This window comes from Enterococcus quebecensis (assembly GCF_001730365.1).
GTDB classification, from domain to species: domain Bacteria; phylum Bacillota; class Bacilli; order Lactobacillales; family Enterococcaceae; genus Enterococcus_L; species Enterococcus_L quebecensis.
Window position 1 is genome coordinate 1 of the sequence record NZ_MIKB01000016.1, and the last position, 57671, is coordinate 57671.

The 57671-nt window shown below is 36.2% G+C and carries 54 protein-coding genes, 8 tRNA genes and 1 rRNA gene (1 of these 63 running past the window's edge); 51 read left to right on the forward strand and 12 right to left on the reverse strand.

Going from position 1 to position 57671, the window contains the following annotated elements; genetic code table 11:
• The 14 genes from rrf to gor all read left to right on the forward strand — a co-directional run.
• Positions 1-95, forward strand: a 5S ribosomal RNA gene (rrf, locus tag BCR23_RS11200); the annotation flags it as partial.
• Between the two features lie 14 nt (positions 96-109).
• A tRNA-Val gene (locus tag BCR23_RS11205) sits at positions 110-182 on the forward strand.
• A 6-nt stretch (positions 183-188) separates the two neighbouring features.
• A tRNA-Lys gene (locus BCR23_RS11210) sits at positions 189-261 on the forward strand.
• 12 nt (positions 262-273) lie between these two features.
• Positions 274-355: transfer RNA gene (locus BCR23_RS11215), tRNA-Leu, on the forward strand.
• 33 nt (positions 356-388) lie between these two features.
• Positions 389-461 (forward strand) — tRNA-Thr (locus BCR23_RS11220).
• 8 nt (positions 462-469) lie between these two features.
• Positions 470-541: transfer RNA gene (locus BCR23_RS11225), tRNA-Gly, on the forward strand.
• 15 nt (positions 542-556) lie between these two features.
• Positions 557-642, forward strand: a tRNA-Leu gene (locus BCR23_RS11230).
• 11 nt (positions 643-653) lie between these two features.
• Positions 654-727: transfer RNA gene (locus BCR23_RS11235), tRNA-Arg, on the forward strand.
• Between the two features lie 84 nt (positions 728-811).
• A tRNA-Pro gene (locus BCR23_RS11240) sits at positions 812-885 on the forward strand.
• Positions 886-1056: 171 nt separating this feature from the next.
• A complete protein-coding gene (locus BCR23_RS11245; RefSeq protein WP_069635584.1) occupies positions 1057-1524 on the forward strand; it encodes a CtsR family transcriptional regulator in 468 nt (155 codons plus the stop codon).
• Positions 1525-1528: 4 nt separating this feature from the next.
• Entirely contained in the window at positions 1529-4018 is a 2490-nt protein-coding gene (locus tag BCR23_RS11250) for an ATP-dependent Clp protease ATP-binding subunit (RefSeq protein WP_069635585.1), read from the forward strand.
• A 349-nt stretch (positions 4019-4367) separates the two neighbouring features.
• The gene (locus BCR23_RS11255) at positions 4368-5288 is read left to right on the forward strand and encodes a peptidase U32 family protein (protein ID WP_069635586.1); all 921 of its coding nucleotides are present in this window, start codon (positions 4368-4370) and stop codon (positions 5286-5288) included.
• Between the two features lie 12 nt (positions 5289-5300).
• Positions 5301-6542 (forward strand): peptidase U32 family protein, encoded by a 1242-nt coding sequence (locus tag BCR23_RS11260; RefSeq protein ID WP_069635587.1) that lies wholly within the window; start codon positions 5301-5303, stop codon positions 6540-6542.
• Between the two features lie 66 nt (positions 6543-6608).
• Entirely contained in the window at positions 6609-7961 is a 1353-nt protein-coding gene (gene gor / locus BCR23_RS11265; protein WP_069635837.1) for a glutathione-disulfide reductase, read from the forward strand.
• A 41-nt stretch (positions 7962-8002) separates the two neighbouring features.
• On the opposite strand, the gene BCR23_RS11270 is transcribed toward gor, so the two are convergent.
• The 4 genes from BCR23_RS11270 to BCR23_RS11285 form a co-directional block, all read right to left on the reverse strand.
• Positions 8003-8989 carry a polyprenyl synthetase family protein gene (locus BCR23_RS11270; protein WP_069635588.1) on the reverse strand — a complete coding sequence of 329 codons (987 nt, stop codon included), beginning with the start codon at positions 8987-8989 and terminating at the stop codon, positions 8003-8005.
• 39 nt (positions 8990-9028) lie between these two features.
• Entirely contained in the window at positions 9029-9589 is a 561-nt protein-coding gene (locus tag BCR23_RS11275; RefSeq protein ID WP_069635589.1) for a Gx transporter family protein, read from the reverse strand.
• Between the two features lie 16 nt (positions 9590-9605).
• The gene (locus BCR23_RS11280; RefSeq protein ID WP_069635590.1) at positions 9606-10028 is read right to left on the reverse strand and encodes a NusG domain II-containing protein; all 423 of its coding nucleotides are present in this window, start codon (positions 10026-10028) and stop codon (positions 9606-9608) included.
• 96 nt (positions 10029-10124) lie between these two features.
• A complete protein-coding gene (locus tag BCR23_RS11285) occupies positions 10125-12032 on the reverse strand; it encodes an NAD(P)/FAD-dependent oxidoreductase (RefSeq protein ID WP_069635591.1) in 1908 nt (635 codons plus the stop codon).
• Between the two features lie 264 nt (positions 12033-12296).
• Here BCR23_RS11285 and pplA point away from each other — a divergent pair, with 264 nt between their 5' ends.
• From pplA to menA, 4 genes are all read left to right on the forward strand, one after another.
• On the forward strand, positions 12297-13226 hold the full coding sequence (pplA, locus tag BCR23_RS11290) for an extracellular electron transfer flavoprotein PplA (RefSeq protein ID WP_069635592.1): 930 nt from the start codon (positions 12297-12299) through the stop codon (positions 13224-13226).
• A gap of 116 nt (positions 13227-13342) precedes the next feature.
• Positions 13343-13582 (forward strand): hypothetical protein, encoded by a 240-nt coding sequence (locus tag BCR23_RS11295; protein WP_069635593.1) that lies wholly within the window; start codon positions 13343-13345, stop codon positions 13580-13582.
• A 201-nt stretch (positions 13583-13783) separates the two neighbouring features.
• On the forward strand, positions 13784-14857 hold the full coding sequence (locus tag BCR23_RS11300; protein WP_069635594.1) for an FAD:protein FMN transferase: 1074 nt from the start codon (positions 13784-13786) through the stop codon (positions 14855-14857).
• Between the two features lie 11 nt (positions 14858-14868).
• Positions 14869-15822, forward strand: coding sequence for a 1,4-dihydroxy-2-naphthoate polyprenyltransferase (menA, locus tag BCR23_RS11305; RefSeq protein WP_069635595.1), 954 nt, complete (start codon positions 14869-14871; stop codon positions 15820-15822).
• Positions 15823-15872: 50 nt separating this feature from the next.
• Here the strand turns inward: menA and BCR23_RS11310 are convergent, their stop codons facing one another.
• On the reverse strand, positions 15873-16202 hold the full coding sequence (locus BCR23_RS11310) for an LPXTG cell wall anchor domain-containing protein (protein WP_069635596.1): 330 nt from the start codon (positions 16200-16202) through the stop codon (positions 15873-15875).
• A gap of 132 nt (positions 16203-16334) precedes the next feature.
• Entirely contained in the window at positions 16335-17321 is a 987-nt protein-coding gene (locus tag BCR23_RS11315; protein WP_069635597.1) for a biotin--[acetyl-CoA-carboxylase] ligase, read from the reverse strand.
• Between the two features lie 196 nt (positions 17322-17517).
• Here BCR23_RS11315 and BCR23_RS11320 point away from each other — a divergent pair, with 196 nt between their 5' ends.
• The 4 genes from BCR23_RS11320 (at position 17518) to rpoC (ending at position 26319) form a co-directional block, all read left to right on the forward strand.
• On the forward strand, positions 17518-17730 hold the full coding sequence (locus BCR23_RS11320) for a zinc ribbon domain-containing protein (RefSeq protein ID WP_069635598.1): 213 nt from the start codon (positions 17518-17520) through the stop codon (positions 17728-17730).
• 264 nt (positions 17731-17994) lie between these two features.
• Entirely contained in the window at positions 17995-18567 is a 573-nt protein-coding gene (locus BCR23_RS11325) for a hypothetical protein (protein ID WP_069635599.1), read from the forward strand.
• A 343-nt stretch (positions 18568-18910) separates the two neighbouring features.
• Positions 18911-22528, forward strand: a complete 3618-nt coding sequence (gene rpoB, locus BCR23_RS11330; RefSeq protein ID WP_069635600.1) for a DNA-directed RNA polymerase subunit beta — start codon at positions 18911-18913, stop codon at positions 22526-22528.
• A 137-nt stretch (positions 22529-22665) separates the two neighbouring features.
• Entirely contained in the window at positions 22666-26319 is a 3654-nt protein-coding gene (rpoC, locus tag BCR23_RS11335; RefSeq protein ID WP_069635601.1) for a DNA-directed RNA polymerase subunit beta', read from the forward strand.
• Between the two features lie 44 nt (positions 26320-26363).
• Here rpoC and BCR23_RS11340 read toward each other — a convergent pair whose 3' ends face one another.
• On the reverse strand, positions 26364-27083 hold the full coding sequence (locus BCR23_RS11340) for a glucosamine-6-phosphate deaminase (protein ID WP_069635602.1): 720 nt from the start codon (positions 27081-27083) through the stop codon (positions 26364-26366).
• 137 nt (positions 27084-27220) lie between these two features.
• Here BCR23_RS11340 and msrA point away from each other — a divergent pair, with 137 nt between their 5' ends.
• The 15 genes from msrA (at position 27221) to BCR23_RS14780 (ending at position 36405) form a co-directional block, all read left to right on the forward strand.
• Complete coding sequence (gene msrA, locus BCR23_RS11345) at positions 27221-27757, forward strand: peptide-methionine (S)-S-oxide reductase MsrA (protein WP_069635603.1); 537 nt, start codon at positions 27221-27223, stop codon at positions 27755-27757.
• 106 nt (positions 27758-27863) lie between these two features.
• The gene (locus tag BCR23_RS11350) at positions 27864-28760 is read left to right on the forward strand and encodes a helix-turn-helix domain-containing protein (protein WP_083241956.1); all 897 of its coding nucleotides are present in this window, start codon (positions 27864-27866) and stop codon (positions 28758-28760) included.
• Between the two features lie 585 nt (positions 28761-29345).
• Positions 29346-29552 carry a hypothetical protein gene (locus BCR23_RS11355; RefSeq protein WP_069635604.1) on the forward strand — a complete coding sequence of 69 codons (207 nt, stop codon included), beginning with the start codon at positions 29346-29348 and terminating at the stop codon, positions 29550-29552.
• Positions 29553-29804: 252 nt separating this feature from the next.
• Positions 29805-30701, forward strand: a complete 897-nt coding sequence (locus BCR23_RS11360; RefSeq protein WP_069635605.1) for an ATP-binding cassette domain-containing protein — start codon at positions 29805-29807, stop codon at positions 30699-30701.
• Between the two features lies 1 nt (position 30702).
• Positions 30703-31431: an ABC transporter permease gene (locus BCR23_RS11365; RefSeq protein ID WP_069635606.1), complete on the forward strand. Its 729-nt coding sequence runs from the start codon at positions 30703-30705 to the stop codon at positions 31429-31431.
• Positions 31432-31445: 14 nt separating this feature from the next.
• Positions 31446-32006 (forward strand): hypothetical protein, encoded by a 561-nt coding sequence (locus BCR23_RS11370; RefSeq protein ID WP_069635607.1) that lies wholly within the window; start codon positions 31446-31448, stop codon positions 32004-32006.
• A gap of 14 nt (positions 32007-32020) precedes the next feature.
• Positions 32021-34123 (forward strand): ATP-binding cassette domain-containing protein, encoded by a 2103-nt coding sequence (locus tag BCR23_RS11375; protein WP_069635608.1) that lies wholly within the window; start codon positions 32021-32023, stop codon positions 34121-34123.
• A 4-nt stretch (positions 34124-34127) separates the two neighbouring features.
• The gene (locus BCR23_RS11380) at positions 34128-34529 is read left to right on the forward strand and encodes a thioredoxin family protein (RefSeq protein ID WP_069635609.1); all 402 of its coding nucleotides are present in this window, start codon (positions 34128-34130) and stop codon (positions 34527-34529) included.
• Complete coding sequence (locus tag BCR23_RS11385) at positions 34530-35048, forward strand: thioredoxin family protein (RefSeq protein ID WP_069635610.1); 519 nt, start codon at positions 34530-34532, stop codon at positions 35046-35048.
• 198 nt (positions 35049-35246) lie between these two features.
• Positions 35247-35423 (forward strand): hypothetical protein, encoded by a 177-nt coding sequence (locus BCR23_RS14755; RefSeq protein WP_167352170.1) that lies wholly within the window; start codon positions 35247-35249, stop codon positions 35421-35423.
• Positions 35424-35441: 18 nt separating this feature from the next.
• On the forward strand, positions 35442-35612 hold the full coding sequence (locus BCR23_RS14760) for a hypothetical protein (RefSeq protein ID WP_167352171.1): 171 nt from the start codon (positions 35442-35444) through the stop codon (positions 35610-35612).
• A 32-nt stretch (positions 35613-35644) separates the two neighbouring features.
• A complete protein-coding gene (locus BCR23_RS14765; protein WP_167352172.1) occupies positions 35645-35821 on the forward strand; it encodes a hypothetical protein in 177 nt (58 codons plus the stop codon).
• A gap of 18 nt (positions 35822-35839) precedes the next feature.
• The gene (locus BCR23_RS14770; protein WP_167352171.1) at positions 35840-36010 is read left to right on the forward strand and encodes a hypothetical protein; all 171 of its coding nucleotides are present in this window, start codon (positions 35840-35842) and stop codon (positions 36008-36010) included.
• A gap of 29 nt (positions 36011-36039) precedes the next feature.
• A complete protein-coding gene (locus tag BCR23_RS14775) occupies positions 36040-36216 on the forward strand; it encodes a hypothetical protein (protein WP_167352173.1) in 177 nt (58 codons plus the stop codon).
• 18 nt (positions 36217-36234) lie between these two features.
• Complete coding sequence (locus BCR23_RS14780; protein ID WP_167352171.1) at positions 36235-36405, forward strand: hypothetical protein; 171 nt, start codon at positions 36235-36237, stop codon at positions 36403-36405.
• A 109-nt stretch (positions 36406-36514) separates the two neighbouring features.
• On the opposite strand, the gene BCR23_RS11390 is transcribed toward BCR23_RS14780, so the two are convergent.
• Together BCR23_RS11390 and BCR23_RS11395 are read right to left on the reverse strand one after the other, a co-directional pair.
• The gene (locus BCR23_RS11390) at positions 36515-37201 is read right to left on the reverse strand and encodes a prepilin peptidase (protein ID WP_083241957.1); all 687 of its coding nucleotides are present in this window, start codon (positions 37199-37201) and stop codon (positions 36515-36517) included.
• A gap of 357 nt (positions 37202-37558) precedes the next feature.
• Positions 37559-39118, reverse strand: coding sequence for an Ig-like domain-containing protein (locus BCR23_RS11395; RefSeq protein WP_069635611.1), 1560 nt, complete (start codon positions 39116-39118; stop codon positions 37559-37561).
• A gap of 404 nt (positions 39119-39522) precedes the next feature.
• Here BCR23_RS11395 and BCR23_RS11400 point away from each other — a divergent pair, with 404 nt between their 5' ends.
• Both BCR23_RS11400 and BCR23_RS11405 read left to right on the forward strand, forming a co-directional pair.
• Positions 39523-40260: a DUF5105 domain-containing protein gene (locus BCR23_RS11400; protein WP_069635612.1), complete on the forward strand. Its 738-nt coding sequence runs from the start codon at positions 39523-39525 to the stop codon at positions 40258-40260.
• Positions 40261-40383: 123 nt separating this feature from the next.
• Positions 40384-40872: a Dps family protein gene (locus BCR23_RS11405; RefSeq protein ID WP_069635613.1), complete on the forward strand. Its 489-nt coding sequence runs from the start codon at positions 40384-40386 to the stop codon at positions 40870-40872.
• A 35-nt stretch (positions 40873-40907) separates the two neighbouring features.
• Here BCR23_RS11405 and argH read toward each other — a convergent pair whose 3' ends face one another.
• Together argH and BCR23_RS11415 are read right to left on the reverse strand one after the other, a co-directional pair.
• On the reverse strand, positions 40908-42311 hold the full coding sequence (argH, locus tag BCR23_RS11410) for an argininosuccinate lyase (RefSeq protein ID WP_069635614.1): 1404 nt from the start codon (positions 42309-42311) through the stop codon (positions 40908-40910).
• 185 nt (positions 42312-42496) lie between these two features.
• Complete coding sequence (locus tag BCR23_RS11415) at positions 42497-43702, reverse strand: argininosuccinate synthase (RefSeq protein ID WP_069635615.1); 1206 nt, start codon at positions 43700-43702, stop codon at positions 42497-42499.
• A 364-nt stretch (positions 43703-44066) separates the two neighbouring features.
• Between BCR23_RS11415 and rplM the strand changes: the two genes are divergently transcribed.
• Both rplM and rpsI read left to right on the forward strand, forming a co-directional pair.
• Positions 44067-44513, forward strand: coding sequence for a 50S ribosomal protein L13 (gene rplM / locus BCR23_RS11420; RefSeq protein WP_303393681.1), 447 nt, complete (start codon positions 44067-44069; stop codon positions 44511-44513).
• Between the two features lie 13 nt (positions 44514-44526).
• Positions 44527-44919: a 30S ribosomal protein S9 gene (rpsI, locus tag BCR23_RS11425; RefSeq protein WP_010762225.1), complete on the forward strand. Its 393-nt coding sequence runs from the start codon at positions 44527-44529 to the stop codon at positions 44917-44919.
• A 148-nt stretch (positions 44920-45067) separates the two neighbouring features.
• Here rpsI and BCR23_RS14980 read toward each other — a convergent pair whose 3' ends face one another.
• Positions 45068-45316, reverse strand: a complete 249-nt coding sequence (locus tag BCR23_RS14980) for a tyrosine-type recombinase/integrase (RefSeq protein ID WP_276205078.1) — start codon at positions 45314-45316, stop codon at positions 45068-45070.
• A 359-nt stretch (positions 45317-45675) separates the two neighbouring features.
• Between BCR23_RS14980 and BCR23_RS14925 the strand changes: the two genes are divergently transcribed.
• The 10 genes from BCR23_RS14925 to BCR23_RS11470 form a co-directional block, all read left to right on the forward strand.
• Entirely contained in the window at positions 45676-45948 is a 273-nt protein-coding gene (locus BCR23_RS14925; protein WP_338030595.1) for a DUF6075 family protein, read from the forward strand.
• A 293-nt stretch (positions 45949-46241) separates the two neighbouring features.
• On the forward strand, positions 46242-46538 hold the full coding sequence (locus BCR23_RS11430) for a WXG100 family type VII secretion target (protein WP_010761887.1): 297 nt from the start codon (positions 46242-46244) through the stop codon (positions 46536-46538).
• A 73-nt stretch (positions 46539-46611) separates the two neighbouring features.
• Positions 46612-49992, forward strand: coding sequence for a type VII secretion protein EsaA (gene esaA / locus BCR23_RS11435; protein ID WP_083241959.1), 3381 nt, complete (start codon positions 46612-46614; stop codon positions 49990-49992).
• Between the two features lie 31 nt (positions 49993-50023).
• Positions 50024-50518 carry a hypothetical protein gene (locus BCR23_RS11440; protein WP_069635618.1) on the forward strand — a complete coding sequence of 165 codons (495 nt, stop codon included), beginning with the start codon at positions 50024-50026 and terminating at the stop codon, positions 50516-50518.
• A 14-nt stretch (positions 50519-50532) separates the two neighbouring features.
• Positions 50533-50793, forward strand: a complete 261-nt coding sequence (locus BCR23_RS11445; RefSeq protein ID WP_010771984.1) for a hypothetical protein — start codon at positions 50533-50535, stop codon at positions 50791-50793.
• A gap of 13 nt (positions 50794-50806) precedes the next feature.
• Entirely contained in the window at positions 50807-51979 is a 1173-nt protein-coding gene (gene essB, locus BCR23_RS11450; protein WP_069635619.1) for a type VII secretion protein EssB, read from the forward strand.
• The gene (gene essC, locus BCR23_RS11455; protein ID WP_069635620.1) at positions 51960-56423 is read left to right on the forward strand and encodes a type VII secretion protein EssC; all 4464 of its coding nucleotides are present in this window, start codon (positions 51960-51962) and stop codon (positions 56421-56423) included. The genes essB and essC overlap by 20 nt, the downstream gene beginning before the upstream one ends.
• A 38-nt stretch (positions 56424-56461) precedes the next feature.
• On the forward strand, positions 56462-56899 hold the full coding sequence (locus tag BCR23_RS11460) for a hypothetical protein (protein WP_069635621.1): 438 nt from the start codon (positions 56462-56464) through the stop codon (positions 56897-56899).
• Positions 56900-56922: 23 nt separating this feature from the next.
• On the forward strand, positions 56923-57216 hold the full coding sequence (locus tag BCR23_RS11465) for a TIGR04197 family type VII secretion effector (protein ID WP_069635622.1): 294 nt from the start codon (positions 56923-56925) through the stop codon (positions 57214-57216).
• Positions 57216-57671, forward strand: the 5' portion of a protein-coding gene (locus BCR23_RS11470) for a DUF4176 domain-containing protein (RefSeq protein WP_069635623.1). It continues 255 nt past the right edge of the window; the window shows 456 of its 711 coding nt (coding positions 1-456); its start codon is at positions 57216-57218; its stop codon lies beyond the right edge, outside the window. Before BCR23_RS11465 ends, BCR23_RS11470 begins: the two co-directional genes overlap by 1 nt.

Sequence of the window (57671 nt, forward strand, 5' to 3'; positions counted from 1 at the left end):
GATACACCTGTTCCCATGCCGAACACAGAAGTTAAGCTTCTTAGCGCCGATTGTAGTGAAGGGTTTCCCTTTGTGAGAGTAGGACGTCGCCACGCTAAAGTGTTGTCTTGGAGGTTTAGCTCAGCTGGGAGAGCACCTGCCTTACAAGCAGGGGGTCGGCGGTTCGATCCCGTCAACCTCCATTTTTTGAGCCGTTAGCTCAGTTGGTAGAGCATCTGACTTTTAATCAGAGGGTCGCAGGTTCGAGCCCTGCACGGCTCATAGAAATATTTTGCGGGTGTGGCGGAATTGGCAGACGCACTAGATTTAGGATCTAGCGCCTTACGGCGTGGGGGTTCAAGTCCCTTCACCCGCATTTTTAGTCTCGTTACATAACTAGGCGAATTACGCCGGCTTAGCTCAGTTGGTAGAGCATCTGATTTGTAATCAGAGGGTCGAGGGTTCAAATCCTTTAGCCGGCATCCAAATTGCGGAAATAGCTCAGTGGTAGAGCACCACCTTGCCAAGGTGGGGGTCGCGGGTTCGAACCCCGTTTTCCGCTTAGCTTGTTCTTTTCGCCGGGGTGGCGGAACTGGCAGACGCACAGGACTTAAAATCCTGCGGTGAGTGATCACCGTACCGGTTCGATTCCGGTCCTCGGCATTAGTAATGTAGCACCCATAGCTCAACTGGATAGAGTGTTTGACTACGAATCAAAAGGTTAGGGGTTCGACTCCCTTTGGGTGCATAGTTGAAATGTTGACTGCGAATTAGAAGGTTCAAAGAACTTGATTCCTTTTAAGCGTTTAGTCTTTTTTTATTATTATAGCTACGGGAAGTAGCTCAGCTTGGTAGAGCACTTGGTTTGGGACCAAGGGGTCGCAGGTTCGAATCCTGTCTTCCCGATTTGTAGAACAGAGTGATTACTCTGTTCTTTTTTGTTCAATCATCAATGATGAACACTACATATTGGAGCACATTTATCTTTTCTCATCAAATCGGGCATTCTTCTTTATTAAACACTTAAAATTATGTATAATTAAGGTCAGTATTAGTCAAGGGAAAAGGATGAGTGTGATGAGTAATCAAAATACTTCAGATTTAATAGAAGCATATTTAAAGAAGATTCTTGAAGACAGCAGTAAAATTGAAATTCGCAGAGCAGAAATGGCTCACTTGTTCAATTGTGTTCCTTCCCAGATTAATTATGTAATCAACACACGTTTTACGATTCAACGTGGGTACTCTGTGGAAAGTAAACGTGGTGGTGGCGGTTATATCAGAATCGCAAAAGTACAAATTTCTGATAGTGACCAGTTGTTAAAACAAATCGCCCAATTTACAGGGAATGAACTCTCAGAAAAGGATGCACTGATTTTTGTACAAAAGTTGTATGAAGAAGAAGTAATTACGAAGAGAGAAGGAAATATTATGTTGTCTGTACTTGGAAAACAAGTACTCGGCAAAGCAGGATCAAATGAAGATTATTTACGTGCTCAATTGATGCATTCATTTTTAGAACGTTTGAGTTACGAGGAGGAATGATAGTATGGATGAATTATTTACAGAAAGTGCCAAGGCAGTTTTAGCTATTGCACAAGAAGAAGCAAAATATTTTAGGCATCAATCTGTTGGCTCAGAACATTTATTGTTAGCTTTAGTATTGGAACCAAACGGAATTGCAGGGAAAGCTTTGCGCCAGTTAAACGCAGAGAAAAATGATATCCGTGAAGAGATTGAACATTTAACTGGATATGGAACGGTTAAAGGATATCCTAAAGGTGCATATCTACCGTACTCTCCTCGTGCAAAACAAGTTTTTGCTTATGCTGGTGATGAAGCTAAACGACTAGGTGCACCAAATATAGGAACAGAACATATTTTACTTGGATTATTAAGAGACGAAGATATACTAGCTTCACGTATTTTATTGAATTTAGGATTAAGTTTATCAAAAATGCGTCAGTTAATAATGAAAAAAATCGGAGTTACTGATCCGCAAATGAGCGGTAATGTGGGACGCCGTCGTAATAATCAAGCGCAAAAAGCAGCACCTAAAGGAACGCCGACTTTAGATTCTTTAGCACGTGATTTAACTAAATTAGCACGAGAAAATGATCTAGATCCTGTTGTTGGGCGATCACAAGAAGTTAGACGTTTGATCCAAATCTTAAGCCGCAGAACTAAAAATAATCCAGTTTTAGTTGGTGAACCAGGTGTTGGTAAAACGGCCATTGCTGAAGGTTTAGCTCAAAAAATCGTTAATGGTGAAGTACCTGATGATATGTTAGAAAAACGCTTGATGATGCTAGACATGGGTGCTTTGGTTGCTGGTACGAAATATCGTGGTGAATTTGAAGATCGATTGAAAAAAGTAATCGATGAAATTTATCAAGATGGAGAAGTGATTTTATTTATTGATGAATTGCATACTCTAATCGGTGCAGGTGGTGCAGAAGGTGCGATTGATGCATCTAACATTTTAAAGCCCGCTCTTGCTCGGGGAGAGTTGCAAACGATCGGAGCAACAACTTTAGATGAGTATCAAAAATATATTGAAAAAGACTCTGCTTTGGAGCGTCGTTTTGCTCGAGTACAAGTGGATGAGCCAAACCCTGAAGAAGCAGAGGAAATTTTAAAGGGGTTGCGTCCTCGTTATGAAGAACACCATGGTGTAGAAATTACGGATGATGCGTTACATGCAGCAGTTCATTTATCTGTACGCTATATTAATTCTCGTCAATTACCTGATAAAGCGATTGATTTGATGGATGAATCAGCTGCAAAAGTACGTTTAGATTTGGCAGATGAGCCTTCTGAGATCAACGACTTACGTTTGGAAATCTCTCGTTTGATGCAAGAAAAAGAAGAAGCAATTCAGTCTCAATCGTTTGAAAGTGCCGCAAGATTACGTCAAAAAGAGAAAAAATTGGCTAGAAAATTAGAAAATATTCTATTGTTGGAACAAAAAGAAGCATCTGGCTATGCAAATCGTGTGACTGAACAGGATGTTGCGAATGTTGTTTCGCAATGGACTGGTGTTCCTTTACAACAGTTGGAGAAGAAAGAAAGCGAACGGTTACTTGAATTAGAAAGTATCTTACATCACAGAGTTGTTGGCCAAGATGAAGCTGTTCAAGCTGTCTCACGTGCGATTCGTCGTGCTCGTAGTGGATTAAAAGATCCGAACAGACCAATTGGTTCATTTATGTTTTTAGGACCAACAGGTGTTGGTAAAACCGAGCTAGCTAAAACGTTGGCTGAAACAATGTTTGGCAGTGAAGACGCTCTTGTTCGAGTTGATATGTCTGAGTTTATGGAAAAATACAGTACTAGCCGTTTGATTGGTTCCCCTCCAGGTTATGTTGGGTACGAAGAAGGCGGACAACTAACTGAAAAAATTCGTCAAAAACCGTATTCTGTTATTTTGTTAGATGAAGTAGAAAAAGCACATCCAGATGTATTTAATATTTTATTACAAGTGCTAGATGACGGTCACTTAACGGATTCTAAAGGACGCAAAGTCGATTTTAGAAACACAATTTTGATCATGACATCAAATATTGGAGCAACAGCGATTCGTGAAGAAAAAAATGTTGGATTTAATGTGAAAGATTTGACGAAAGATTATGATGCGATGCAAAAACGGATTATGGAAGAATTGAAAAAAGCCTTCCGTCCTGAATTTTTAAATCGTGTTGATGAGACTGTGGTCTTCCGCTCACTGGATCAAGCTGAAATTCACGAGATTGTGAAAATTATGAGTAAATCAATTGTTCAACGTTTGAGAGAGCAAGATGTCAATGTGAAAATTACAGCAGCTGCAATTGAAGTGATCGGCAAAGTTGGTTTTGATCCTGAATATGGCGCAAGACCGATTCGAAGAGCACTTCAAAAAGAAGTGGAAGATCGTTTAAGTGAAGCATTGCTTTCTGGTCAGATCCACTTAGGTGACAAAGTAACAATTGGAGCAAGTAAAGGAAAAATAACTTTGAATGTTAAAACACCTAAACAAGAATCATTATTACAACCAGTTTAATTATAACTATCGAAATACCAAAGCAGCGTATAATCGTCTGCTTTGGTATTTTTAATTTTGGGGGATGAAAAGAAAGAGACAGATTATTTTGTGAAAAAAGTTCGATAAAATAAAGAGAGACTATTGGAAAGTTTGTGAACCTATGCTACTATGAAACAGTCGTCAGAAGGCTGCGAAAATAAAGAGAATTGCGTTAAGTAATGTTGGCTGAATGAGCTTTTAAAACTATCTAGTTTCATGAACCAGAATCGCGGAAAAAAGATAAAAATAGACTGTAACAAAAAGCATTACATTCAAATTTTTCAGTCGATGCTAAACAAGTTATTCAGCTTTTAAGGGAGGATACAAAATGATTGAACTTATTGCGACTGCTGAGTCAATTGAACAGGCAGAGGCGTTACTGGCAGTAGGAGTGGATACTTTATATATCGGAGAAGAAATGTTTGGTCTGCGTTTGCCGACATCCTTTTCACGTGAGGAACAGCGAATTATCACTGAAAAGGCTCATGAAGCTGGTAAAAAAGTAACTATTGCACTAAACGGGATTATGCATCCGGAAAAGATGAAAAAAGTTCCGGAATATTTAACATTTTTAAAAGAGATTAACGTAGATCAAGTGACAGTTGGTGATCCAGGCGTTGTATTTGTGATGCAGAGGGATAAAGTGGGGATTCCTTATATTTATGATGGAGAAACGCTAGTGACCAGTTCCCGTCAAATCAATTTTTGGGCGAAACGTGGATCGATTGGAGCAGTGTTAGCACGTGAAGTTCCTTTTGAAGAAATGAAAGCTATGAAGGATAATTTGATGGTTCCTGCTGAAGTTCTTGTTTATGGCGCTACTTGTATCCATCAGTCAAAACGTCCCTTGTTGCAAAACTACTATAATTTTACTAAAAATGATGAGTCAGTCAGCAAGGAACGTGGTTTATTTATATCTGAACCGAAAAAAGAGGAAACGCACTATTCTATTTATGAAGATAGCCATGGAACACATATTTTTGCGGATAATGATGTAAATTTAATGGGTGAATTAAATAAACTTCATGAACATAATTACACAAAGTGGAAACTAGATGGAATCTATGCGCCAGGTGAAAACTTTGTAGAAGTGGCTAAACTATTCGTAGATGCAAAAGAAAAAATCGAAGCAGATCTTTGGACAAATCAGCATGCTGAAAATGCCATTGAGCAAATCAAAGCACTGCATCCAGAAAATCGTGGATTAGATATCGGATTCTTTGATTTAGATCCAGACGAGATAAAATAAGGAGAAAAACACATGACAAACGAACGAACATTGAAGCGTCCTGAGGTCTTAGCACCAGCAGGGACGCTAGAAAAACTAAAAACAGCTATTCATTATGGTGCAAATGCCGTTTATATCGGTGGGAATGCTTACGGATTACGTAGCCGTGCAGGGAATTTTACAAAAGAAGATATGATTGAAGGAGTAGCATTTGCCAAAGAACATGGGGCAAAAGTTTATGTGGCAGCGAATATGGTCACTCACGAAGGAAATCAAGAAGGCGCAGGAGAGTTTTTCAGAGAAATACGAGATGTTGGTATTTCTGCAGTAATTGTTTCTGATCCAGCTTTGATTGAAATTTGTGCATTGGAGGCACCAGGCTTACCGATCCATTTATCTACACAAGCTTCAGCTACGAATTACGAAACACTAGAATTTTGGAAAAATGAAGGCTTAGAGCGTGTCGTTTTAGCTCGTGAAGTATCAATGGATGAAGTGGCAGAAATTCGTAAAAATACTGATGTGGAGATTGAAGCGTTTATCCATGGAGCAATGTGTATCTCATATTCAGGTAGATGTACGTTGTCTAACCATATGTCAATGCGTGATGCGAATCGTGGTGGTTGTTCTCAATCTTGCCGTTGGAAATATGAGTTATATGATATGCCGTTTGGTGGTCAGCGGACAAACTTAACGGATAAAGGTGAAGTAGAAGAAGAGTTTTCAATGAGTGCAGTTGACATGGCTATGATCCAACACATTCCTGAATTGATTCAAAATGGTGTGGATAGCTTTAAAATCGAAGGACGGATGAAATCTATTCATTACGTCTCAACTGTAGCGAATGTGTATAAAAAAGCTGTTGATACGTATATGGAAGATCCTGAAAATTATGAATGTAAACAAGAATGGATCGACGAACTTTGGAAAGTAGCTCAACGAGAGCTTTCAACTGGTTTTTATTACCATGTACCAACAGATGAAGAGCAACTATTCGGAGAACGCCGCAAAATTCCTCAATATAAATTTATTGGAGAAGTTATGGCTTATGATCCTGAAACAAAAGTTGCAACAATCCGCCAAAGAAACCATTTCAGTGTAGGCGATGAGGTCGAATTTTATGGTCCTGGGTTCAATCACTTCCATCAAACGGTAGAAGTTATGTATAATGAAGATGGCGAATCGATTGACCGAGCACCAAATCCAATGATGATTTTGACAATGCCGGTTGAAAAGCCAGTAGCCATTGGCGATATGATTCGTAAGAAAAAATAAATAAAGTGATTGGGGGATCGGCTGTTGCAGTCTATCCCTTTCATTGCAGGAAAGGCAAGTGAAACTATGTCAAAACAATATGATTATATCGTAATCGGTGGAGGAAGTGGCGGTATTGCTTCAGCAAATCGTGCAGGTATGCATGGCGCCAAAGTTTTACTGATTGAAGCTTCTGATATCGGCGGAACCTGTGTTAATGTTGGTTGTGTACCAAAAAAAGTCATGTGGCAAGCAAGTTCCATGATGGAAATGATGAAACGAGATACAGAAGGATACGGATTTGATGTAGAGTTAAAAGCATTTAGTTTTAAAGAACTTGTTCAAAATCGTGAAGCCTATATCAATAACCTACATGCTGCTTATCATCGTGGATTAGACAGCAATAATGTTGAAGTATTATCTGAGTATGCAACATTTGTTGACGATCATACGGTTAAAGCAGGCGAAGAAACATACACTGCACCACATATTTTAATTGCAACAGGTGGACGACCTGCAAAATTGGATATTCCTGGTGGAGAGTATGCGATTGATTCCAATGGTTTTTTTGCCTTAGAAGAATTGCCTAAACGAGTTGTTTTTGTGGGGGCTGGATATATAGCAGCGGAACTTGCTGGTACGGTTAATGGACTTGGAGCTGAAACTCACTGGGCTTTTAGAAATGAACGTCCTCTACGTGATTTCGATGAACTACTATCTGAAAAAGTTGTCGAACACTATCGTAACGATGGGATGCACATTTATCCTCATTGTACGCCTCGTTCAATTGAGAAGCTTGAATCAGGAGCATTAGTGATCACATTCGAAAATGGGACTAAAATTACTGCAGACTGTATTATTTACGGAACTGGACGCCAACCGAATACTGATTCACTAGGGTTAGAAAATACTCATGTTGAATTGGGTGATCACGGTGTTGTGAAGGTAGATAAATTTCAAAATACTTCGCAATCAGGAATTTATGCTGTGGGAGATGTTATTGGAAAAATCGATTTAACACCTGTTGCGATTGCAGCTGGAAGAAGGTTATCAGAACGCCTATTTAATGGGAAAGTCAATGAATATTTAGATTATGAAACAATACCAACGGTTGTCTTTACCCATCCGCCGATTGCTACAGTAGGTCTAACGGAAAATGAAGCGGTCGAAAAATATGGTGATGAGAACATTAAAATATATCAATCTACTTTTACACCAATGTATTTTGCATTAGGCGAATATCGTCAAAAATGTGATATGAAGTTGCTTTGCGTAGGTGAAGAAGAAAAAATAGTTGGATTGCACGGGATTGGTCTTGGTGTGGACGAAATGCTGCAAGGTTTTGCAGTGGCTATTAAGATGGGGGCAACGAAGAAAGATTTCGATAATACAGTAGCCATTCATCCGACAGGGTCAGAAGAATTTGTGACGATGAGATAGAAAAAAGAGCGAAACGCATTTGTTTCGCTCTCTTTTTATGCTTAATTTGTTCTCGCAAGAATTGCTTGTGTGATTGTCAATAAGTTATTTTTAGCACCAGTAGATGTTTCGGGCAATTTGTTGATACTTTTTAAGGCTTGTTGAGTATACTCTTCAGCAAGTTTTTGTGCTTTAGCAACGCCATTAAATGAATGAACTAGCTCGTAGATTTTACTTGTCTCAGTATCAGTTAAGGACTCACCTTTTTCTAAATAAGGAAGTAGAATCTCACGTCCCTCTTCTAAAGCGTATAAAAGTGGCAATGAATAGATCCCTTGACGAACATCCTCCAATACAGGTTTGCCAATTTGTTCAGGACTTTGAGTATAGTCTAAAACATCATCAATAATTTGAAAAGCGATTCCAATATTTTCGCCGATTTTTCCACAATTTTTAGCAAATCGTTCTGTTGTTCCACTTTCATAAGCACCAACAAAGCAACTTAGTGAAAAAAGTTCAGCTGTTTTACCAGAAATGTTTTCTAGGTATTGATCAATTGTCATATCGAGATTATAGCGATTGTCCATTTGACCTAACTCACCACTTAATATTTTTTCCATACTTCTGGAGTTCAACTGAATACTTTTTAAAGAAGAAGAGTAGTCCGCTAAGAGTTTAAAACAGCTAACAAACAGATAATCTCCAGCATAAACTGCGGTACTGTTACCAAATTGAGAACGAATAGTTGGTAAGTTTCTTCTTATATCAGCGTCATCCACGATATCATCATGTATTAATGTTGCCGTATGCAATAACTCGATGGAAGCGGCTAAGGCAATAGCTTTTTTAGCCTCTCTCTTCTCACCAAATTGTGAAAATAGAAGTTGATAGGCAGGTCGTAATAGCTTGCCTCCAGAATGAATCATGGACATGACCGCATGCTCTACTTCTTTGTTTTTTAGGTTAACGCTGTTTTCCATCAGCTTTAATGTACTGTTTAATTCCTTTGCTAGTTCAGGATATTTTTTCCACATTGGATGAATGTTCATAAAATGACTCCTTTGATTGTACTCGATCAGACTAAAGTGTTACTGGAAATATTGACTCCATTTATGTTTTGTTGTTGATTCGTAGTTTAATTGAAATTGGCGTAAGGTTTGAACATGACGCAATAGATAATTAGCTGCAATGCCTATAGCGATACCTGATAATAGACCGATGATCGAAAGGAATGGCAGATAAAGCATAGGAGCCCATGATTGAGCAAAGAAACAAGTAGTCAATAGTTGTCCAACATTATGCAAGAAGCCTCCAGCTGCGCTAATACCGATAATGCTGACACGTTTAGGTCCTAGCTGCATAATAACAAGCATTCCTAAATAACTAAGTAAAGCACCGCTGGCACTATAAAAGAATGTAGAGATCGTTCCGCCTAGCAGAGTTGTCAAAATCAGACGCATACAAACTAAAAAGAAACTATCTCTTTTTCGCATTGTAAAAATGGCAATGATCGTAATCAAGTTAGCCAACCCTAGTTTTGCACCAGGAGCAAAAGCAAAGGGATAAGGAATCATATTTTCAATTAATCCGATAATTACGCCTTGGGCGACTAGCATGGAAATATAGATGTTTTTTTGTAATTTACTCATAATATACTGACAATGTTTAATAAATCAAACTGCCATCCTCACTCCCATCAGAAGCCTCAACTGTGATGAATAAATTATGCGGCAGGCAAGCGATTGGTGTTTCGCCTGCTTTGGATATCCAACCACGTTTTACACAGATTTGATCTCCGCAATTTGATTCTACCATGCGAATTCTATCGCCGCTCACCTCAATCAAATTATAATCACCATCAGAATCTTCATATTTATATGTATACGTGGGTCCGTCTTCCTTTAATTCAAAAACTTTGATAACTTCTCCATCTACTTTTAATACTGCTTGTTTTGTTGCATCATCTTGTGCTGTGTTTTGTATACCAAAAACAACAAGGGGCAAGAAAGAACTGATGGTTAAAAGTAAAATAATAACAATATCCCATGGACGTAAGTAACTTTTTTGAATAAATTCTTTGAAATTCAACTCTTTCCTCTCCTTTGTAGTCTTTAGTTGCACTTATTTTATCATAATGAGAAAAGAAAGTTCTAGGAGTAGACCTAGAACTCTCTTAGATTTTTACTATTTATTGCCGTATCTGGATTTAGGTGTTCCGTACCACCATTTACCTAGTTTGCGTTGCAACCAAGGGATAACCCAGCGGTCTAAACCAAGCGCACGTCCAGAGCCGTTCATTAAGGCAAAGGCTACAAAGATAAACCAAATATTTACCCAATAGAACATACCTGATAGACAAAATGCAATTGTTAAACCAATTGTAGCGGCACTGCTTAACCAAGTGAATAATCCAGCGATCAATGCTAAAGCAATCAAGACTTCAACAATTGTCATGAATTTTTGCATGAATAAAGCAACTTCTTGGTTTGGCATCATGAATTTCATCACACTTTCAAACCATTTAGGCATATGGTCGAAGACCTGCATTGGTTCTTCACCGTATGCATAGCTTAAACCAAATTGAGCAGCTTTAGCTGTTGTTTCAGTTGCTTCAGCTCCGCCACCAGCGGCAGATGCCCCCGTTGTTACTTGTTCTTGTAACCATGGGAATGGGAAAGCAACTTTGTCAGTAAACCATGAACCTTCACCAAACCAAGTGCTTGGCTTCAAGTAGTCACCAGTTCCAACAATTTTCTTCATTGATTCTACTAACCAAACTGTTCCATAGAATACACGTAGTGGTACGCTCCATAAAACATTACCGTAACGAGAAGAGTGTCCTCGTGTTACATTACGATCGTCTTTAATATGGAAGAATTCGTGCATAGTATATTGGAACATGTAATAACCAGAACGGATATCAAAGAAATATTTCAAGTTAACGATATGCTTCATGATGATTGCTAAGAAGCCGCTAAGGTGAATTTTATCAAATAGGTTTGCTACGCCCCATTTAGAGCCGACAGAAACCATGAAACCTTGATAATTTCCTTTGAATTTGTGTTTTTCAGCACCTTTGATATCAGCCACAATATTAGCTGCGGCTGTGTGACCAGTTTGTTCAGCTGCTTGAACGATTTGCGGTGTTGGTGTTTCAGGAAACTCTTCGTAATACACCAAGTCACCAACGATATAAATGTTTTTATCTTCATATCCTTTGGCTTGCATAAACTCATTAGCGATCAAGCGATTACCACGGGCAGACTCTAAACCAAAGTCAGCAGCGTCAGAAGTTGCTTTAACACCAGCAGTCCAAATCAATGTGTGTGTTGCAACGGAAGAACCATCTTTTAATTTGATGTGATCTGCTGCAACTTCAACGATAGGTGCATTCAATAGTAATTGAACATTTTTCTTTTCTAAATAACGTTCAGCTTTGGCTGCATCATTACGAGATAACATATTTAAGATTGTCGGCATTGCTTCAACGACCATTAATGTAAATTCACTAGGGTCAAGTTTGAATTCTTTTGCAAGACGATCTTTCCAGTCGATTAATTCGCCGACCATTTCGATACCAGTAAATCCTGAACCACAGACAACAAATGTTAGCATAGCTTTACGAACTTCTGGATCAGGCTCAATAGCTGCTTTTTCAACTGTTTCCAAAATATGTTCACGAATTTTCAGAGCATTTTCAAAAGACCATAGAGTAAATCCGTGTTCTTTAACACCCGGAGTACCAAAATCATTTGGCTCTCCACCCATACCAATAATTAATTGGTCGAATTCATAAGAACCTAACTTTGTTTGAACAACTTTTTTGTCTTTATCAATACCCGTTACAGTATCTGTTACAAGATTAACATTCTTTTTACGTGAGAATAAACGTTGTAAATCATATTGAATCGCAGAAGGTTCAACGCGCCCTCCAGCTACTTCATGCAACTCAGTCATCATGGTGTGGTAAGAATGACGATCAATTAGAGTAATTTCAACGTCAGAATCTTTTTTTAATTTTTTGGCTAAAAATTTAGTTGCTGAAACTCCAGCATAACCAGCTCCCACAACGACAATTTTTTGCTTTGTCATTGATAATCCGCTCCTTAAAAATATGAAATAAAAAATGATAATAATTACACAATCGAATTCATTATATAGCGATTTTTTAGTTTTGTCTAATAACAATTAGCAATTAGAGCAAATAATTTTTTTTTATTAAAAAAGCGTGAAAAACGGGTAAAATTTTGTATTTCTTTTATAAATGTGTTTGACATATTCGAAAATTTCTATAGAATGTAAAATAGATCACAAACTTATTTTGTGGAATGTTTAGAAAAGGAAAAGGTGACCGAAATGAAAATGAACAAAATTGTAAAAGGTTTCACAGCTATCGCACTTTCATCTCTTTTATTAGCAGCATGTGGATCAGATCAAAAGAAAGACACAGCAAAATCATCTGATTCAAGCACTGCAACATCAAAAACAGCTGATTCTTCTAAAGCAACAGAAAAAGAAGCTGGAGCAGATTTACAAGACGGTACGTACAAATTAGAAGAAAAGAATGAATCTAATGGTTACCGTGCAACATTTGAAATGACTGTTAAAGATGGTAAAATCACTGAATCTAAATATGACAATATCAATGCTGAAGGTAAATCAAAAGCAGACGATAAAGACTACAATAAAAACATGAAAGCAAAATCTGGTGTAGGTCCTGCTGAATACATTAAAGAATTAAATGATTCTTTTGTTAAAGCACAAAGCGCTGATGGCGTTGAAGTTGTAACTGGTGCGACTCACTCTAGTGAATCATTCCAAAACTACGCACAACAATTGATTCAAGCAGCTCAAGCTGGTGACACAAAAACAATCGAAATTGACAATGGTGCTGATCTTAAAGATGGTACGTATTCATTGAAAGAAAAAAATAACTCAAATGGCTACCACACAGAATTTTCAATCGTCGTTAAAGGTGGAAAAGTAACTGAGTCTAACTACGATAATGTGAACGATGAAGGCAAATCTAAAAAAGATGACGCTGATTACAACAAAAATATGAAAGCAAAATCTGGCGTAGGTCCTGCTGAATACATCAAAACGTTAAATGAAGAATTAGTAAAAACAATGAATGAAGAAGGTAAATCAGCTGCAGATGTAGAAGTCGTAACAGGCGCAACTCACAGTTCTCATTCATTTATGATGTACGCTGAACAACTAATCAATGCCGCTGAAAAAGGCAACACTGACGAAATCGTTGTAGATAACATCGTAATGAAAAAATAATTTTTCTTAGAGTGAATTGAAGAATTAAACGTGCAGAATTCAGATATTTATCTGAGTTCTGCTTTTTGCTGTGAATCACTACGACTGGCAATGCCAGAGTAGATGATGAACAGTACTTGGCGAACGAAGAGAGAGAAGTAACCGTACTAGGAATCACTACGACTGGCTGTGGCAGAGTAGATGATGGACAGTACTTAGCGAACGGAGAGAGAGAAGTAACCGTACTAGGAATCACTACGACTGGCTGTGGCAGAGTAGATGATGAACAGTACTTAGCGAACGGAGAGAGAGAAGTAACGATACTAGGGATCACCAAACACCCTGACCCAAAACAACAAATAGTAATCAGTGATTAAGTGGGGCAGAATAGTATCAAAATTGAATTGCTACAAGCTGGTCATTTGCTGACATACACTACAAACCAATCAAATGAACAGTACTTCCATCAATCTAAAAAAGTACCAAAATACATAAAGATAGATAGAAAATCCTTTCCATTCAGGAGAAAAAGCGCTACTATGAATAGGATAATTTTTCTATTTAGAAAGAGGGATACAATGAAAAACAGAAAATCACTTATAATAGTAATGGCGGCATTAATTTTAGTTATTCTAGCAGGGTGTAGCGGGAAAAATAAAGAGTCAAAAATCAATAAAGAACCTTATTCGGATCAGCAATCACTACTGGGAACCTATGTACAGGTAAGAATTTATGATGAAGGTAAAAAAGATGTCTTGAAGAAAGCCTTTGATCGAGTAAAAGAATTAGGCGATAAAATCACTGTAAACGAAAAAGGATCGGAAATAGATGCAATCAATGAACAAGCTGGAATCAAACCAGTTAAAGTTTCTGACGATATTTATCCACTGCTAAAACGAGCGTATGAATACAGTGAAGATTCTTCTGGCGGTTTTGATATGGTTATTGGTCCAATCACGCAGTTATGGCATATTGGTTTTGACGATGCTCGTAAACCTTCGCAAGAAGAAATTGACCAAGCATTAAAATTAGTTAATTATAAAAAAGTAAAATTAAATGATGAAGATAAGTCTGTTTATCTTGAAGAAAAAGGCATGCAGCTTGATTTAGGAGCAATTGCCAAAGGATTTATTACAGATGAGGTAGTAAAAGTTTTAAAAGATAATGGTGTAACGACCGCAATCGTTGATCTAGGTGGAAATGTCTATGTCCTTGGGCACAGTCCTCGCGGTAAAGACATGGATTGGAATGTTGGTATTCAAGATCCCAATAAAGCACGTAATACGGTAATTGGAACCATTCAAGAAAGCGACAAAACATTAGTTACTTCAGGTATCTATGAGCGCTTTTTAGAAGTAGATGGTAAAAGCTACCACCATTTGTTTGATCCGAAAACGGGTTATCCGTTTGATAATGATATAGCCGGAGTCACGGTAATTACAAAGGAATCTATTGATGGTGATGGGTTATCAACGGCAGTATTTTCTATGGGTGTAAAAAAAGGGCTAGAATATGCTGAAGGTTTGAAGGATGTCGATGTCATTTTTGTTACAAAAGAAGATAAAGTTTATGTAAGCAAGGACATTGAAAAGAGTTTTGAACTAGGAAAAGAGTCAGGCTATACAATGGGTGATCGTAAAGACCTGAAATAAGGAGAATAAATATGTCGTTGAATGTGTTTTTGCAAGTAGTGGAAATTCGGACAAAGTTAGCTAGTCTGTTTCCCTTTGCTGTTGGGGTATTGTTTTCTATTGCGTATTTTCACAAGTTTCAGTTAGGTTATACGTTACTGTTTTTTGTTGGAATGGTAGTTTTTGATATGGCGACGACAGCAATCAATAATTACATGGATTTCAAAAAAGCAAAATCTCAAGTGTACAAGTACGAAGAAAATATCATTGGCAGTTCAGGAATTTCCCCAAAACTTGTCAGAAATATGATTTTTGGAATGATTGCTTTTTCTGCAGTGATTGGTGTTGTTTTGACAATTAAGACAGGCTGGTTGTTTTTGATTATGGGTGGTGTGTGCTGTTTTATCGGTATTTTTTACACCTTTGGCCCGATACCTTTATCTCGGATGCCTTTAGGCGAAGTGTTCAGTGGGTTTACCATGGGACTTGGTATTTTTGCTATGACGATTTATTTGAATGTTCAAGAGGATCGTCCATTTTATTTGTTTCTTGACTGGAGTAAAGGAAGCTTTGCTTTAGTGGGAAGTTTGTGGGCGGTATTAGCGATTATTTGGGCAGCTTTGCCGATGGTGTTTACCATCGCCAACATTATGTTAGCGAATAACTTGAGAGATTTAGATACAGATATCGAAAATCATCGTTATACGTTAGTTTACTATATTGGTCGAGAGCATGGTGTTGTTTTATTTCAACTACTGATGTTAGTTTGTTACTTAGTTATTTTAATTGGAATACCATTTGGCGTATTTCGTTGGCCGATTTTAGTAGTTTTTTTATCCTTACCAACTGTCTGGAAGAATCTTCAGTTGTTTAAAGAAGAATTGCCTCACCCTAAAAGTTTTGGTTACTCAATCAAAAACTTGATCGCATTTAATAGCAGTTATCTTTTGGGACTGTTATTAACGATTGTTTTAGAGAATAGATAATAAAAATCGAAGGAAGTAGAGCCGACAGTGGTTCTACTTCCTTCTTAATTTTAACGATTTTTTTTACTTTTAATAAACAGGAATAAGATAGCTAGTAAAATGATGGCAATTCCAGCAATTGAAAGGTAAACAGTTTTTTGTTCCCCAGTGTTTAACAATGCGATTCTTCTTTGTTTTTGATTATTAACAGGAGAGGACATTGCTAGAGTAACTTTTTGTCTTGTTCCTTTCTCTTTTCCAAGGATCATCTTATTGTTAGTTAGCATCATGGAATTGTCGTCTGAAGGACTTCCGATTGATGTAGGTAAAGACTCTTGGGCTAAACTGGTGCTTGGAAGAGTAAGAGACAAAACAACCAAACAAAAAACTATTTTTTTCATAAATATTCTCCTTTGTAACATTCGTATTATTTCGCAATCTAAATGTAACATATCCGAAATATAGAACAAATGATTGGTAGGAAAAGCTTTATCTTCTTAAGGAATTCTTAATAAATTTAGTCATTTGCGTAATTAAATCGTTGGATTTATGTTGCTTAGACTAATTTCACCTGAAGATAGAACTTTTTCGGTCTTATTTGGAAGTTGTACGACCAATTCTCCGTGGTCATTGATTGCCGTAGCAATACCTTCATAGTTGGTACCAGCTTGTGTAAATGAAACAGTTCTCCCTAGTACAAATGATTTTTGACGGTATTCTTCCAAAAAATCTTGCTCAGGCAGTTGATTCAGTATTTTATAAAATTGATTCCAAATTGCCCCAATCAAATCATTTCGTGTGATATTAGGTGGAGTATTTGGAAATAAAGAAGTGGCTTTTTCTCTCAGTTCCTCTGGAAATTCATTTTGTTTCAAAGAAAAATTGATACCCATTCCGATAATAACGTTTGATATTTGACCGGATTCGACATCACTCATGGCTTCTGATAAAATGCCGCAGACTTTCTTTCCATTAATGTAAATATCATTGACCCACTTGATTTCTGTATTTACGTGGGCTAGTTCATCTATTGCGCGAGTAATTGCTACAGCCATAATTAGTGTGTACTGAGCCATTTCTTCAAAAATTTGATTGGGTCTTAGCAACATGCTCATATAAATACCGCTGCCTGCTTTTGAGAAAAACGGTCGACCAAATCGTCCTTTTGGAGCCTCTTGGATATCTGCTACGATCAAAGTGTTAGTTGGGTTACCATTTATGGCAGCTAACTTTGCGTCTTTCATTGTAGATTCTGAAGAATTTAACACATGAATCGAAAGTTTAGGCGTTGCTGGATCTAAAGCCAAACGAATTCCTTCTTCAGATAAAACGTCAGACGTTTCGTAGCGATAACCTTTGTTGCGGCTGCTGGAAATGATATGCCCTTCTTTTTTCAACTCGTTGATTGCTTTCCAGATAGCTGTTCGTGAAAGAGAAAGTTGTTGGGCCATATCTTCTCCAGAGATAAATGCTGGTGTTTGTTTCATTAATAAGGTCAATACCTGGCTTTTTGTAGACATAGACTTCGCTCCTTTATAATAATGTCATTGTATCTGATGAAGAAGATGGTGGTCAACCGCAATACGTCTGGAAGAGGAGAGGAAAATCCATCTTTAGATGTATGCTTTACCTTAAAAAGCTTGTTATACTTAAAGGGTAGAAAGATTTTTTACCTTTAACAATAATGAAGAATTCATAGAGATGGAGTTGGGAAAAATGGAAAAACAACAATATATTTGTGATAAGTGTGGACATACGCATTATGTTTCAGATCAGTTTCAAGCAACAGGTGGAAATTTTGCTAAAATATTTGATGTCCAAAATAAAAAATTTATCACAGTCAGCTGTGAAAGATGTGGATTTACAGAATTGTACCGTGGGCAAACATCAGATGGCTGGAATGTTTTAGACTTTTTGATAGGCGGATAATTATTATAGTGGCTGCTTTGTGTATGCTTCTTGAATATAGAAAGGGAGAGGTTGGGACAGAAGTGTTTAGCTCAGAAGAGCTATGTCCCAATCACTTTCTTTTTTTACGAAGTTCGACCCTGTTATGGGACATTATTAGTTCCCATAATTTAGTTATGAGTGATTATAGAATATATATATATAAGATATATTTTTTTTAAATTTATATCTTTCATGTTAGAATTTAATTGGAGATATAAATAATAAAAGACAAGGAGAGTAAAAATGATTTCAAAAAAATTAGTAACATTCGGAACATTAGCAGCAACTGTATTAGTGTTAGGTGCATGTAGCAGTGACAATAAGGCTTCTAAAGATAGTTCATCTGACAGTAAAACAGAAACATCAATGAGCTCAAGTGTTGATGCAGTAAGTGGTGCTTCAATCAGTGATAAACCTGAAGTAATTGAAAAAGCTTTAAGTAAAGATGGGAATTGGATCGTTGCTGCAACAGCAGATCTTACTTTTGATAAAGACGTGACTGTTGCGGGTGAGTTCCACGACAAAGGTGAAAAATCAGGCGATATTTATAGAAAATTAGCTTTGTATGCACAAGACTCAGATAAAAAAGTTACAGCTGAATATACAGTAACTGTTCCTCAATTGATCGTGGAAACAGAAAACTTCAACATTGTTAATGGAACAATCAAGGGCGATATTTTAGTTAAAGCAAATGGATTTGTTTTAAATGGAACAAAAGTTGAAGGTAAAGTAACCTTTGAAAAAGAAGAATATAAAACTTCGGCTACTTTAGATAAAGAAGAAGCTACAGTAACAGGAGAAGTAACTGTTAAATAGAGTTTAAGTTATGAAAAGGACACTTATTTGTTAGGTGTCCTTTTTAGCATAAAAAACCCTTAGAAATACTTGACTTTTATTATAGTAGGAAGTACAATATATAGATGCAAAAACTATCTGAAAAATGACAAAGCAGGAGCGAAATATTGTCCGTTCCGGTTTTTAATAGGGAAACAAAAGTAGAGACGCACGAGAATTTTTCAAGAGCACATTCTATTTTTGGTTTTTTTTTGCCTAAAAACTGCAAAAAATGCTTAACATTACGAATATTTAATATTTGTAATGTTAATGAAATATTTTCGGCTAGTGTTTTGATAGACTTTTAATTAGAGGAGTGAAGAGCTTGGCTGGACACGTAGTAAAATACGGAAAACACCGCGAACGTAGAAGTTTCGCCCGGATCAGTGAAGTGTTGGAATTACCCAACTTGATCGAAATTCAAACAGACTCTTATCAATGGTTTTTAGATGAAGGATTAAGAGAAATGTTTGAAGACATTTTACCGATTGATGATTTTCAAGGCAATTTGTCCTTGGAATTTGTGGATTATGAATTAAAAGAACCTAAGTATACTGTGGAAGAAGCGCGTTCACATGACGCAAACTACTCTGCACCTTTACATGTTACTCTACGATTGACGAACCGTGAATCTGGAGAAATCAAATCACAAGAAGTCTTCTTCGGTGATTTCCCTCTAATGACTGAAATGGGAACATTTATCATCAATGGAGCAGAGCGTGTTATCGTTTCTCAATTAGTTCGTTCTCCTGGTGTTTATTTCCATGGAAAAGTAGATAAAAATGGTAAAGAAGGCTTTGGCTCAACTGTTATTCCTAACCGTGGTGCATGGTTAGAGATGGAAACTGATGCTAAAGACATTTCTTATGTACGTATTGATCGTACTCGTAAAATTCCTTTAACTGTTTTAGTTCGTGCCTTAGGTTTTGGCTCTGACGATACAATTTTTGAAATTTTCGGTGAGTCTTTAAGTTTACGTAATACAATCGAAAAAGATTTACACAAAAATGCTAGTGATTCGCGTACTGAAGAAGGCTTGAAAGATATTTATGAGCGTCTTCGACCTGGTGAGCCGAAAACAGCAGACAGTTCTCGTAACTTACTAAATGCTCGTTTCTTCGATCCAAAACGCTATGATTTAGCGAACGTTGGTCGTTATAAAGTTAATAAGAAATTAGACTTAAAAACACGTCTATTGAACCTAACTTTAGGAGAAACATTGATCGATTCTGAAACAGGAGAAATCCTTGTTGAAAAAGGAACAGTGTTGACTCATCAAGTAATGGAAACATTAGGTGAACATATCGACAACGGCTTAAACAGCGTGACATATTACCCTAGTGAAGATGGTGTAGTAACTGAACCAATGACGGTTCAAGTAATCAAAGTTCTTTCTCCAAAAGATCCAGAACGCATCGTTAACGTAATCGGTAATGGTTACCCTGATACAAGTGTGAAAACTGTTCGTCCAGCTGATATTGTAGCTTCAATGAGTTATTTCTTTAACTTACAAGAAGATATCGGTAATGTGGATGATATCGATCACTTAGGAAACCGTCGTATTCGTTCAGTTGGTGAATTACTGCAAAACCAATTCCGTATCGGTTTAGCTCGTATGGAACGTGTAGTTCGTGAAAGAATGTCGATCCAAGACACTGAAACATTGACACCACAACAATTGATCAATATTCGTCCAGTAGTAGCAAGTATCAAAGAATTCTTTGGTTCTTCTCAATTATCACAATTCATGGACCAAACCAATCCTCTAGGTGAGTTGACTCACAAACGTCGTCTATCTGCCTTAGGACCTGGTGGTTTGACTCGTGACCGTGCCGGCTATGAAGTTCGAGACGTTCACTATTCCCACTATGGCCGTATGTGTCCGATCGAAACGCCTGAGGGACCAAATATCGGGTTGATCAATAGCTTGTCAAGTTATGCCAAAGTCAACAAATTTGGATTTATTGAAACGCCTTACCGTCGTGTAGATCGTGCAACTGGTAAAGTAACTGATCAAGTAGATTATTTGACTGCTGATACAGAGGATCACTATATCGTAGCGCAAGCAAACTCACGCTTAAATGAAGACGGCACATTTGCTGAAGAATTAGTAATGGCTCGTTTACAAAGTGAAAACCTTGAAGTAACGATTGATAGAGTCGATTACATGGATGTTTCACCTAAACAAGTAGTTGCCGTTGCGACAGCATGTATTCCTTTCTTGGAAAACGATGACTCCAACCGTGCCTTGATGGGTGCCAACATGCAACGTCAAGCTGTGCCTTTGATCCAACCTCGTTCACCACTTGTGGGAACTGGTATGGAATACAAATCAGCGCATGACTCAGGTGCTGCTTTACTATGTAAACATGATGGTGTCGTTGAATACGTGGATGCATCAGAAGTACGCGTTCGTCGTGACAATGGCGCATTAGATAAATATATGGTAACAAAATTCCGTCGTTCAAATTCAGGAACAAGTTACAACCAACGTCCAATCGTTCTTTTAGGCGAAAAAGTTGAAAAAGGTGATACATTAGCTGATGGACCTTCTATGGAAGAAGGCGAAATGGCTTTAGGACAAAACGTCCTTGTCGGTTTCATGACTTGGGAAGGGTATAACTACGAGGATGCGATCATCATGAGCCGTCGTTTGGTGAAAGATGATGTCTATACTTCTATCCATATTGAAGAATATGAATCAGAAGCTCGTGATACAAAATTAGGCCCTGAAGAAATCACTCGTGAAATTCCAAACGTTGGGGAAGATGCATTAAAAGATCTTGACGAAATGGGAATTATCCGTATCGGTGCGGAAGTCAAAGATGGCGACCTATTAGTAGGTAAAGTAACGCCTAAAGGGGTAACTGAGTTATCTGCTGAAGAACGTTTACTACATGCAATCTTTGGTGAAAAGGCTCGTGAAGTTCGTGATACATCTCTACGTGTGCCTCACGGTGGCGGCGGGATTGTTCATGATGTGAAGATCTTTACTCGTGAAGCTGGAGACGAATTATCTCCAGGTGTAAACATGTTAGTTCGTGTTTATATCGTTCAAAAACGTAAAATCAACGAAGGGGATAAAATGGCCGGTCGTCACGGTAATAAAGGGGTTGTATCCCGTATTATGCCGGAAGAAGATATGCCGTTCCTTCCAGATGGAACACCAATTGATATCATGTTGAACCCATTAGGGGTACCATCACGTATGAATATCGGACAAGTACTAGAATTGCACTTGGGTATGGCTGCTCGTCAGCTAGGTATCCACATTGCAACACCAGTATTCGATGGTGCAAACGATGAGGATGTATGGGAAACAGTTCGTGAAGCGGGTATGGCTCGTGATGCGAAAACAGTTCTTTATGATGGACGTACTGGTGAACCATTCGATAACCGTATCTCTGTTGGTGTGATGTACATGATCAAACTTGCTCACATGGTTGATGATAAATTACATGCCCGTTCTATTGGACCATACTCACTTGTTACCCAACAACCACTTGGAGGTAAAGCTCAATTTGGTGGACAACGTTTTGGGGAAATGGAAGTATGGGCGCTGGAAGCATACGGTGCAGCTTACACATTACAAGAAATCTTAACGTACAAATCTGATGACGTTGTTGGTCGTGTGAAAACATACGAAGCCATCGTCAAAGGTGAACCAATTCCAAAACCAGGCGTTCCAGAATCATTCCGCGTATTGGTAAAAGAATTACAATCACTTGGATTAGATATGCGCGTATTGGACATCGAAGAACAAGAAATCGAATTACGTGATATGGATGACGATGATGATGACTTGATCACAGTTGATGCCCTAACAAAATTTGCCGAACAACAATCAGCGAAACAATTAGAAAAAGAAGCAGCTGAAGCAAAAGAAGCAGCAGAAGAAGTAGCTGTTCAGAACTTCGAAACAGCGGAAGATACTCAAGACTAGTTGTTTTACATTTTGTATTAAGTGCCAATGAAATCCGTTGGTTTTGGTCTAGAAAAATCACATTGATTTTTCTAGTTCCGAACTACGGTGAATAGCTCATTCAGCTTTTCTAACTAATTGAATGGAGGGAATCCCTTTTGATCGATGTAAATAAATTCGAAAGTATGCAAATAGGTTTGGCTTCTCCAGAAAAGATCAGAAGCTGGTCTTACGGTGAAGTAAAGAAACCCGAAACGATTAACTATCGTACGTTAAAACCTGAACGTGAAGGTTTGTTCTGTGAACGCATTTTCGGTCCAACTAAAGACTGGGAGTGTGCCTGCGGTAAATATAAACGTATCCGTTATAAAGGTATTGTTTGTGACCGTTGTGGTGTAGAAGTAACTCGTTCTAAAGTTCGTCGTGAACGTATGGGACACATCGAGTTAGCAGCACCCGTTTCACATATCTGGTATTTCAAAGGTATTCCATCTCGTATGGGTCTTGTCTTGGACATGAGTCCTCGTGCCTTAGAAGAAATCATTTACTTTGCATCTTATGTAGTAATTGATGCCGGAGATACTTCTCTAGAGAAAAAACAACTATTAACAGAGCGTGAGTACCGCGATAAACGTGATCAATATGGTCAAGGTTTTACCGCAGCGATGGGTGCAGAAGCTGTTAAACAATTATTGGATAACGTTGATTTAGATGGTGAAGTAACTCAACTTAAAGAAGAGTTGAAATCAGCTCAAGGTCAAAAAAGAACACGTGCAATCCGTCGTTTGGATATTTTAGAAGCATTCCGTGCTTCTGGAAACTTACCAAGCTGGATGGTTATGGATGTTATTCCAGTTATCCCACCAGATTTACGCCCGATGGTTCAATTAGAAGGGGGTCGTTTTGCGACTTCTGACTTGAACGATTTATACCGTCGTGTAATCAACCGTAATAATCGTTTGAAACGTCTATTAGACTTAAATGCACCAAGTATTATCGTGCAAAATGAAAAACGTATGCTTCAAGAAGCTGTTGATGCGTTGATCGATAACGGTCGTCGTGGCCGTCCTGTTACAGGACCTGGTAACCGTCCGTTGAAATCTCTTTCTCATATGTTGAAAGGGAAACAAGGTCGTTTCCGTCAAAACTTACTGGGTAAACGTGTAGATTACTCTGGTCGTTCAGTTATCGTCGTAGGACCTAACTTGAAGATGTATCAATGTGGTTTACCAAAAGAAATGGCGATTGAACTATTTAAACCATTTGTAATGCGTGAATTGGTTCAACGTGAAATCGCAACAAACATCAAAAACGCAAAACGTAAAATCGAACGCGGAGAAGATGAAGTTTGGGATATTCTAGAAGAAGTTATTCAAGAGCATCCAGTATTGCTTAACCGGGCACCTACATTGCACAGACTTGGTATCCAAGCCTTTGAACCAGTGTTAGTTGAAGGTCGTGCAATCCGTCTTCACCCATTAGTTTGTGAAGCCTACAATGCCGATTTCGATGGAGACCAAATGGCCGTTCACGTACCATTGAACGAAGAAGCGCAAGCAGAAGCACGTATGCTGATGTTAGCAGCTCAAAACATTTTGAATCCAAAAGATGGAAAACCAGTTGTAACGCCTTCTCAAGATATGGTCTTAGGTAACTACTACCTAACTATGGAAGAAGATGAACGTGAAGGGGAAGGCATGATCTTCCGAGACATGAACGAGGCTGTGTTAGCATGGCGTAATGGATATGTCCATTTACACTCACGTATTGGGGTTCAAACAACATTACTTGGCGACAAACCGTTTACGGATTGGCAAAAAGAACGTATTTTGATTACAACTGTAGGTAAGATCATCTTTAATGAAATCATGCCTGTAGAATTCCCTTACTTGAATGAACCAACTGACTACAACTTAACAGTGCAAACACCTGATAAGTACTTTGTAGAAGCTGGTACAGACATTCCTGCTCACATTAAAGAACAAGAATTAGTTTTACCGTTCAAGAAGAAAAACTTAGGAAACATCATCGCTGAAGTATTCAAGAGATTCCACATTACTGAAACTTCTAAGATGCTTGATAGAATGAAAGACTTAGGTTATAAACATTCTACTCATGCTGGTATGACGGTTGGTATCGCTGATATCATGGTCTTGCATGAGAAACAAGAAATCATTGATGATGCCCATAAACAAGTAGAAAATATTACGAAACAATTCCGTCGTGGTCTGATTACAGATGACGAACGTTATGAACGTGTTATTGCTGTTTGGAACAAAGCTAAAGATGAGATCCAACAAAAACTGATCGAAAGTATGGATGCTAAAAATCCAATCTTCATGATGTCAGATTCTGGAGCCCGTGGTAACATCTCCAACTTTACTCAGCTTGCTGGTATGCGTGGATTGATGGCCGCTCCAAATGGACGTATCATGGAATTGCCGATCATTTCGAACTTCCGTGAAGGACTATCTGTCTTGGAAATGTTTATCTCTACCCATGGAGCCCGTAAAGGGATGACCGATACAGCCTTGAAGACAGCCGATTCAGGTTACTTGACTCGTCGTTTAGTTGACGTTGCCCAAGATGTGATTATTCGTGAAGATGATTGTGGCACAGACCGTGGTCTAGTTATCCAATCAATTCGTGAAGGTAATGAAATCATTGAACCTTTGGAAGAACGTTTACTTGGTCGTTACACTCGTAAATCAGTGATGCATCCTGAAACTGGCAAAATGATTATCGGCGAAGATCAACTGATTTCAGAAGATCTTGCAAGAGAAATCGTGGATGCGGGTGTTGAAACTGTAACGATTCGTTCTGTATTTACATGTAACACGAAACATGGTGTATGTAAACACTGTTACGGACGTAACTTGGCAACTGGTTCAGGTGTTGAAGTTGGTGAAGCAGTTGGTACAATTGCCGCTCAATCAATCGGAGAGCCTGGTACTCAGTTAACAATGCGTACGTTCCATACGGGTGGGGTTGCCGGAGACGATATTACTCAAGGTCTACCTCGTGTCCAAGAAATCTTTGAAGCACGTAATCCGAAAGGACAAGCAGTTATTACAGAAGTTACCGGTGAGGTTATCGATATTTCTGAAGATCCTGCAACACGTCAAAAAGAAGTAACAATCAAAGGGAAAACTGATACACGTACGTATACAGTTCCTTATACAGCTCGTATGAAAGTTGCTGAAGGTGACACGATTCGTCGTGGAGAACCATTGACGGAAGGTTCGATCGATCCTAAACAATTACTACAAGTTCGTGATGTATTGTCAGTTGAAAACTACCTATTACGTGAAGTACAACGTGTTTACCGTATGCAAGGGGTAGAAATCGGCGATAAGCATATCGAGGTAATGGTTCGTCAAATGCTTCGTAAAGTTCGTGTCATGGATCCAGGTGACACTGAAATCTTACCAGGTACATTATTAGATATCGCTGAATTTAAAGATCGTAACTACGACACATTAGTAGCCGGCGGCGTTCCTGCAACAAGCCGTCCAGTGTTACTAGGAATTACAAAAGCATCATTAGAAACAAACAGTTTCTTATCTGCTGCGTCATTCCAAGAAACAACTCGTGTGTTAACAGATGCTGCGATTCGTGGTAAAAAAGACCCATTACTTGGTTTGAAAGAAAATGTTATCATCGGTAAGATCATCCCAGCTGGTACTGGTATGGCTCGTTACCGTAACATGGAACCAAAAGAAGTTGGCGTAGCTAGCGAAAATGTCTACAGTATCTCTGATATTGAAGCGCAAATGGCTGCTGAAGATGCTTTGAATGAGTTGAATAAATAATAATAAAAAAGGCTTGAAATCATTCGATTTCAAGCCTTTTTTGCTTAGTAAAGCCCTGATGCAGCTTCCTGATCTAAAACAATCGTTAAGTTAGGATGTGTTTGTAATAAAGAAGCGGGTACTTCATTTGTAACTGGACCGAAGAAAGCCTGTTTGATGATAGCAGCTTTTTTTTTGCCAGTCGCAAAAAGAACAATTTCTTTCGCTTGCATCACGCTTTTTGGTCCCATAGTCACGTAAAAGTTTGGGCGTTCATTTTCATCCCCACTTACTTCGTTCAATAAGATATCTTTCATATTCTCAGTAGCATCCTCCCCTACATAAGAAGTTAAATTTTCAAATTTGGTTGTTCCTGGCAGATTTCCACAATAATGCCCATCGGCTCCGATGCCTAATAAAATTAAGTCTAGCCCGCCATCTTGCTGGATTCTTAGATCCTGAGATTTGTAATTGTGCTCATCTAGCGGATGGATATGACTTTCAGGAATTTCAGCTGGTTTAAAGAAGAGATTGCTGAGATTGGTCATAGTAACGCCATAACCTTTTTTTTGTTTGAAGGGTATTTCATCGAAATTGTAATAATGAACATTATCAAAATAAGGTTTATTTTTTACGTCAGCAACTAAGTATTCATACATTTTAACTGGTGTTGAGCCAGCGGTTATGGCTAAGTTGACTCTTTTTTGCTGATACATTTTACCTAGTAGAATGTTTGCGGCAACACGACTCATTTTTTCATAGTTTTCTTCAATAATGATTTTCATTCTATTCACGTCTCTTTCTTTTTATTTACTCTATCATGTGGGAACAATCCCATGTCAATGGTATTTTGTTACAAGCAAATCAATATCATTATTCTTTTATTCGGCTTATGATAGAAAAAAGAAGAGGTGAGGTAGAAATGGAACATCAATATGAAAAAGCAATTTTTGCTGGAGGTTGTTTCTGGTGTATGGTTAAACCATTTGATAGTCAGCCAGGTATTATTTCTGTGGTTTCTGGTTACACTGGCGGACACATTAAAAATCCAACATATGAACAAGTTACGACTGGTTTAACAGGACATACAGAAGCTGTTGAAATTACTTATGATCCTATGATTATGCCTTACGAGAAATTAGTGGAGATTTACTGGCAGCAAACAGATCCCACAGATGCTTTGGGACAATTTGCTGATCGTGGGGATTCTTATCGCCCGGTTATTTTTTATTCAAATGAAACACAAAAAGCAATTGCAGAAAAGTCAAAAGCAGAGTTGCAAGCCAGTGGACGTTTTGCACAACCGATTGTCACAAAAATTGAACCAGCTCAACCTTTTTATCCAGCAGAGGATTATCATCAAGGGTACTACAAAAAACATAGTGTGCACTATAATTTATATAGGGAAGGTTCTGGACGAGCTGGTTTTATTCGGAAAAATTGGAAAGCTAGTAAATGATCAGTTATCCAAATAATATTATTTTTTAATCAAAGTGTTGTAATTTAATTACTAATTAGATACAATAAATATGTTGATTATATAATATTCTGAGGATGGCGATAAAGTGGATATAAAATTAGAGCTAGGAAAAAAAATTCGGATGTTTCGTGAACAAAAAAATTTAAGTAGAGAAGCTTTTTGTGATGACGAATTAGAGTTGACAGTTAGGCAACTATCTCGAATTGAGTCAGGTGAATCGTTACCCACTCTTCCTAAGCTTACTTATATATCAAAACAACTTTCTGTTCCTATTTCCCATTTGATAAATGAAAATCAGGTGACTTTACCCGAACGTTATATAAGATTGAAGATGAGTTTATTTAAGCGACCTCCACAATATAACCATGCAATGGAAAAAATAGTGGAGGATATATTCGAAGAAATATACAAAGACTATTATGAGGTTTTGCCTGAAGAAGAACAACTCTTAGTAGACATTGCGCAGGCCCAAAATGATGTAAATCTTTCAGAGAAAATAGATTTTGGCGAAGGGATATTGCAAGAGTATTTTTTTCAAGTAAAGAATAAAAAAGAGTATTCCGAAAATGATTTATTGATTGTACATTTATATTTTGGTTGTTGTCATTATAAACCATATGATGACCAAGAGTTTGATACTTTGGTAGAAAAGTGTTTGGAACAAGTAAATTACAGTTCAGAATTAGGATTGATCATTTTAAATAGAGTTTTGGGTACAATAGCGGGGCTGTATATCATCTCAGATCAATATGACAAAGTTTTGAATGTAATAAAAATTTCTAATACTATAATGAAGATGAGTCAGGATTTTCATAGAAAGCCAATTATTGACATGGTAGAAGGAAAGTATTGGCTTCATTGTAATGATATAGAAAAAGCTAATAAAAAATATAATGATGCAATGGTACTTGCTCAATTACATGGGGAGGATTTATTGGCTGAACGGATTAAGATGGAATGGGAACAAGATAAAAATACTTGATTATAGACTGTAAAAACATGAACCATGTTTTTACAGTCTATTTTTTTTGTCCAATAATTTATAAATGCTTTTATTCCTGACAAAGATGTCCTGTTGAAAAAAACGATAAAGCAGTAAATTAATACATGTAAGGAAGAAACAAAACAAGCAAGAAGCAGGTGAGAGAAAATGGAATTATTAAACATGGTAAGAGAGTTATGGTGGAACCAATAAAAGGATGACAAAGATGTCCTGTTGAAAAAAACGATAAAACAGTAAATTAATACATATAAAGAAGAAACAAAACAAGTAAGAAGTGGGTGAGAGAAAATGGAATTATTAAACATAGTAAGAGAGTTATGGTGGAACCAATAAAAGGATGACAAAGATGTCCTGTTGAAAAAAACGATAAAACAGTAAATTAATACATATAAAGAAGAAACAAAACAAGTAAGAAGTGGGTGAGAGAAAATGGAATTATTAAACATAGTAAGAGAGTTATGGTGGAACCAATAATAGAATGACAGGATGATCTGTTGGAAAAAAGATAAATCAATAAATTGCTATATACAACAAACATGAACTAATGATAAGAGGAGGGAAATTATGACTAAAATAAAATATTTCATTAAAGATAAAGAAGTGGTACATAGACAATTAGTTATTGTAAACGAGGGGAACGAAGATAAGTTGTTAAAGGTACTTAATAAAGGTGAGCTATTAAAAATTATCATGATTCCTCAAAAAACAGAGAAAGAATTACTTTTTGAATATTTAAGTTTAGAGGATGTCGAAGTGTTAGAAATAGAATAGATCAATAAAAACAATAGAGGGGGGATAAAAATGAAGGTATTAATAGTGAAAATGATATGTTAAAAACCAAATGATCAATTACGTTGTGGTAATTATTATAAAAAAGTAGAGTAATAAATTTTATAACGGAGAGTCATTTTTAAGGAGAATACTATGTTATTTTGCTTATAAATTATCAATATATATTTAATTAAGACATGAAAGTTTCATCGGAATTTATCTAAAAATATTATGACATGAGGGGGAAAACATATGGAAAATAGGAATGTTTATCCATTAGTAAAAACAACAACATTAACAAAGAAGTATAAGGAATATCAAGCGGTCAATGAAGTGTCTATGACAATTAATAAAGGTGATATTTATGGATTTATTGGAAAAAACGGGGCTGGTAAAACAACGTTTATTCGCCTATTGACCCGATTGATTGAGAAAAGTTCTGGGAATTTGTCATTCAGTGACAATGTAGTAACAATGGGTGCAGTGATTGAAGGGCCTGTTTGTTATCCTTATTTATCAGCTAGAGAAAACCTAAAATATTATGCATTACAAAGAAATATTAAAGATAAGAAAAGAATTGATGAAGTTCTAACATTTGTTGGTCTGGCGGATGTAGACCCTAAGAAGAAATTTAAAGACTATTCATTAGGAATGCGCCAGCGTTTAGGAATTGGGCTAGCAATCTTGGAAAAACCAGAGTTTCTTATTCTGGATGAACCAATCAACGGACTTGATCCTCAAGGTATTGTAGAGATTCGTGAAATTATCAATCGCTTAAATCAAGAATATGGTACAACTATTTTGATTTCCAGTCATATTCTGTCAGAGCTATCATTAGTAGCAAATCGTTATGGTATCATCCATGAGGGTAAATTAATGAAAGAATTGACTAAGGATGATTTAGAGGCCGAATGTGGACATTTTATTACATTAAAAAGTTCGGATCAGATAAAAACATACGATCTGTTGCAAAAGAGTGGTTACACAGTGGAAAAAGACCAGAATCTTTTGATAATTCGTGAAGGAAAAGAAAGTATGGAATTGATCTCAAAAGTTCTATATCAAAATGATATTTATTTACTAGAGTTTAGTTACAAAGAGGAAAATTTAGAAGAATACTATTTGAATTTGATTGAGGGAGGAATGTAGAATGATTATTTTTAATACACTAAAAGCAGATTTTTACCGAATTATAAAAAGTGCTCTGGGTTTTTATTCCATAGTTGGCCTGATGGTGCTAGGATTGTTGTTTGCTTTTCTTGGAAAAGACACATCCGCTCTTGAGACTCTTGAGAGTGGTTTAGGGAATGGGACGTTACTTTTACCGGTTTTTTTAACAAATGTTTTTGTTATCGCTTGGGGACACGAGTTTAGTTTCAGAATAGTCAACAATTCGTTGATTTCAGGCATGAAGAGAAGTCAGTTTTTTATCAGTAAAGTGTTGTTAACATTTATTTTGACTCTGTTTTTTGTAGGAATGTATACGGGCAGTCTGTTATTAGGGACTTACTTTTTTTCAGGCGGGTTTGAGATTATGTCAGTACTCAAGGTCATCGCGTTACAAACGCCTCTTTATTTAGCGGCAGGGTCATTGGGGATTTTATTGTTTAATGTGTTGAAAACTAGTTATGTATGTATTGCTGCATTTATCTCTATTGCTTTTATTGGAGACAATTTATTGGGGAATGTTATTTCAACTTACTTTTCTCAATATGATTTTATCTTAGATACATTGTTCTTTTCTAATTTAAGAACGGTTGTTGGTTATGAAGCATTATCACAAGGAACATTACAGTTGATGATGGTGAGTAGTGTTGTTTATGGTTTGTTAGCATTGATAGTAAGTTTTAGTGTATTTCAGAAAAGAGAATTTAAATAATTGGAGGAATTAATATGAAAAAGAAATTAATTATTATTTTAGGTGTACTGTTGACGATTGGAGTTTTTGGATATACCTCTGTTTCAGGAGCAAGTACGGATACTAAAGTGAATTTAGATTGGAAATTGAACGGAAAAGATTTGAAAAAACTGGAGTTAATTGGTGCAGAGCAGGATGTGTTTGTTCAGGTAGAACAAACAGAAAATAAAGAAACTAGTATTCATCTGGAAGGGAAAGTTTCTGATAATACGGAGCGGAATTTGAAAAAAGTTAGACAAACAGAAGATGCTTTAAAAATAGAACTATCTTCTTTGAATAAAGTACGTGTGATGGCAACGAATGAAGGCAAGGATCATTTAAAACTAGTTGTATCTTTAGGAAAAGATGTGTTGTTGAAAGAATTTGATATAAAATCTGCCATTGGTAATGTAGAGGTGACAGTTCCTGAGAACTTTAAAGGAGAATATTCAGCAGATAATAAAGGGTATGGGGAAATCACCATTCTTAAATCAGATAAGGCAGCTAATCAGCTGATTTCTGTTGAAACAATGGGAGATATCACAATCAAAAAATAGAAAGGATGGATTGAATGTATGCTCATTATATGCAAAAATCCAGTACTGATTGCGGGATTGCCTCTTTAAGAACAGTGTTAGAGCAACTTGAAGTAAAGATCAAAAATACTAAAGAGTTATATAAAAGTTATAGTATAAAAAAAGATCAAGGGCTATCTCTTGGAGAGTTGAATCGTATATTGTTGAAATATGGTGTGAAATCCAATGCGTATACGCTAAGCGATTTTAATGAAATACGAAAACTAGATAATTTTCCGATGGTGCTGGTGGTGGAAAATGACGGATGTGCCCATTATATTGTTCTTCATAAGATAGAAAATAATAGATATATTATTTCTAATCCAGCTGAACCAGAAATTAAAGAATACGATGAAGAGTATTTACAATCGATTTTCTTGGGGTTTCTTATATACATTGAAGGCATGGGCGAACCTGTGGTTTTAGAAGAGTTGGAAAGTTTCAAACAGGATGAAAGTAAAAGTATCGGCACTGTGCTTTATCAAGAATTGATGAATGAACTTCCATTGAAGTTGAAAGTAAATATGGCATTATTGCTGTTAGCAAAATATTTATTGCCTCTTATATCAACATTTGTTATACAGATGTTTATGTCTCAAACTTCAGAATATTCTAGTGTCAGTGAGATTGTATTACCAGGACTGATTGTTTTTTGGACAATTATTCTCTTCTATTATGTCAATCTAAAGGAAGGGAAACAGAGGATATTATTGGAGAACAAGATGCAGGAGCGGGTACTTTTAAATTATTATAAACAGAAAATTAATGACTTAGATTCTGGGAAAAATTGTGATAATGTAACTGGTTATTTTTGGAACTTAATTTATTCTGTGTCAGGGTTAGTTCAGAAGTTCTATTTTAAATTAAATGTAGTGTATGTCTTATTTTTATCATTACTTTTAGTAAAATTCTCCTTCTATTTGATGTTGTTACTACTGTTTTGGACAACTATCTTTGCAATATATCTAAAAAGAAATATTCAAACAGTTAAAAATAATGAATTAAATATCATTGGTAAATCATCTGCCTTTTCAGCTTCTGTAGAAAATAATATAAAAACATCGTTAGATATCAATTTATTTTCTAAAAATAAACAATCTGAGGACTTTCTACAAAGTAAGATGAGTGAGTTTTTAGAAGCAAGAATAGCTAGCTTTTCTTCTGAATTGCAGATTGGATCCGTCTATCAGTCATTTCTGACATTGATGAGCCTGAGTACTTTTATTGTTTTAGGATTTTTGACAATTTTAGGTGGTAGTCAGCAGATTTTGGATAATAGCAATGGAATATTGATTATTTCAATTATCTTAAGCAGCTTAGCACCAGTTATTGAAAATTGGTTATCTTACCAAAAAAGTACAGTCGCTATTGATCACATTCAAAGTTCAGATGATTATAGTACAGAAAAGCTAGAAGCGACAAAACATGAATTGAACCTTTCGGAGATTAAAGAGCTATCTATTAAAGATTTAACTTTTAGCTATGAAGAAGATCAGCTTATATTGGATAAAGTAAATGTTCAGATGAGGTCTGGCAATATTTACGGTATCAAAGGTGAAAATGGAGCAGGTAAGTCTACCTTCGTAAAACTCTTATCTGGTATTTTGGAACCTGATTCTGGGACATTTGCTTTTAATAAAAATGAACTAGAAAAGACATCTTTAAAAATGGAAAATATCAATGAGTTCATTAGTATGTATTCCCCAGAATTTAACGTTTATGGGAATACGGTTGGACGAAATATTCGTTATAAAGTGTTTAATGAAACATTGTCTGAGCAAGAAAAAATTGGATATCAGGATATTTTTAACTTAGGTATGAGTAATAACTACCTACTACAGACTGATGGAGTCAATATTTCTCAAGGTCAGAAACAGAAGATATTAATCATGCGGGCGCTTTATCAAAATAAGAGTATTTATATCTTTGATGAGCCTACAGGTAATTTAGACGATACGTCAAAAAAAATGCTAGTTAAAGAACTACAAAAATTGGCATATCAAAAAGATAAAATAGTGATCTTAATTAGTCATGAAGAAGAGATCTTAAACTGTGCAGATGAAGTGTTACAGATAAAAAAATTGAGTAAGGAGGAGTGATCAGGTGAAAAAAAGTCTATTAATTGGAATTATAACTGTAGTAGCAATAGCTGGCTTCTTATATTTTAGTAAAGATACAACAAAAGACTATACAAAAAATAAGATCGATGCAGAGCAAATAGTGGAGATGAGTAAAAAAGATGAGGATCTATATGTCTTGATTGGAAATCGTTCATGCGCATCTTGTAACGAATATAAGCCAATTCTACAAAAAGCCATCAATGACACTAAAACAGAGGTTTACTATATGGATACAAACAACAGAAAAAACGGTTCATTTTTAAAAGAGCATAATATTACAACTACGCCAACAATTTTAATGATTAAACAAGATAAAATTAGCCGTGTAGAGGGTAGCATCAGCTTGGAAGAGACAAAAACACTCCTTAAAGGGGGCGTGTCTTAGATGAAAAAAACAAAATTTATCATAATGGCAGCCAGTCTTTTCTTAGTAGGTAATATTTTGTTAATAACTAAGGTTGTATCAGCAAATGATGAGTTAGAAAGACAAAAAGAAGAACTGACTCTGGCGAAAAAAAGCTATCCAGAAATTTACAATTATCTGAATGCTGTTACGGTTGAGAACTTTGAAACTAAGGTTGCAGACAAGGAAGATTTCTATGTATATTTCGGTCGACCTACTTGTGGAGACTGTAATGAGTTTGAACCTCATTTAATTGGATTAATCAAGGAATATAAGTTACAGGATTCTTTGGTCTATCTCAACGCAGCAGAGTTGAGGAAAGATGAGAAGGCTTGGGAATTATTTAAAGAAAGATACCAACTACTGTATACACCTACCCTAGCTAAATTTGAAAAGGGAAAGTTAGTTTCTAAAGAAGAGTGGACCCCTGAAAATGGTATAGCAATAGAAAATGTTGAGAAATGGATTATGGAAAATATCGAAAGGAAGAATAGACTATGAAAAAATTAGATTATAAACGAGCAAATCAAATAAAAGCAGGAAAAAGAGCAAGTTTGTTCAGCAAATGGTCATATTTCGCTGTTTTGAATAGAAGATAGATAAAGCAAGGTTTAAAGAAGTTAGTATATGTATGTAAACAATATTTATAGGTTTCATTTGTAATTAATAAAAAAATAAAGAAAAAGAGGGAAAACAATCATGAATAAAGAAATAGAAATCGTAAAACAATTGAGAGCTGGGTTAGAAACTGGCGAAATTGAAATGCGTAAAGTATCAAGTATGCACGAGCTAGATGTTAATAGTCAAGAAGAGGTAGCCGGAGGAGCAGGTTGTCGATTTGTCTGGAATGGCTGGGGCTTTTTCTGTAGAAAATAAAATTAGGAGGAATAAAAGGTGAATCAAGAAGAAATTTTAAACGAATTAGAATCAAAATTAGAATCAGGCGAAGTAAAAGTACAACAGGTACAAGGATTAAAGCAGCTGGACGAGGCAACACTGGAAGAGATCAATGCAGGTTGGAAATGTGTAATTAATATTTGGGGCTTAGGTTTCATTTGTAATTAATAAAAAAATAAAGAAAAAGAGGGAAAACAATTATGGATAAAGAAATGGATATCGCAAATAAACTAAGAGCAGGGTTAGAAGCTGGCGAAATCGAAATGCGCAAAGTATCAAGTATGCAGGCATTGGATATTGAGAGTCAGGAAGAAGTAGCTGGAGGAGCAGGATGTTGGTTTGTCTGGAATGGCTGGGGCTTTTTCTGTAGAAAATAAAACGAGGAGGAATAAAAGATGAATCAAGAAGAAATTTTAAACGAATTAGAATCAAAATTAGAATCAGGCGAGGTAAAAGTACAACAGGTACAAGGATTAAAGCAGCTGGACGAGGCAACACTGGAAGAGATCAATGCAGGCTGGAAATGTGTAATTAATATTTGGGGCCTAGGCTTCATTTGTAACTAATAAAAAATAAAAAAAGAGGAGAAACAATTATGAATAAAGAAATGGATATCGTAAATAAACTAAGAGCAGGGTTAGAAGCTGGCGAAATCGAAATGCGTAAAGTATCAAGTATGCAGGCATTGGATATTGAGAGTCAGGAAGAAGTAGCTGGAGGAGCAGGATGTTTGATTGTTTGGAATGGCTGGGGCTTTTTCTGTAGAAAATAAAACAAGGAGGAATAAGAGATGAATCAAGAAGAAATTTTAAACGAATTAGAATCAAAATTAGAATCAGGCGAGGTAAAAGTACAACAGGTACAAGGATTAAAGCAGTTGGATGAGGCAACATTGGAAGAGATCAATGCAGGTTGGAAATGTGTAATTAATATTTGGGGCTTAGGTTTCATTTGTAATTAGCATAAAATCATAATCTATATCTATAAGTCACTGCTTGGGCTGGAATTATTTGGAAAAGAATAACAGCAGGTGAAACGAGATAAAGACATTTCCGTCTTTATCTCGTTATTTATATACAAAAAAGTACAAAGAATAAACCGAAACTTAAAAAAGGAACAAAAGGAAGCTGTTGTATTTTTTTTCCGAAAATAAATCGGAAAAATATCAAAAACAATAGCGCACTGCTACTTGAAACAAATAGTAAAATAATAAGTGATGTATTTCCTAGTAGTATCCCCCATAATGTTACCAAAAGGATATCCCCTCCGCCGATAGAATTTGGAAGTATAAAATTGAAGCTAAATAAACTAACAAATAGGAATGTACCTGTAAATAAGTGTATTGGTAGTCCTAAAGAATAATGAGCTAAGCATACTAGCACTGCAAATGGATAGAAAATCTTTGGTTCAACAATTAGATAAAAAATATCAGTTAAAGTCAAAGTAAAAGCAGTTAGTAAGAAGAAAAGAATGTACATAGAATTAGCATCATTGAAGCTTGTTATTGTAAACAGGAAACCACAAATAAGTTCACTAAAAAAATAACTGACAGATAGTTTATGCTTGCAATGACGGCAACGAAACCTTAATAGCAAGATAGCGATGATTGGAATTAATTCAAAGAACAGTAATTTTGTTTTGCAATAGGAACACTGTGAAGCTGGTGTGAGAATTGACTTTCTAAGAGGAACACGTTCTGCAATTAAACAAAGGAAAGAACCAATTACACTTCCAAAAATAAACGAAATAAACCACATAAAAAATCTCCTTTCATATGATAAATACGCAATGAACAGTTTTTTTTATTAGGTAATTTCTTTTTTATTGGAAATGATGAAAATAAGAAGTGAAGCGAGGTAGTGGGGAAAATAGTAATTGATATGGATATAGGAACGGTATAACGGAGGCTGTCGCTTTTCAATAAGGAATAACGGTGTGTGTGATATGTGCTCATTTCTGAAGTTTTAGATCCTTAAAATAGAAAGTGATGTTATCGAAATGTAGCGTTGTAGATAATTTCTTTGTTGATTTTAATCCCTGAGACAAAACTGTTTTTAGTTTTGTCTCAGATTCTTTAAAATCTCTCTGTACTAAACAAATATTAATTACTCTTCTTAATGGAAGGGTTGAATGACCTTTCCACTAAACTTGAAGGCTCCTTGATTGTAATCGTTCTCCATTTTGTAAAATGCATAACTAACGTTTTCTATTTCTGAGGATAAGTTTGACCATCGGATTGTAGCCTCTTTAAAATCTACAACACCATTATTTGAAATGCTACCAATTTCCCCGTACTTAAAAGGTTTTGTCTCAATTGATTTCACTAAATCAATTGTATGATCCGTGTTAAAGTCTACAGGAGGCAAGATGATTTCTTGATTTGTTGCGTCAATTATCTTCACATGTGTCAAAATGTTAATGTCGGATATTTGATTAGTTGATATATCTACCAGCTGGAGGTTAACTGGGTTAATCCCTTCTAATGAAGTTAGATTATTCCCTGAAACCACAAGCTTTTCTAATTGTTGATTCTTTAGTGAGGATAGACTTGATATTTCATTATTGGGAGCAATAAATTTTGTCAGTTTAATATCTGCGATTGGGGATAAATCATTGACTGCCCCATTCGCTATAAATAATTGAATTCCGTTTTCATTTTTAGCATACTCTAGGCCTGTTAAATCTTTTACTCCCCACGCATATACTGAAGTTAGCTGCTTCATGTGTTTTTTAGTGATAATATCATTGTTAATTTGAATCCCAGCTATTGATAAAGCTTCTAATACGCCTTTTCTTAAATTTTTGTCAGGAATAATGACCTCATCTTCTAAGATAGGTTGGATGACTTTTCCACTGTAATAAACATTGTTGTTCTTTCTGGAATCTACTGGCCATTGATAACGCCGATCAAATTCATAGGTTAATTCTTTTGTATTATCAAGCAAATTGTTCCAGGTGATTTTAGTATATGATGGATCTACATTACCATTTTCAGTGATATTGAAAATGCTATCTTTAACATCTGAAAATGCATAGTTTGATACGTGTTTTACCAAATCAAGTGTAATAGATTCTGAAAATGAAATGGGTCTATTTGTTATTGTTTGGTCTAACGCCATTACCATACCTGTTGTTGTTGGGATATTGCTTATGTCGGATATGTGATTTTCGGAAACGTCGACGATGCGCATGTTTGTCATATTTAAATCTGCCAGAGAAGTTATTTTATTATTGGGTAAATTAAAAAGATACATTTGTTGATTTCTCAATGGAGACAGATCCGAAACGTTGTGATTTGGCATAATAAGTTGGTTCAACTTTATATTTTTTAAAGGCGATAAATCACTTACGTTACCTTTTCTTATGTCAACCACGACACCCGTTACTCTTGTCAGATGCTCTAATCCAGTTAAATCAGAAACCGCTTCCCAAACAGTTACTTGTGATAGGGCAGCCATGTGAGCTTTTCGGACAATATTATCTGATACATCGGAAATATCCTGTAGTCGGATATAATTAATTACTCCGGTTCTTAAATTTTCATCTGGAATATAAACTTCATCACCTGAGTTAGGGACTTCATTTGCTGAAGCATGTTCGATATTCACACATAAAAATAGAAAAAACGATGAAATTACAAAAAATAAAATTTTTTTTACTGAAAGTTTTGACATATCCATTCTCCTTTTTTTGTTTAAATTTTATCATTATTAAATGGCGTTAAGCTTATTTGAATAAAAATCGAAAATATTTTGTTTTTTATTCGTTATTTTTATATTAATCTAATTGTAAAGTAAATAAACTTATATGTCTATTTATTTCGGGTGTGTGTTGTTTGTTGAAGAATAATAGTTTTTCGTTAAGTGGTGGGGTATAATAGAATATACAGATAGAAGGCGGTAGGATTTGGGATAGAATAAAATTCTGAGAGATAAGCGAAGTCTTTACTGGAAATGGTAAATTTTTTAATTACACGAGCATATTTTTTTGAACAAAAATAAAAAAAGCAAAGATTTCATGATCTTTAGATAAGAGGATTATTTATCTTTCATTTAGCCAAGAGAATGGAGGGAAGAAAATGAAGAAATTATGGATTACTTCTTTGGTTTTAGCAGGCCTTTTTTTGACAAGTTGTGGAGCTCGAGGGATCTCAGCTGAAGATGCTGGCGAATTGTTTGTTGAGCGTCTCGTGTATCAAAAAGAAGAGAGTAAGTTTGCTAAGGAATTTCGTGATGGTAAGCAAGCTGGAAAAGAACTAGATGAAAATAGTAAAACATTTGAAGAAAATTTTGCAAAAGGCTTATCGTCTACGGGAGCAAAGGTTCCAGAAAAGCAGGCAGATGAGTTAACAAAAGAACTGTTACAACAAACAAAAGAAAAAACAACCTATAAACTCGTCAATATAGATGAAACAAAAACGGGAGCTACGATTACTTACTATGTTACTGGCTTAGATTTAGTAAGCGCAATGCAAGAGATGACTAGGCAGTTGGTAAAAGAAACTTTAGCGAATCCAGAAGTAGCTAAGGATGATCAAAAAACGCTGGAAGCTACTTTTTCTATTTTAGAAGAGCGAGTTAAAGCAATTAAAATCAAAACAGATCCAGTTGAACTTAAATTGCATTTAGAAAAAGAAAAAGGTAAGTGGTTTGTACCAAAAAATCAAAAAAAAGCAGTATCTAATTTGTTTATGTCATTTATTTCAGGTTCGAAAGACTTAGATGCGATGAATAAAGAACTACAAGATGCGTTGAATGAAGTTGCCAAAGAAATCGTTGATTCGTTGGATACATTACCGATTCCTAATGATGATTAACGTTGTAGTTTATAATTATTATTAAATTAAAAATATTATAAAAATGAACGATTTTAGTGTACTTTTCCGTCAGTTCGTACTACAATTATGGGTGTAGATAACTATTTAGGAGGATGATGTATAATGAAATTTGAACAAACTAAAGAAGTTTTGAATCAATTAGTTGCAGACTTAAGCCAGTTTTCAGTAGTAATTCACCAAACACATTGGTATATGCGTGGACCAGAGTTCTTAACATTGCATCCTAAAATGGACGAATATATGGATCAAATCAATGACCAATTAGATGTTATTTCTGAGCGTCTAATCACATTGGACGGTGCTCCTTACTCAACATTACAAGAATTTGCAGACCATACTGGCATTGAAGATGAAATCGGCACATATGAGCGCACAATTCCTGAACGTATGGAAAAACTAGTAGAAGGTTACCGCTATTTAGCAGATCTATACCAAAAAGGAATTGACGTATCTGGTGAAGAAGGCGACGATTCTACGCAAGATATCTTTATTGCAAATAAAACAGATATCGAGAAAAATATCTGGATGCTACAAGCAAAATTAGGTAAGGCGCCTGGTATTGATGCAGATTCACGTGCGAAAACTCGTTAATTTAAAGAATTTGAAGGCTTATGAAAGATAGCTTGCTATCTTTCATAAGCCTTTTTTGTTTTCTCGCTTTCCAGCTGTAACTTGCTACGTTGGATCGCAGCTTGTACTTGATCAAATCCTGTTCCACCGTATGAGTGTCGACGTTCGATTGCTGTTTTTGATGAAAGCGTTGGGTAGATATCTGATTCAATTAAAGGTGTAATCGCTTGATACTCTTCTAGAGAGATATCCTGTAAGTAGATTCCTTTTTTTGTGCATGCCAATACCAATTTACCAACTATTTCATGGGCTTGTCTAAAAGGTATTCCTTTGTTTGCTAGGTAATCTGCAAGTTCTGTTGCGTTTGAAAAATCTTTTTCAGTTGATTGTTCCATGACGTCTTTATTTAGTGACATTGTTTCTATCATCCCAGTCATGATTTTCAAACTAGTTAGAACCGTATGAGCGGTATCAAACATTCCTTCTTTGTCTTCTTGTAGATCTTTGTTATAAGCTAAAGGTAATCCTTTTAAAACTGTTAAGAGGCTGAATAAATTGCCGTATACACGACCTGTCTTTCCACGGATCAATTCAGCCATATCTGGATTTTTTTTCTGGGGCATGATGGAACTTCCTGTGGAAAAGGTGTCAGTGAGTTCAATAAATTGAAATTCATGGCTGCACCATAAAATGATTTCTTCACAAAAACGAGAAAGGTGCATCATTAAGATAGAACTATTACTAAGAAACTCTAGTATAAAGTCTCGATCACTAACACCGTCCAAACTATTTTCGTAGATTGAAGAAAACCCCAACAACTCAGCTGAATACGTTCGATCAATTGGGAAGGTCGTTCCAGCCAGTGCAGCACAGCCCAATGGAGAAATATCGATGCGTTTTAAACTTTCTGAAAAACGTTCTTGGTCTCTTGTCAGCATGCCATAATAAGCCATCATATGATGGGCAAATGAGATAGGTTGTGCGTGTTGTAAATGAGTGTAGCCAGGCATGATAGTGTCAACATTTTCCTCCGCTTTACTAACCAACACTTGCCGAAATAAGTGGGTTTCTTCGATGATTTCTTGAACAGCTTCTTTCAGATAGAGATGCATATCTGTGGCCACTTGATCATTTCTGCTGCGGCCTGTATGCAATTTCCCGGCTACAGTTCCTATTTCTTCATGCAAGTGTTTTTCTATATTTAAGTGGATATCTTCATTTTTTATACTGAATTCAAGTTCACCTGTGGCTAATTTTTTTTGAATAGTATTCAGTCCCGAAGTGATTTGTTCAGCTTCTTTATTAGTTAAAACCCCTGTTTTCGCTAACATTTTTACATGAGCTAAGCTTCCAGTAATATCTTGTTTGGCTAATTTTTGATCAAAAGGGATCGAAGCACCGAAGGCATCGATCCAGGCTTCGCTTTTTCCTTCAAAGCGGCCTCCCCACAATTTTTCCATTATTAACACCTCGTTTATGTATGATTATTCATTTTGGCAAGAAAGGGAATATCTGTTTTTAGGTATTAGAGGATATCGTTTTTACTATAAAAAGTGTTTATTGAGATAATAGCAAAGCGTATAAGGATTATTTTTTAATCAAAATTCCTGTTATCCGTTGTAATAAGCTTTGCTATCAATGATTATTAGTTATTTTTGTTTAGTGAAGTTTGGACTTCGGCATGTACTTTTGTAGGCAATCCCCAAAGTTTGATAAATCCTACAGCAGCATCCTGATCAAATGTATCGGCAGATGTATAAGTGGCTAGGTTTTCATTATATAGACTGTTCTCTGATTTACGTCCTTCAACAATAGCGTGTCCCTTGAATAATTTCACTCGTACAATGCCGTTTACGTATTTTTGAGTAGACGTTAAGAAAGCAATCAATGCCTCAGTTAATGGATTGAACCATAATCCATTATAAATAATTTGAGATAATTGATTTTCAATAATCGGTTTGAAATGTGCGACTTCACGCACAAATGTTAAATCTTCCAGCTCTTTATGGGCGGTCATCAAGGTAATGGCTGCTGGACATTCGTAAACTTCACGGGATTTGATTCCGACTAAACGATTTTCTACATGATCAATACGCCCAATGCCGTGTTTTCCAGCTAAGTCATTTAAATTAAGGATTAACTCTGAAAGTATCATTTCTTTGCCGTTGATGGCTGTTGGGACACCTTCGACAAAAGTCAGCTCAATAATATCCGCTTCATTTGGGGCATCCTCTAAACTAGCAGTTAATTCATACGCGCCTTCTGGTGGTGTCGCCCATGGATCTTCTAGAATACCGCATTCGTTGGCACGTCCCCAAAGATTTTGGTCAACAGAATAAGGATTATCCAAATCTGCTGGGACTGGTACACCATTTTCTTTTGCGTAGTTGATTTCTTCTTCACGGGACCATTTCCATTCACGGACGGGAGCAATCACATTGATATCGGGTGCAAGAGCGTTGATGGCTACTTCAAAACGTACTTGATCATTCCCTTTTCCTGTACAACCGTGGGCAATCGTTGTTGCCCCTGTTTCTTTAGCTAATTCAACTAATTTTTTAGCGATCAGCGGGCGAGATAAAGCAGAAACTAACGGATAAGATTGTTCATAAAATGTGTGACCTTGCAATGCAATTAAGGCAAATTCTTGAGCGAATTCTTCTTTTGCATCAATGGTATAAGAAGCTGAGGCGCCAACTGCTAAAGCTTTGTTTTTGATGAAGTCTAAATCTTTCTTTTCACCAACATCCAAACAGCAAGCAATCACATCGTACCCTTCATCCACTAACCATTTAACAGCGACAGAGGTATCTAATCCTCCAGAATAGGCTAAAACAACTTTTTCTTTCATCGAGAACACTCCTTGTTTTCTAATTGTCTTTTTTTGATTGTATTCATCATAGCACTTGGAAATACAAAAATCAATCGATTTATTAAATAAATATTCATTTTCAAGCTATTTAAAGAAATAATATTCATTATTATTTGGTTGGATTGCATAATATACAGTACGTACTTTTTTGTGTTTTTCATTTTCTATAGAGTAAGATCTTTTTGTACAAGAAAAAAGTATAAGAAAAATCGAGGGAAACCACAGAAATTCATTGACTTTACTAGTAATAGAAGGTATCATGTTAAATGGTATTGTTTGCCCCACAATGAGCCCCGGAAACTCAAGTGAATGTCAAACATCGAATAGAAAATTGGAGGAAAGAATCGTGCGTACAACATATATGGCCAAATCTGGCGAAGTAGAACGTAAATGGTATGTAGTAGATGCAACAGATATCCCAATGGGACGTCTATCAACTGTAGTTGCTTCTATCTTACGTGGAAAAAATAAACCAACATTCACACCACATGTGGATACTGGAGATTTCGTAATTGTAATTAATGCTGACAAAATTAAATTAACTGGTAACAAAGCTTCTGACAAAATTTACTACCGTCACAGCCAATACCCAGGTGGGTTGAAGTCTGTTACTGCTGGTGAATTACGCGATAAAAATTCTCGTCGTTTAATCGAAACTTCTGTAAAAGGTATGCTTCCTAAAAACACTTTAGGCCGTAAACAATTTACTAAGTTGAATGTATACGGTGGAGCTGAGCATCCACACGCTGCACAACAACCAGAAGTATTAGATATCACTAACCTAATTTAAGGAGGGAAATTCATTGGCACAAGTACAATATATCGGCACTGGCCGTCGTAAAAATGCAGTTGCCCGCGTACGTTTAGTACCTGGTACTGGTAAAATTACTGTAAATAAAAAAGACGTTGAAGAATATATTCCACACGCTGACTTGCGTGAAGTTATCAACCAACCATTTGGTGTAACTGAAACTAAAGGCGCTTATGATGTAATGGTAAACGTTAATGGTGGAGGCTACTCTGGTCAATCAGGTGCGATCCGTCACGGAATCGCTCGTGCATTATTAGAAGTAGATCCTGATTTCCGTGCTGCTTTAAAACGCGCTGGACTTCTTACTCGTGATGCCCGTATGGTAGAACGTAAAAAACCAGGTCTTAAGAAAGCCCGTAAAGCTTCACAGTTCTCAAAACGTTAATTGTTGGAGTCGTTGCGAATTTATTCGCTTACGAACACAATATGGGACGGAGATTTCGCAAGAAATTGAGTACCATTCAATTGCAACAGTTCAAGACACTTTCCATTTTTTGGAAGGTGTCTTTTTTTATTTGGTTACAACTTATTGATTAACTCGTAACTGTTTCACCTGGATTAGCTTTCCTGTACGCCTCTAACTGTTTGGTTGTATCAACTTTTAACTGTTCATTAGCATGACCATAAACATCTCGAATCATGTTAGAAGTTTCTCCGTGTCCGACAAGAGCTTTGATAATTAAGTCATCACTCCCTTGATTCAATAGGTCGGAAACAAAAGTATGTCTTAAACTGTGAGGTATAATATGATGAAGGCCATATTTCTTCTCTAGTTGGTTCAATTTATTATTCAGTCAATCTGTATGGAGTGGTTGGGTTACATCACCTTTTTGATTGACATAGGTAAATAGAAATTGCTGAGGTTGATTAGAAAATTAAAAATAGTCAGAGAGGTTTGTTTATAGTATCGCTTCATCGGTTGAGTAAAAAGGCACCTAAAGGATGTTCCTATTAAAGGATATCTGTTAGGTGTTCTTTGAACATGGCTAAAAATAATGTTATGTATATTGTCTTGTAATCTGTTAAATCGCAAACTTATTGTAAAATAAACATTTATTTATATACATTAATCTAAATAGAAAATTATATAGGAGATACTAATATGAATAGAGATCTTATATTCAAAAACTAAGAACATATAATATTTTTTGAAGGAAATATAAAAGGTAAAACGGTTAATTGTCATGAGTTCTCTTTAATTTATTTTTTAGGACTAGCAGAAGTAACCAGAACGCATTTTGACGAAATCTATTCTGGAGATAAGGGTACTCAACATGAGTCTATTTTGGCAGATTGGCAAACCAAAGAGTCTACTCGTTTAACGATTTTAGCATTTAATCTGTACGAAGATTACTTATTTGGTTTTAGTAATCAAGTCTATCAACATAAATTGAATCTTGATTTTAATGGATAACAAAAAGAAAACTGGAATAATTTTATAAAAATTAATTCAATGAGTAATCTATTCTCGGATTTAAAGATGAGGGAGTTTTATCTACAAGCAATCAGTTTACATTTATATTAATTGAATAAAAAAAATTACAAATAAATAATATATTTTGCCTTTAAAAAAATAAAAATATTCAATTAAGACTGAAGAGTTGCCTTTAAATCTTGTTTTGTTTCTAAAAACCATTGACAAGCATACTTATTGACGGATATACTTATTTATGTAAAAAATTTTATTACAGAGTAGGAGAGATCATAATGGCAGGAGCAATTTCCGTCACACCCGAGCAACTGAAATCACAAGCAAAGGTTTATACACAATCACAACAACAAATCCAAGATGCGATTCGTAAAGTAAATTCAATGAATCAACAAATCGCACAAGAGTGGAAAGGTCAAGCGTTCCAATCGTATTTAGAACAATACAATCAATTAGAAGGTAACGTTAAAAAAATGGAAGAATTGTTGATCAGTATCAATAGTCAATTGAACAAATATGCTGACACAGTAGCACAACGTGACCAACAAGATGCAAGTTCTTTCGGTTTAAACTAAATTAATTTTGAAATAAAAAAGCGTCAGTGCAATTCATTGCGCGGGCGCTTTTTCTTTAGGAGAGAAGAGCAAATTGAAAAACAAACTAAAAAAGTATCTTCCTATTATTTCGATTGTTGTTGGTAGCATATTGTTCTTATCTATTCTTTCTTATATTGGGTTTAAAAGCGATAATATCCAACAAACGTCTAATGAAAAGGTAACGAAAATGCAGTATGTGTTGGTAAATGAAGATAAAGGAACTCTTTTTGAAGGGAGAAAATACTCTTTAGGAACCGATTTTGTCACATTGATCAATCAAGATACTGCTAACCGTTGGGAGACAACGACCAGAGACATTGCTAGTCGTGGCGTTGCAGATGGACAATTTGATGCACAGATTATTATTCCGCAAGATTTCTCTGAGCGATTGCTTTCATTGCAGAGTATAAATCCTGAAAAAGCTTTAGTAGAGTATCAAGTAAGAGAAGGTCAAAATGAGATAACCAATCAAGCGATTCAGGGAAAAGTGAATGATATTTTAAAAGATTTCAATCAAAGAATTGTACAAATGTATTTTTCAAGTATTGTAGGAAATCTGTCGGAAGCCCAACAAAACGTCAATCAAATTGTTGGATTGGAAGCAAACCACAAAAATAATTTGGAGAAAACAATTTATTTACCATTTAAAGAAGTGCCAACTAATTTTTCAAATGTTATTGATACAGCAAGTATCTTGGATGAAGACAATAAAATGTTTACATCTGAACAAAAAGCATTTGTTGAATCAGTGAAGCAGTTAATGGAAAGTAACAATACTGGTTTAGAAGCCAATAGCCAATCAACAGAGGAAGTACAGAAATCTGTGAATGATTATGCAGATGAAGCAAATGAAAAATTAGAAACATCCATTAAACAGTTCAATGAACAATTTGAGCTGCAAAAAGAACAATTAGAAAATCAATGGCAAAACGATTTGAAGGGATATAAAGCTCAATTTGATGGTTTTGATGATAGTATAAAAAATCAATTAGGACTGTTTCTTACAAAAGGATCTGAAGAATCTAAGGACACTGGTGTTTACGCAAATTTCTTAACGAATGCTTATGCATTTAAAGGAACTCAAAGTAAGAGAATAGAAGAGCTAACAAGTGAAATAAAAGATCTGGAAAAACAAGTAACTGAATTAACCGCTTTAAAAGAAGATGTTGCTGAAAAATACTACAACGATATAAGCGCTAATCCAGAAACAGCAACAGAAGAACAAGTGAAACTAGCTATTTCAAAATTAATATCACCTGTTGATAAAGATTCTGAGATTAAGGAAGATGGAGAATACTTAACTGCTGTAAAGAACGAACTTCAAAAATTACAAGAACAGGCCCTTCCTTCGAGTACGGAATTTCCGATACTCTTAGCAAAACTTTTAGGTGATGGACTACTTACGCAATCAGAAAGTGACAAACTAAGTGCTTCATATAATTTGGTGACGCATTATGATCCTACTCTCACCGCTGGGAATGGTAATCAATTTAACATACTGTCAACGGTTCCTAAAGAAGATATTTCATCTAAATTCAATGTAACGAACACAGTTAATATAGATTTGAAGCGGGCCAATCAGAGTTTACAATTTGGACATATATTTAATACTGGAAGCGGAGATAGAGTCGAAGTTATTAATATGGCAACGATCAGAGGGAATTTAGAAAGAGAAATCCTTCGTAATTTATCTGGTTCAGACTATACCGCAACAGTTTCTAATGATGAAACACAGCTAACGATAGCAATTATACTTAAGGACACTGAAAGTACTAAACCGCCCAAAGTACCTGCGAATTCTAACATGTCGTACACATTTGAATCCCAAATACAATGGACATATCCGAATGATTCTAGTGATCATAATGAATATTATCAATGTAATTATTTCTGGAAATCAAACAATGTAGTAACATCGTCTGGGCAATTGGCTGCTTATATAGACAAAGACCAGCCTCTAAAGCAAGATTTACCTGAACTTTTCAGCCTTTTTACAACCTTAACATCAGCTGCTGAGAAATTAACTACTATATACGCTGATCCGACTCAACAAGATGTTGTTAGCTTTGCTGGCTATGTGACAAGCAATCCAGATAAATCATTCAATGAGCTAGCTACACCTAATTCTGTTTATTGGCTATATGATAATGTCACGGATACTAAAAAAGTTTCACAAATTTCGGAGTCACTCTATAAAAATTATAGGGCAAACGGAGAGAGTCTATATAACGATATTGTAGAGCAGATCGACAAATTAAACGCTACAATCGGAACAAGTACCGATAAAAATGAAGGCGAAGCGATGACGTTATACGGCACGTTAAATTTAATGACTGTACCAGATATGATGTTACAAGAAGCCTCTATTTTAGGTGAGTGGTTCGATAAAGCAAGCCAAGAAATCGATGGGACATATAATTCTTGGAAAGAAACAGAACGAGTAGCACCAGAATCTGTTATCACGGATACAAATGCACATCCTGATAAGAATGATACGGCTGCAATCAACTCTACTACTGAAAACTTGGTGAAAAATATCCAGACATTAGCTAGTAGTTCAAGAGAAACGGCTAAATCAACAGAAGAATCTGCAGCGCAAGTCAAAGACATTGCCCCTATTATTCAGAACTTGAAAGAATCGACAAACAAGGTGCAAACAAATGCAAATGATATTTTAACGAACTTAGATAAAACCGTTACTGAAGTACATGAAAAAACAAATGACAATGCGAAATATGCAGAAACCTTTGACAAAGTCCTTTCTAATACCAGAAATGGCGGTTCGGATAATTCAACAGTCTTTAACTTCCTATCAAATCCAATTCAAGAAAAAGGCGATTTTGGGAAAACAAGACAAAATTCTTTGATTCCATATTATGCAACGATCATCGCTGCATTTATTATTATTTTGGTCGCAACCGCGATGCAAAAATACATGAAGCGAAGAAAAGTATCTAAAACGGACCTGCTAATGAATCCGTCAAGAGCTTGGTACAATACGTCAAATGTGATTGTTATACTGCTAAGTAGCGTGGCGTTGTCAATCGCTTTTGCCCTTAATTTGAGTCTTGTTGTTGGAATGAATGCGAAAATAGCTTGGTTTAGTTATGCCTTTTTAGTTTTACTTGCGGGATTACTGCTGACACTTGGCTGTATGAGACAGTTCAGAGTGCTGACGCTTTATCTTAGCGGCGCAATATTAGGACTATTCTTCATGCTGACACCATTACTAGGAGTAGCCACTAAAACAGGCACATTCGCCAATATATTGTATCGCGTGTCACCTTTACAAAATATTCAAAACGGCTTTACTGCATTGCTAAATGGAAGCAGTATTGGTTGGGCAAGTTATCTGATTCTTGTAATCCTAGCAGTTAGTGGTATTCTATTGAATTTTTGGGTGAAACCAGAAGATAAAAAAGTAAAAGCGTGATCTTTTCTATTATTTGCAAGGGAGAAAAACGATGCAACATAGACTGAAAATTGATTTAAAAACGATTTTAAAAGGATTGCTTCTTCCTGTACTGTTTATTTTCTTACAAAGTGTTCCTGTTTATGCTGATACTGGCGATTTAAGAATAAATAATCAAGTGATTTACGAAAAAAATGAAGGTAGTCAGAGTAATTCTGCTACCTTTACAATTCATCAATTATTTATGAAAGATATGTCTGATCAGGATAAACAATTAGATGAAGAAAAAATGAAGCTAATTACAAATGCACAAAAAGAAGTTTTTACGAAAGAAACACCAGCACAACGTACAGTTAACCAACAAATAACACCCCTTCTTTTCTCTAGCGGATATGTTTTGAATGACAGTTTAGATTCTGGGGATTCGGGGTTAAAACAAGGAAACAATATCGGGTTTATTTTATTTTGTGTAGTCGGTGGACTCTTTGTTATAGGTCTCGGAATTTTATTAGGTCGAGCATTTCCTACATGGGTAAAAAAAGGATAGGAAGGTAGAATTTTATGAGGAAAGATACATCTATTGGTATTGGGTTACATGTGGGCAAACAAATTATTGATTTACAGATTCCTATAAAAGTTTCTGGAAATCGTTTAAAAGAATTATTGAGAGAATCACTAGAATTATTGAACATCTCTTTACCAGAAACATTTGAGTTAGAAATTATAAATAAGTCAATTAAGCTAAACGGAGAAGTTCTTCTAGCGAACTATGCACTAGGCGACGGGGATCAATTAGTTGTTAGAGAAACGATGAAAAAGTAAAGGGGCCTAAAACGTGAGTGAAGTAAAAGATATATCAGAGAAAATAGATATCCAAGTTCAAAAAGACAAGGTGCTAGTTACACTACAAGCGAACCAATATCGCTTATCAGAGCTGGATCAATTTCAAGCTGTTCTCCAAAAAAGAGATGCGCTATTAGCGGGAGAAGTGGTGGAGTCGACAGAAGAACAATTAGTCTTGTCTTATGATAAAGATAATTATGCAGTACCTATCGAAGATGCGGTACGGAAAATGTCATCAATCAATCGATTACTCTTAGCGCAAAAAGTTCGTTTTATTGAGCCGTTTATCCATTCAACGATTCAACCGTTTATCCATCCTAGAAATATTTTTATTTTTGGAGAAGAGTTATCGATTGCGCATAGAGGATTTATGAATCTAGTTGTACCAAATGTTACTAATGAAGAAGACTTTTTAAAGCAGTATCGTGCCTTGATTCTGTTTATTCTTCATCCAAAATTAGATTTTGAACGGTTGATCGAAGGTGCTGGAACGTTACAGGATCCACTGTCTAAAAAGATTCAAGCAGCTCTTTCACCAGAAGAAATCGACCAAATGATCAGTGAACAAGTCGTTATCCAAAAAATGAAACAAGAGAAACAAAATCAACTTGTAAACAAAAAAAGCTATACGTTGTTTAAATGGGGCAGTCTAGTATTGTTGGTTGCAACGCTTATTTTAGGTTTCTTTGTGGGGAATTATGCACTGAAAGAAGTACCTACACAAGAAAGAATCATTACAGCAGAAGCAAATTATATCGCCAATGACTATTCAGGCGTATTAAGTACGCTGAAAGAAGATACACCAGAGAAACTGCCTAAGAGTGCGCAATATGTGTACGCAGTAAGCTCGATCCAATTAGATAATTTATCGAATGAGCAAAAAGAGATGATTTTAAATAATCTTTCTCAAAAATCGAATGAAAATACGCTTTTATATTGGATATATATTGGAAAAGGCTCATTTGAAAAAGCCCTTGATATTGCTCAAAATGTAGGAGATAACCAATTCATTTTACATGCCTATACGAAATTGTATGACGCAACAAAACTAGATACAAAAATGAATGGTGAAAAGAAACAAGAGCTATTGACGAAATACGAAGAAGCGATTGCTAAATATATGAAATTATTAGGAGGGGCAACCGATGATTCTGAAAACGAATAAAACAGAAGATGAGTCAATTGTTCCTATTGATGATCAAATGCAGCCAGCTGCAAATGTTCTCGTTGATGTTTTCTATTTTGGCGATGTTTTTTCTCACCATCAATTAACGACAGCCAAACAAGAACGAGTGATCGATGGACATTCAGTATCTTATGACGGGCAGAAAGTATTACTTGATAACAAGCCGTTTGAAAAAAATAATCCTAAATTTGTTATTGTAAAACCAACGGACTATCAAACAATTGCGACAAATAAACCTAAAAAAGACTTTACGATTTCTAGTAGAGCTTCTTCGGCAATCAGCTTACCAACGGCAGCATTTATTTCTGTCTCCGTTGAGCCTAAGACAAATCGTTATAGTATGGATATTTACGCAAATAAAGAGACTCTCTATTTTAACGGAAAACAAGTTGCAAAGGGAACCTTTGATTTCAACACTGGCGATCAGCTAATTATTGATAAACTGATTATTGAAGCACGGGAAAACCAATTAAAACTAACGAATCTAGGCGTGGAGTTTACATTAAATCCATTTGAAATCATTGAACAAAGCTACGAACCTGAATACCCTTCAGAATTCCCGTTATTCAGACGAAGCCCACGTATTCATCTAAAAGAACCAAAGATGGAAGTAGAAGTAACGACACCCACACCGAAAGAAAAGGAAGGGAAAAACGAACTATTAAGAACCCTTGTCCCTCCTTTAGGAATGGTGGTTTTAAGTGGTGCTACAAGCTTTTTAAGTGGCGGGAATCCGATCATGATGCTAAGTATGGGTGGCGCTAGTTTATTAACGGCAGGTTTTTCTGTCTCTAGCTACTTCACCAATAAGAAAGAAACCAAAGAGAAAAATGAACGTAGCGAAGGCTCTTATAGACAATACCTGATCCAGAAGAAAGGGGATATTTCCCTTTTACAACAAGAACAAGAGCATGCGCTTACGTATATGTATCCTTCGATGAATGATCTTGCCTTAATGGCTAAAGACTATCAGGCACGGATCTATGAGCGCATGACAACCAACGAAGATTTCTTAAAAATTCATGTTGGAACTGGCGAAATCAAGTCAAGCTTTTCTGTGAGATATCAACCAAATGAAGAAAGCGAATTGAGTTCGTTGGCGGAAAAACAGCTTGTTTGGCCGTATCAACAATTAGAAGCAGCACCGATTGTTATTCCTTTAATGGATCAAACAGTTGGTCTAGCAGGGAATTATCCAGTATTGCGAACAGCGATCCAAACGCTCTTATTCCAAATTTCAATGCTGCATTCGTATCGAGATGTTGAATTTGTGACGTTGGTTCCTGAAAATGATTACGATACTCATTGGCATGCGTGGCGTTGGCTGCCTCATTTGAAGATTCGCAGTTTGAATCTAAGAGGAATCATCCACAATGCTCAAACACGGGATATGGTGCTTAACTCGTTTTACCAAATTTTAACGAAAAGAAGACAAGAACTGAAAGAAAATGGCAATGAAAAGATTCGTTTCCAACCGCATTATGTATTCTCTATTTTAGAAGAGAGCTGGTTATCAGGACATGGGCTAAATGAATTTTTAGCAGAAGATATGAGTCCGTATGGTGTGACCGTGATTTGGGGGAAAGATGCCTTACCGATGTTGCCTGAGACAACGACGACCTTGATTGATTATCAAAGTAGTGAAGCGGCGATCTTGATCAACCAAAATAATGAATATGTGAATCAATCGTTTGTACCGACTCATTTACCGACTGCTTATCCAATTGAAGAAGCATTGCAGCGATTGGCGAATTTACATCATGTTGAAGTGGAGAAAAATGCCATCCCAGAAGCAATCGACTTTCTTGAGTTATACGATGTAAAAGCAGTAGATGAATTAAACATTGGTACACGTTGGACAAAAGCAGATACGTCTAAATCATTAGCGGTTCCTTTAGGTGTGCGTGGTAAAGACGATATTGTTTACCTTAATCTACACGAACGAGCACACGGTCCTCATGGTTTAGTTGCGGGTACAACAGGATCTGGTAAATCAGAAATCGTTCAAAGTTATATCTTATCTTTAGCAGTGAACTTTGCGCCAGAAGATGTTGGCTTTTTACCGATTGACTTTAAAGGTGGAGGAATGGCGAATTTATTTGCTGACTTACCTCATTTACTTGGTTCTATTACCAATTTAGATGGCGCGAGTTCTGCCAGAGCCTTACAAAGTATTCGAGCTGAGTTACAAAAACGACAACGTAAATTTAGCCAATTTGGTGTGAATCATATTAATGGCTATACAAAATTATATAAACAAGGCAAAACAATTACAGATCCAGAAGAAAAGAAAAAATACCCAAGCGATCCATTGCCACACTTGTTCTTAATCAGTGATGAGTTTGCCGAACTAAAAGCTAATGAACCAGACTTTATGGCGGAACTTGTTTCAACGGCTCGAATCGGTCGTTCTTTAGGTGTCCATTTAATCTTAGCCACTCAAAAACCTAGTGGGGTTGTCGATGACCAAATTTGGTCGAACTCTCGTTTCAAACTAGCGTTGAAAGTAGCCGATGCCAATGATTCAAATGAAATCATCAAAACACCAGATGCGGCAACGATCACACAACCAGGTCGTGCGTATTTACAAGTCGGAAACAACGAAATTTATGAACTATTCCAATCTGCTTGGAGCGGAGCGAATTATGATCCGTTTATTTCACGAGAAGAAAAAGTGGATGAACGTATTTGGCTGATCAATCAATTGGGACAATACGAATTATTAACAGCCGATTTATCACAAGAAGAAGATACTGTTGTGAAAAATGAAGAAGAAAAAACACAACTGGATGCTATTGTAGAAGCAATCCAAGCGTATTCAGAAGAAACCAATGCAGTATTACCAGAAAAACCTTGGCTTCCGCCACTAGAAACAGTGATCGATTCGCCTATCTTATCGAAGGAATGGAGCGATACAAGACAATTAAGTGTTCCGTTTGGCTTTATGGATATTCCTTCTAAACAAGAGCAAGTCGTGTTCAACTTTAATTTTAACGAACTGACACATACGGCGTTTTATGGTTCACCTGGTTTTGGTAAATCAACGGCACTTCAAACATTAGTAATGAATCTTGCGCGACTTAATACACCAAGCCAAGTGCAGTTCAATTTATTTGATTTTGGTACAAATGGTTTGCTTCCGTTGAAAAAACTTCCTCATGTCGCAGATTTAGTGCGTTTAGAAGAAGAAGAGAAATTAGTGAAATTCTTGAAGCGAATCCGAAAAGAGATTCAAGAACGAAAAGATGCATTTACCGATTATGGTGTCGCAAGTCTATCGCAATACGAAGAAAAATCAGGGAACAAACTTCCTGTAGTGATTACGATCATTGACGGATTTGATGCCATCAAGGAAAGCCCCTTAGAAGAAGAGATCGAATCTGTAGTGAACCAGTTGCTACGTGAAGGGGCTAGTGTAGGTCTGTACGCTGTTTTATCTGTTCTTAGAACATCTACCTTCAAGATGAGTATGGCAAGCAATATACCGTCTCATATTGGCCTATTCCTTGTAGAGGAAGGTGCAATCAGAGATGTTGTTGGTCGAGATGCATTGATTCCACAAGAAATTATTGGACGAGCACAGATCAAATTAGATGATCCCCATGAGCTTCAAGTCTATCTTCCAACACATGGCGAAAATGATATTGACCGATTAAATCATTTAGAACAAGAGATAGAAGCGATGAACGAAGATTGGTCTGGCGAACGTCCGATTAAGATTCCAATGCTGGCAAAAGTGGTTTCAATGGCTGATTTCTACGAGTCAAAACAAACACAAATGATGTTGGAATACTTACAATTACCAATTGGTTTGGATAAAGAAACAACCAATGTTGTCGGATTTGACCCACAAGAACATGGCTACTTTGTGATTGGAGACGATTCACCGCAACAAACAGAATACATTGAAAAAGTCATTGTAGAAAATCTAAAACATTTTGAAGGACGAGCACAACGAGTGGTCTTTAACGGCTCAGAACGTTTCGGCGGCTTTACGGAAAGCTTTGATATGATGGTTGCTGAACCTGATTATAGTACCTTTGTTAATGATTTAGTCAGTGAAATCGAGGTTCGTCAGGACGCAACAGATCCAGAACCAATGTTTGTCTATGTTCCAGAAGCACATCTGTTTGGAGATAAGACATTCATCACCAATGATGCAATTGACGTGTACCTAAGAAAAGCAGCGAAAGTGAAGATTTACTTTATTTTCCAAGGCAATCAAAAACAAATTGAAAATAGCTTCGATGACTTTAATAAACGACTACGTACGAATATCCCAGCAGGGATGATCGGTACACGTTTAGCGGATCAAGGATTTATTAATGTGAAATCAGGCTATAGTGAACCGACAGTTGAACTAGATGAGTCTCATTTCTTTGTTGGACGAAATGCTTGTCGAGTGAAGTTGGTTAGTGAATAAAATAAATAATTATTTGCTGTGACAGGGAGGGAAAAGCGATGGCTAAAGACGATGCAGCAGAAAGAAAGCGTCAGGAGAAGAACGCTCAAAATAGACGAGAATCAACAAGATGGCAACAAATTGGGAATGAACGAAAAGCAAATTATGATAAGAATCAAAAAAAATTAGAACGTCTGAAAGAAGCAAAAAGCAAATTAAATAATTCCATGAAGAACTTTGCGCAGTTTGAAAATCAAGTGAAGCAATACCCAACAAAATTAAGCACTGGACAATTTAAGGGAACGCTTCGAGACAAATTTGATGAAAAGGCTAAAAAAATGGGTACAACATTGCATAAAGAGGAAAATACCTATCAACAAAATATGGCAAAACTAGATGCGGAAATAGCAAAAAAAGAATTAGAACAAGGGGATTTGATGAGTGCTGTAGAAAGTGCTTTTGATATGGCAAAAAATTTCTTGGCTTCTATCTTTTAACCTGACACAAGGAGTGATTATAGATGGGGAAAACAGGTGTAGATAAAGCAGCATGGGACGCAGTAGTTTCAAAAGCAGATAATGCTGTTTCAAGTATTTCCAAACCCACAATTAATGAATTGGGCAAAACAACCCTAAAACGCTTTAAAAAAGTGATAGAGACACAAAAAGCACTGGTGAACACAGTAGAATCTTTCAAAAATGTTTCAAGTACTGATACACAGAAAATGAAGCAAGTTGCGGAAAATATTGTCAATGAAGATAATCAAGCATCTAAATCATTTGAACAAAATACAACCAAAGTGAGGTTTAAATGATGGCGAATTATGATTCAAAGAAATTTTTTGAAGGTGTTTTGATCAATGATGAATCACTTACCTTTGAAGTGACAGAAGAGCTGATTCTAACGGGTGTTCTCTTAGGAACAAATTTTCAGCTATTAAAATCAGTCTATAAGACACACCGGAATTTAGAGCAACAATTTGAACACAAACCTATGATTGGTGCTAAATTGAGCGTATTCTTTGATTATGAGGAACAAACGGTAACCTTTGATCGCCAATCAAGTCAAGTGGTATTGACTATTCCCCAATTCTTACAATACATTGGCAAAATTGATGTTGCTTTTGCGCCTATTTATCCAGTTGGAACAACAGTTGAACTGGATGAAAGTATGTTGCCAGACAGCGTAGCAGAGATGTTTAAAGACGGCGATTTAGGAGCAATTGTCACTCTTACTGGAAGAAAAGTCCCGTTGATGTCAGGGTTTGAT

What these genes read in the sequence shown, in the direction of transcription:
- pplA (WP_069635592.1), top strand. Translation starts at nt 12,297, where the DNA reads ATGAAAATGAACAAAATTGTAAAAGGTTTCACAGCTATCGCACTTTCA.
- gor (WP_069635837.1), top strand. Translation starts at nt 6,609, where the DNA reads ATGTCAAAACAATATGATTATATCGTAATCGGTGGAGGAAGTGGCGGT.
- BCR23_RS11400 (WP_069635612.1), top strand. Translation starts at nt 39,523, where the DNA reads ATGAAGAAATTATGGATTACTTCTTTGGTTTTAGCAGGCCTTTTTTTG.
- BCR23_RS11285 (WP_069635591.1), bottom strand. Translation starts at nt 12,032, where the DNA reads ATGACAAAGCAAAAAATTGTCGTTGTGGGAGCTGGTTATGCTGGAGTT.
- BCR23_RS11460 (WP_069635621.1), top strand. Translation starts at nt 56,462, where the DNA reads ATGGCTAAAGACGATGCAGCAGAAAGAAAGCGTCAGGAGAAGAACGCT.
- BCR23_RS11405 (WP_069635613.1), top strand. Translation starts at nt 40,384, where the DNA reads ATGAAATTTGAACAAACTAAAGAAGTTTTGAATCAATTAGTTGCAGAC.
- BCR23_RS14775 (WP_167352173.1), top strand. Translation starts at nt 36,040, where the DNA reads ATGAATAAAGAAATGGATATCGTAAATAAACTAAGAGCAGGGTTAGAA.
- argH (WP_069635614.1), bottom strand. Translation starts at nt 42,311, where the DNA reads ATGGAAAAATTGTGGGGAGGCCGCTTTGAAGGAAAAAGCGAAGCCTGG.
- BCR23_RS14780 (WP_167352171.1), top strand. Translation starts at nt 36,235, where the DNA reads ATGAATCAAGAAGAAATTTTAAACGAATTAGAATCAAAATTAGAATCA.
- BCR23_RS11375 (WP_069635608.1), top strand. Translation starts at nt 32,021, where the DNA reads ATGTATGCTCATTATATGCAAAAATCCAGTACTGATTGCGGGATTGCC.
- BCR23_RS11360 (WP_069635605.1), top strand. Translation starts at nt 29,805, where the DNA reads ATGGAAAATAGGAATGTTTATCCATTAGTAAAAACAACAACATTAACA.
- BCR23_RS11365 (WP_069635606.1), top strand. Translation starts at nt 30,703, where the DNA reads ATGATTATTTTTAATACACTAAAAGCAGATTTTTACCGAATTATAAAA.
- BCR23_RS11300 (WP_069635594.1), top strand. Translation starts at nt 13,784, where the DNA reads ATGAAAAACAGAAAATCACTTATAATAGTAATGGCGGCATTAATTTTA.
- BCR23_RS11440 (WP_069635618.1), top strand. Translation starts at nt 50,024, where the DNA reads ATGCAACATAGACTGAAAATTGATTTAAAAACGATTTTAAAAGGATTG.
- BCR23_RS11270 (WP_069635588.1), bottom strand. Translation starts at nt 8,989, where the DNA reads ATGAACATTCATCCAATGTGGAAAAAATATCCTGAACTAGCAAAGGAA.
- BCR23_RS11340 (WP_069635602.1), bottom strand. Translation starts at nt 27,083, where the DNA reads ATGAAAATCATTATTGAAGAAAACTATGAAAAAATGAGTCGTGTTGCC.
- BCR23_RS11325 (WP_069635599.1), top strand. Translation starts at nt 17,995, where the DNA reads ATGATTTCAAAAAAATTAGTAACATTCGGAACATTAGCAGCAACTGTA.
- essC (WP_069635620.1), top strand. Translation starts at nt 51,960, where the DNA reads ATGATTCTGAAAACGAATAAAACAGAAGATGAGTCAATTGTTCCTATT.
- BCR23_RS11390 (WP_083241957.1), bottom strand. Translation starts at nt 37,201, where the DNA reads ATGTGGTTTATTTCGTTTATTTTTGGAAGTGTAATTGGTTCTTTCCTT.
- BCR23_RS14765 (WP_167352172.1), top strand. Translation starts at nt 35,645, where the DNA reads ATGGATAAAGAAATGGATATCGCAAATAAACTAAGAGCAGGGTTAGAA.
- BCR23_RS11370 (WP_069635607.1), top strand. Translation starts at nt 31,446, where the DNA reads ATGAAAAAGAAATTAATTATTATTTTAGGTGTACTGTTGACGATTGGA.
- BCR23_RS11430 (WP_010761887.1), top strand. Translation starts at nt 46,242, where the DNA reads ATGGCAGGAGCAATTTCCGTCACACCCGAGCAACTGAAATCACAAGCA.
- BCR23_RS11315 (WP_069635597.1), bottom strand. Translation starts at nt 17,321, where the DNA reads ATGTCTACAAAAAGCCAGGTATTGACCTTATTAATGAAACAAACACCA.
- BCR23_RS11355 (WP_069635604.1), top strand. Translation starts at nt 29,346, where the DNA reads ATGACTAAAATAAAATATTTCATTAAAGATAAAGAAGTGGTACATAGA.
- BCR23_RS11465 (WP_069635622.1), top strand. Translation starts at nt 56,923, where the DNA reads ATGGGGAAAACAGGTGTAGATAAAGCAGCATGGGACGCAGTAGTTTCA.
- menA (WP_069635595.1), top strand. Translation starts at nt 14,869, where the DNA reads ATGTCGTTGAATGTGTTTTTGCAAGTAGTGGAAATTCGGACAAAGTTA.
- BCR23_RS14755 (WP_167352170.1), top strand. Translation starts at nt 35,247, where the DNA reads ATGAATAAAGAAATAGAAATCGTAAAACAATTGAGAGCTGGGTTAGAA.
- BCR23_RS11395 (WP_069635611.1), bottom strand. Translation starts at nt 39,118, where the DNA reads ATGTCAAAACTTTCAGTAAAAAAAATTTTATTTTTTGTAATTTCATCG.
- BCR23_RS11250 (WP_069635585.1), top strand. Translation starts at nt 1,529, where the DNA reads ATGGATGAATTATTTACAGAAAGTGCCAAGGCAGTTTTAGCTATTGCA.
- BCR23_RS11415 (WP_069635615.1), bottom strand. Translation starts at nt 43,702, where the DNA reads ATGAAAGAAAAAGTTGTTTTAGCCTATTCTGGAGGATTAGATACCTCT.
- BCR23_RS11310 (WP_069635596.1), bottom strand. Translation starts at nt 16,202, where the DNA reads ATGAAAAAAATAGTTTTTTGTTTGGTTGTTTTGTCTCTTACTCTTCCA.
- BCR23_RS11445 (WP_010771984.1), top strand. Translation starts at nt 50,533, where the DNA reads ATGAGGAAAGATACATCTATTGGTATTGGGTTACATGTGGGCAAACAA.
- BCR23_RS14770 (WP_167352171.1), top strand. Translation starts at nt 35,840, where the DNA reads ATGAATCAAGAAGAAATTTTAAACGAATTAGAATCAAAATTAGAATCA.
- BCR23_RS11260 (WP_069635587.1), top strand. Translation starts at nt 5,301, where the DNA reads ATGACAAACGAACGAACATTGAAGCGTCCTGAGGTCTTAGCACCAGCA.
- msrA (WP_069635603.1), top strand. Translation starts at nt 27,221, where the DNA reads ATGGAACATCAATATGAAAAAGCAATTTTTGCTGGAGGTTGTTTCTGG.
- BCR23_RS11275 (WP_069635589.1), bottom strand. Translation starts at nt 9,589, where the DNA reads ATGAGTAAATTACAAAAAAACATCTATATTTCCATGCTAGTCGCCCAA.
- BCR23_RS11320 (WP_069635598.1), top strand. Translation starts at nt 17,518, where the DNA reads ATGGAAAAACAACAATATATTTGTGATAAGTGTGGACATACGCATTAT.
- BCR23_RS11385 (WP_069635610.1), top strand. Translation starts at nt 34,530, where the DNA reads ATGAAAAAAACAAAATTTATCATAATGGCAGCCAGTCTTTTCTTAGTA.
- BCR23_RS11245 (WP_069635584.1), top strand. Translation starts at nt 1,057, where the DNA reads ATGAGTAATCAAAATACTTCAGATTTAATAGAAGCATATTTAAAGAAG.
- BCR23_RS11255 (WP_069635586.1), top strand. Translation starts at nt 4,368, where the DNA reads ATGATTGAACTTATTGCGACTGCTGAGTCAATTGAACAGGCAGAGGCG.